Raw genomic sequence first — 57,671 nt, 5'->3', positions numbered from 1 at the left:
TGCTTTTTGGCTAAAAAAGGATTTTAAGAAAGTTATTTTTACGGGATCAGGTACCTCTTACAATGCCATGAGAGTAATCCGCAATATGTTTGTTAAGCTTTTACATGTTGAAGGCGTTGCAGTAGAACCAACCGTTTTTACTTATTCGGAGAACATTAACCCTAGCAGTAATTTTAGAAATGATCAGATTCTAGTGGTTGGCTTATCACAACATGGGGATAGTATTTCTACTTGTGATGCACTGCGACATGCACAGCAGAGCGGATATGCTACGTTAGGTATTACTGAGCAACTGGGATCAGCCATTACGAAAATTGCTGATCATTATGTTCATTTGGTTTGTGAAGAAGAACAGGTTGGGCCAGAAACACGTGGTTATACTGAAACTTTGCTGCAGTTCTATTTGTTAGCTGTTGAAATTGCTTATCAATCAGAGCAAATTGGTAAAGCTAAGTATGATAATTTAATTGAGCAAGCTCAGCAGCTAGTCAATGATTTTCCAATCGTAGTTAAGGAAAGCCTTGAGTGGTATGAAAAGCAACAAGCGGAGTTAGTTGACATGCAAAAGGCCTCTATTGCTGGCTATGGCGTTAATTTGCCGACAGCTTTAGAAGCTAGGCTAAAATTTTTTGAAACATTTGGACGTCCAACGACGGCTTATGAACAAGAAGAGCAGCTTCATGGACCGCTGCGTGCTTATAATCAAGACAATTATATTTTCTTGATTGGTGGCAATCTTGGGCCTGAGTTTGAACGGTTGCAAGAGATAAGTGCTTATTATCGTCGTGCCTATACTAAGCATGTTTTCGTGATTTCTGGAGAGCAATTTAAGGCAACCGAAAAAGATTTGAAATTGAGTGTAAAGACTTCTGAACTGCTTTCACCAATTTTCTATATCGTGCCTTTTCAAATTCTGGCGGCTAAGTTATCTGAGAAAGTTGGAATTGATACCAGTGTTAGTCCGGTAACTGATACTTCCATTTCTGGGCACATGAATGTTTAAATAAAATAATCTATCAAAAAAATGAGTTCTATTCGGAACTCATTTTTTTATTTTTTACTATTTTTTGGTTTTCTCAAATAGCGCAACTTGCCGTTTTTAACGTAGCGCTGAAATTGCTGGTAAAGTGGATCAAAAATCTGTGGTTCCGCACTGTTTGACATCATAATTTTAGGGAAGAAAAAACGTTCATCTCCTTGCAGTGTGCCATTAAGTGCACGAGCCAATGGACTTAATTGTGACAACTCGATTAGCTGTCCGTCGCTTTGCATAATTTCAATTTGGCTGTTGGCGTTTTTACCACTCGGCTTATACGCATCATAAGGCTCATCAAAGGCAGAATTAGTGTCGGTATAATAAAGTGGATCAAATCCTGCTTGCTTGATCAAATCCTTCAGTTTAGGAAGCAAGTTTTTGGTTTCTTCATCAATGCAGACGCTTTCCAGAGGCTTTCTGAATAAGTAGCTACTTGCTAAGTCAGCTAAGATTGGGTCGCTAGCCTGGGTCCATTCTAAAAAGTTACTTTCCATAACGCCATCGTCTAGTTTAAGATAATCTTCGAGGGTCCAATTTCCGGCTAAAAAGTTGGCTAGATTAGGCGTCACCCGCAACGCTCCTTGTTGGTAAACCATTTTGGCTCGTTCCAGCAGATGTTGCAGAATTACTTCCATTGATCTGCCAACGCGATGAAAGTAGACTTGCTGATACATCTGATAACGCGAGACAATATAGTCTTCAACTGCGTGCATTCCAGCCATTGTGAAGCAAATTCCTCCACTGTATGGTCTGATTTCTTGCAAAATTCGTGAAAGATCAAATTCGCCGTAAGTGACACCGGTGAAATAGGCGTCACGCTTTAAATAATCCATCCGATCAGCATCGGCTTGGCTGGAGATCATTTTAACGACTTGTGGGTTAGGGTAAGTTTTGGCAATAACACTAGCAACCAAATCGGGAAAATTAGGTGCTACTTTGCGCAATACCTGATTGATTTCAGTACTAGAGTCAGTGATAATCTTTTGCCCAATCTTTTCGTGGTCTGTGCCAAAAAGATGCTCAAAAGTATGGGAATATGGTCCATGACCGATGTCATGCAATAATCCCGCGCACTCGACTAATAAGCGGTTATTGTCATCCCATAGTCCGTCGCCGGGAACTCGTGAAGGATACTTGGTAGCAAAGATGTTGCAAATTTTGCGGGTTAATTCATAGACTCCTAGATTATGCTCGAAACGTGTATGAGTAGCACCGGGAAAAACGTAGGCTAATGGTCCCAATTGTTTAATCCGTCTCATTCGTTGAAACTCTTTAGTTTTTAAAATATCTAGGATTATTTGATCCTCGATATGAATGTAATCATGAACGGGATCGCGTAAGACGACTTCCTTAACTAATTTTTTGCTTTGAAATTTAGGCATATAAATTCCTCAAAAATTTAATTTCAGTTGATATTGAAAAAATCTACTACTTACCTTGATTATAGCAAACTTAAAGGATTACAGTTAGTTTTTGATAATTAAAAAAAACAAAACTATTAGAAAAAAATAATAATTTTGAATAATTTAAGCTAAATGTCCATAATTAACTATATAAAACAGAGAAAGGAAATTGCTGAGATGAGATATATCGGGAGAAAGTTAAAACAATTGCGTTATGATCTTGGACTGACTCAAACAGAGATGGCTGCAGGAGTAATTTCGGTTTCTTTTTACTCAAAAGTTGAGCGTGGGCTTCACGATATTGGCGCAGAGGAACTAATTGAAATCTTACAGAAACATAATATCAGCTTTCAGGAATTTTTTTCTAGTGTTTCAAAAGAAGATGCTGATAAGAAAAAATTAAATACCTTGGTTAATAGATTTATTAGAGCAGCTAATGAAGATAATGATAATGAGATTGTTGATCTCATTAATGAATTTGAAAATATTAAGCCCAAAACGCCATTTATTAAGTCTCAAATTTTATTGGCAAAAATGATTGCAAATACTCACGATAAAAACTCTCTTGCAAGATTGAGCGAAGATGAGAAAAAAAACATCAAAAAAATTATTTTTCAAGAGGATACAGATGAAAACGAGTATTTGCGAATAGCAATAATTGCTAATACAATTCGAGTTTATAGTCTAGATGAGGCATCTTTTTTGGTTACTAGTATTATGAGAAGGTACTATGATGAGGACAAGACTGATAGAAAAATATTATTTGCTTTGAGTGCACTTATGACAAATTATGTAAATTGGTGTTTTGAAAATGGAAAATCTGAACTTTGTATTGAAGCTCTAAAATATTTAAAAAAATTACCTTGTACCGTAGAATTAACTTTTTTTAAGATACTAGCTGAATATTACGACTGCATAGGTAAAAATGAAAAAGATGAATCTGCAAAAATACGCGATGTACTGTCTAAAGCGGGTTATCAAACTTTTGTTAAAAAAATGACTAAAGCCTTATGAATATTTTTCAAATATGAAAAAGTTAATACCTTTATCCAAAAAAGTAGTACTATTATTTTGTAGGTAATAATAGATTTAATTTAAAAGGAGATATATTATGGATTTATTAAGAGATTTGGTAGTTGTATTTGGTTTATAATTGTATTTGATTAATTTAAATTCAATGCTAAATTGAAAATAGTTTTATGTCTTATGATAATTAGGTTTTTTTCAAATCCATATTAGCTAAGAATTAGTATAAATAGTTTTTAATTATACTTCTTTAATTAGCTGATTTGGTGAAAAACTAGTTATTTGGACTAATAAAGAAACAGGCAATACACTAAAAAATGTATTTTGCCTGTTTTTTTTTTAACTGCTACAGACTACTATTTTGATATGATCTCCAAAGTTGTTCTAAATTTAAAAATCGTATCAAGTTCGACACTGTCATGTTGGTTTAGAGAATATTTTGCATTGTTTTTATTTATCCAATTGGATAAATAAGACTATCTAAAACACCGTTTAAAAAATAATTGTTTTTTGATAATTAAATCGTAAATTAATGAAAGCACTTCTTATGATTTTACATTACTTTGCAAAGGAGAAGCAATTATGGATAATCCGGCAATTAATGTTAATTCGGAAATCGGTAAATTGAAGACTGTTTTACTAAAAAGTCCTGGTGCAGAAGTTGAAAATATTACACCAAATACGATGGAACGGCTTTTATTTGATGATATTCCTTTTTTAAAAATCGCACAGAAAGAACATGACTATTTTGCTGAAACATTGAGAAAGATGGTATTGAAATATTGTATATTGATGATCCTAGAGTTGAGACACTCTCAAAAGATGACAATATTAAAGAACAGAATCTTGACGAACATAGTTATGGCTTAGGAACTACGCATGATGTTTTGCATGAATATCTTACAGATTTTGATACTATAAACACGGAAGAAAAGCTTTACAGTGGCGCTCGACGCGATGGAGTTGATTTGGATGTGAAATATCTTGCTATGGTTGTCTCTTCTGTTACCAACTTGCCCGAATGGCGTTTAGCGTTTGATCTTGACAAGAACAATCGGGTTTATGTAATGCGGCCTAAGCAAGAAAGTAAATTTTTAACTAGTTTACCCAAAGAAACCAAAGTTGGTATAGGTAAACGACATTTCGACCTATCTGGGAGTATTAAAGAGGCACTTTTTGCCTTATTGTTAAGTAATAAATTTGATTCAATTGTTCAGTACGATGAAGTAGCCAATATGTATAGTATCGTTCATTCTTCACTGGACTATCCTGATGTCAGGAAAAAATTAAGCCAGTTAGATGAAGATACGCAACTAACTTTATGGCTATATACTAAAGAGCAGGCTACATTGTCTTCACTTGCACGTATTTTGATGGTTCACCCCAAAACAATTGAGTATCGCCTAGAAAAAATCAGACAGGCTACTCAGTTAAATCCTAAAGTAGGAATCGATTTATTACCTCTGACAGTTGCTTATTTAAAAGAAAAAACTGACAGTCTCGGCATTTTGGAAACAGAATTACAAAGCTTTTCTGATGATATGTTGCCGCGAGATCGGACAATCTCAGTTAGTATCGACTAGTAATTACTATCTATAAGTCAATTTGTTATGTAAAAATCTCCTTAAGAAAATAAGAAGCACATACCTGTTAGTAGCGGGTATGTGCTTTTTAAGTGCTAAAAGTACTTTGCTTTTAGCATTAATGATATTAAAATAATAATTATCAATTTAATGATTTGTTAATTAAAATCTTTTTTGCCTGGTTGCTTAATTAATAATGTGAATAAGAGTGTGGGTCAATGTTAAAAAAGAAATTTTATCTAATATCTCGACTAGTTAGCGGACTAGGCAATTCTTTATACGGATTGGTTTTTATTTGGTGGCTGCAAACCCAGACCGAAAGTTCATTTATCGTTGGTATCGTTAATGCTATTTTTTCTACGACAGCAGCATTGTCGATTTTTTATGGTCCGATCATCGATAGCCACTCTTATAAGAAGACAAGCATTGTTGCAATGGTTTGGCAAGTAGGTCTAACTTTTACGTTAACAGCCATTATTACCTTTTTTGCACACAATTATTTTTGGGCAATTTTAATTGCGGGAGCACTATCTCTTTGTGATGAATTTTTTGATCCAGCTGACCGGGCAATTCTAAAAGGCACTCTGACAAAAGAAAATGAGATGACCTCAATGATTGCTCAAATCAATATTGTTGATCAAGTGGTCCAAATTGGTGGTATCGCACTTTCCGGCGCACTATTAGCTTTTCTAACTAGTGGACAAATTATTTTTATTTGTGCATGTCTAAGTTTGTTGGGCTTAATCTTATTGCTAGTTGCGCTTAATCAAGTCTCCAGCCAAGAGCATGACCAGGTAAAAAAGGTTTCTCATACAGCGACACTTGCAAATTATTGGCAGCAAATTGTCAGCGGGTACCAATATGTGCGAGCAAATAGTTTTTTGCGGCGATACTTTTGGTCATCATTTCTATTTTCTTTTGCTAGTCCGGCGCTAATTCTGCTTTTGCCGCGTATTGCTCAAAAAAGTGGTAAGCCGATGCTGTACAGCACATTTTATCTATTTCTAATGGCCGGCTTTATTATAGGCGCACTATTAGCTGGTAAAATGAATGCTGATACCCGAATAATGGCAACAGCCTGGATTTTAAGTGTAATTCCGCTTATATTAATGCTCTTTTTTATGACTAATATGATTGCATTTATTTTTCTGTTGTTTATTTTTGGGATTACAACTAGTATTCATAATGTTTTAGGCGAAGCCAAAAAGCAAAATGTAACAGAAAATCAATATTTAGCAAGAGTATTAACAACTATGCGCACTGGGACCGAAGTTGGCGGACCAATCGCATCAATTATAGCAGGCGTTCTTCTTGACCGTGTAGGCCAGCAAGAGCTGATTATTGTTTGCGTTATCTTAATTTTATTAGGTGGCATCAATTTAATACTGGTTAAACCGGCAGATTAATTCTTAAAAAGTAGGTCATTTTTTAGTGGATTCTAGTAATTTCGCCAGCATTAAATGACTGGCTGCCTGTTTCAGTTTCCAAAACTAAGTTACCCATAGGTGTTAGGTCAACCGCACGTCCTTGAATGGTTGTTTGACCCAGTTGAAGGGTAACTTTTTTGTTTAAAAGCATCATGTGTTTTTTATATTGGGGAAGAAAATCGCTGTGGATAAAATTAGGGATAAAAGAAAATAGGTGGTGGACTAAATTACTAATTAAATGACAAGTTTTTGCAGTAGTCGGCTGGGCAATAAGCAAATTAGTCGCACTGGGTAACTCTTCGCTTAGATGGGCTTGAAAAAGATTGCAGCCAATGCCAATAATTGCAATGCGTGGAGCGGGACTTTCAACTAGAATGCCCGCTATTTTTTTGCCCTGCCAAAAAAGATCATTAACCCATTTGAGCTCTGTTTCTATCTGTAATTCTTGTTTAATGGTTTCGTAAAGCTGCCAAGCAATACCAGTGGTTAACAGGCCCTGATTTTGTCCGGTTAATTGCGGTACTTTAATTACTAATGAAAGATAGATCCCCCCGTAGCGTGAGATGAAGGGGCGCGCACTTTTGCCATAACCGTCTGTCTGCACGTCACTACCAAACAATTTGGGACCGTGATAGCCACTTGCTAAGAACTCTTCTTTAGCAGTTAAATTAGTCGATTGGCATGTTTGCCACCAATTTATTTGTAATGGTAAATCTGCTAACAACATTTTGAGAATCTCTTTTTTATGGGAAGTGCTAGTTTGTTTATTACACATTTTACTGATATAACCTCTTTCAAAAATAATAGTTTGATTATCAAAGTATTTAAAGAAGAAAAATTAATTTAAATTATTAAGATTTTAACCTAAAAAGCGCAAATTACAATATTTATTTGACTTTTTTTACTTAATACAATATCATACTTTCATAATTTATTTTGAAATACAAAGTAAATAAGAAAGATGATGATTGTTGCTTTTAATTTTTAAGTTGTACGATTTTATAAGTCAAAAAGGGAGAGTAGCTGTTTTTTGATTAGTATTAAAGAATAGAAAATCGCAATTTAGTAATAATTATTAACTAAGAGGTGATGCTATTGGAAACAGATTTGAAAAGAATTAATAGCCTGTTAACAACGGTTTATTCCGATATTATGCGCGTAGAAGAACGCGAATTACGTAAAAGCGAGTTTAAAGACATTTCAATTAGAGAACTACACGCAATTGACGCAATTACGATGTATGAGCATAAGACAAGCTCGCAAGTTGCTAGTGAATTAATGGTTACCGTTGGCTCATTGTCAACGATGGTTAATAAGTTGGTGCGCAAAGGTTATGTTATTCGAATTCACGGAGAAGATGATCGCAGAATTATTCGCCTGGGGTTAACCAATCGCGGTCGTTTGATTTACCGAGCACACGACTCGTTTCACCGACACATGGTTAAGAAATTTATCGAAGGTTTTGATGAAGAGCAGATAGCCATTATTGAACGGGCTCTGCTCAATCTAAGGGCTTTTCTCGAATTTCCACCGCATATTGATAACAAGAAGGGGCATTAACCTGATGGGGTTAAAAATTACGCAAACAGCCAGCTATGTACCACCCCAAGTTGTCACAAATGATGACTTGACAGAGATAATGGACACTTCTGATGAATGGATTTCATCCCGCACTGGTATTAAACAGCGCCATGTTTCTCGCGGTGAGCAGACTTCAGATTTAGCTGTTAAGGTGGCGCAAAGTTTACTAAAAAAAGCGGCTGTTGATGCTGATCAAATTGATTTTATTATTGTGGCTACAATGTCACCGGATTTTTTAACTCCTTCGACAGCTGCAATAGTGCAAGGAAAGATTCATGCCCAGCATGCTTTAGCTTTTGACCTTAATTCCGCCTGCTCTGGGTTTATTTACGCCTTGGCCGTTGCGGATAAGTTGCTTGCTGGTCCTTATCGCAGGGGACTGGTCATTGGTGCGGAAGTTTTAACCAAGTTAGTTGACTGGCAAGATCGCTCTACTGCCGTGTTGTTTGGCGATGGTAGTGGTGGCGTACTTGTGGAAAAAGATGTCACCACCGCGGGAATTATTGCTGAAGATTTACGTGCATTTGGTGAACAGGCGGCAATTCTAACCGCCGGCTATCAGCCGACTGTTTCCACCTTTAGCCAAGATGATACTGATCAGCACAAGCACTATTTGGAAATGCAGGGCCGCGATGTTTATACCTTCGCTACACATGAAGTGCCAAGTTCAATTAACCGGGTATTAACACAAGCTAATTGGCAAAAAGATGACGTTGATTGGTATCTTTTGCATCAGGCCAACGGCCGCATTTTAACCGTAATTGCCAAACATCTTAATGAGCCAGTAGCTAAGTTTTTGAATAATGTTGCCCGTTACGGCAACACTTCGGCGGCTAGTGTGGCAATTTTGCTAGACGAATTTGTAACATCGGGTGATATTCAACCCGGCCAGAAATTAATTTTAAGCGGCTTTGGTGGCGGTCTGACGGTTGCCAGCATTGCACTGATTTTTAACTAAAGAAATTAACAAAGGAAGTATACAAGATGACAGAACAAGAAATTTTTGAAAAGGTAAAAGAAATTATTGTTGCCCAAACCGGAGAAAGCGATGCTGCAGTGACGCCGCAAGCAAATATCAAGGATGATTTAAATGCCGATAGTTTGGACGTTTTTGAAGTAATTAATGAATTGGAAGACGAGTTTGACATCAAGATTGAAAGTGAAGATGGTATTCAGACCGTTCAAGATTTAGTTGATTTTGTGCAAAAACAGCTAGCTGCGAAAGAGGGTTAACTCATGGAATTAAGTCCATTAATGAAAAGTTTGGGACTTAACTATCCAATCTTTCAAGGCGGAATGGCTTGGGTTGCTGATGGTAAGTTGGCTGCCAGTGTTTCCAATGCTGGTGGCCTAGGAATTATTGGTGCCGGCAATGCACCAGGCGATGTTGTAGCGGCAGAAATCGAGCGGGCAAAGTCGTTAACTGACCGTCCTTTTGGAGTCAATGTCATGTTGCTATCACCATATGCCGATGATGTGGTTGACGTAATCTTAGCCAATAAGGACAAAGTTGCCGTTGTCACTACTGGTGCCGGCAATCCTTCCAAGTATTTATCCGAATTTAAAAAAGCACAGATTAAGGTAATTCCTGTTGTCGGTTCAGTAGCACTTGCGCGAATGATGGAGCGCATTGGTGCTGATGCTGTCATTGCGGAAGGGATGGAATCTGGTGGTCATATTGGTAAATTAACAACGATGGCACTGGTTCCGCAAGTGGTAGATGCCGTGAAAATTCCGGTAATTGCTGCTGGTGGTATTGGTGATGGTCGTGGTCTTGCAGCTGCATTTATGCTAGGTGCACAAGGTGTTCAAATGGGTACCCGCTTTTTAGTTGCGAAAGAATCAAAGATTCATCCGAATTATAAAAAAGCTGTCTTGCGTGCTAAAGATGCCAGTACGATGGTAACTGGCGAATATGCCGGTCATCCTTCGCGCGTTTTGAAAAATAAGATGGCAAAGGACTATATCAAGCTGGAAAAAGAAGAAGCATTGCAGCCTGAGCCCGATTTTGCCAAATTAGAAGAGATGGGAAGCGGCAGTTTGCGCCGGGCAGTCATCGACGGGGATCCGGATACCGGTTCATTTATGGCCGGTGAAATTTCCGGCATGGTGCATGAAGAACAACCAGCTGCGGAGATTTTGGCTGAAGTAGCTGAACAAGCAGAAAAACTATTGACTGGCGGTCGTTAAGCAATGATTGGATTACTATTTAGTGGACAAGGAGCACAAAAAACCGGGCTTACGCTAGATTTATATCAATCAGTACCGCAGTATCGTCAGTTGATTGATCAGGCCAGCAATATTTTGCAGTTTGACTTACCTGACCTACTTTATGATCAGGCACAAGCACAACGATTGGCGGCAACTGAATATGCACAGCCAGCTATCTTAGCAGTGAGTTATGCACTTAACCAAGTATTGCAAGATAGCGTAGATATACCTGCTTTTGGCATTGGTCTTAGTTTAGGCGAATACAGTGCACTTGCGAGTGCGCATAACATTGATTTTGTTTCAGCTTTACGGCTTATCCAAAAACGCGGCGAACTAATGGGAAAAGCAAGCAAGCAACATCCTGGTGTGATGGTGGCCGTGATGAAAAGTTCGCTACCTAAAATTAAGACGGTTTTAGCAACTGTCCAAGATTTAGGAGAAATCGGCATTGCTAACGTTAATACCCCAAAGCAAGTGGTAATTGGCGGGGCGGAAAAGCCTGTCACCAAGGCATGTAGTGAGTTAACTGCTCAGGGTGCGCGGGTAGTGCCGCTGCGGGTTAGCGGAGCTTTTCACACTCCGTTAATGCAGTCGATTCAGTCAGATCTTAATGCCGAATTAAGGCAAGTTAACTGGCAAAAAGGGCGCTTTCCGGTATACAGTACAACGACGCAAACAGAATTTACGCCCGCGAATTTGACGACAAATTTAACTAATCAGCTAGTGAGTTCAACTTATTTTGCTAAGACATTAATGCAGCACCAAGATAAATTAACCGCGGTAGTCGAGCTTGGTCCCGGTCAAACTTTACTGTCTTTTGCCCGTAAAGTGGTTGTTGGTGTGCCAACTTACCGCACGGATAGTTGTGCTGACATGCAAGCTGCAGTTAGTGCATTGGAGGCAATGAAATAATGGATTTAAAAGATAAAGTTGTTTTGATAACAGGCAGCTCACGCGGCATTGGTCTGGCTATCGCACAAGCTTTTGCGCAAAATCATGCCAAGATTGTTTTAAATGCGCGTAAACCGGTAGCACCAGCAATCATTACAGAACTAAAAAAATATGGTAATGATGTAATTGATCTTAGCGCCGATATAACGGATGTCTCTGCTGTCAAAGAAATGATTGCCCAGATTTATGCCCAATTTAATCAGTTAGATGTCGTGGTTAATAATGCCGGAATTGTCAAGGATGGCTTGTTGAACCGAATGTCAGAAGAAGATTTTCAAAGCGTGATTGATACTAATCTGATTGGTACGTTTAATGTTATCAGACAAGCAGTCAGACCAATGTATAAGCAGCGCAGTGGTTGTTTTATCAATCTGGCAAGTGTAATTGGGTTGACCGGTAATATTGGGCAAGCAAATTATGCCGCCAGTAAGGCAGGAGTAATCGGCTTAACCAAGTCTGTTGCAAAAGAAGTTGCCATGCGTAACTTGCGGTGCAACGCGATTGCACCCGGAATGATTGCTACTCAGATGACCCAAAATCTTAGTTCTAAATTGGAGCAGCAGATAATTGACCAGATTCCACTTAAGCGTCTAGGCCAAGTGGAAGAAGTGGCGCAGGCGGCTATTTTCTTAGCTCAAAGTGATTATATAACCGGCCAAACAATTACCGTCGATGGCGGTTTAACCATGCAGTAAAGGAGAGGCTATGACAAGAGTAGTAGTTACGGGAATGGGAGCTCTAACTCCCATTGGTAATGATTTAGCCAGCTTTCAAGCAGGTTTAAACAAGCAGCAAGTCGGTTTTGCGCCAATTTCCTATTTTGATGCCAGTTCTACTGGCGTAACCTTAGCTGGACAATTGAAGGATTTCAATCCTCTGAAGTATTTAGCTAAAAAAGATACGAGGCGGATGGATCGGTTTACGCAATATGCGATGTATGCGACGGCCGAGGCCATTCAGCAAGCCGGTATTAATGAAACAAATACCAGTAGTGAACGTCTGGGTGTTATTTGGGGTAGCGGCATTGGCGGCTTGACTACGATTCAAGAACAGGTAATCAAGTGGCATGATAAAGGTCTTGACCGGGTTTCACCGATGTTTATCCCAACGGCGATTGCAAATATGGCCGCTGGCAACATTTCAATTAAATACAACGCGCAAGCAATCAGTACAACAATTGTTACGGCCTGCAGCTCAGCTACAAATGCAATTGGCGAAGCCTTTCGGCAAATAAAGGATGGTCATGCTGATGTCATGATTACCGGCGGATCGGAATCAGCAATTAATGAAAGCGGCATTGCCGGTTTTGCGGCAATTGCAACTTTGGCAACAGCGACAGATCCCCAAAGAGCCAGTATTCCGTTTGATCAAGACCGTTCTGGCTTTGTGATGGGTGAGGGTGCTGGTTCAATCATCCTTGAGTCACTGGAACATGCGCAAAAAAGGGGCGCTAAAATATGGGGCGAGATTGTTGGTTACGGAGTCAGTTCTGATGCTTACCATATTACATCGCCTGATCCTGCAGGTACGCAAGCGGCCCGCGCAATGAAGTTGGCGCTTACGGAAGGTAAAATTGCACCAGAACAGGTCGGCTATATTAATGCTCATGGTACAAGTACAAAGGCTAATGATATAGCAGAAGCAAAGGCAATTAACCAGGTCTTTGGAGCGGATAGCAATGTTCTCGTTTCAAGTACCAAGAGCATGACCGGTCACTTGCTAGGAGCTGCTGGTGCTGTTGAAGCTATTGCCACCATTTTGGCTCTTAATTCGGGTCAATTACCAGTTAATGTGGGGCTCAAGCAGCAAGATCCGCAGTGTGCAATCAATTTGGTTACTAAAAATAATTGCCACCAGCAGGTTGATTACGCCTTAAGTAATTCGTTTGGCTTTGGTGGTCATAACGGGGTAATTGCAATAAAAAGATGGGGGTGATTAGATGAAATTTGCGGAAATTCAAGAATTAATCGCACAAATTGATCAAAGTGAAATTCAAAAGCTTGAGTTGGACTTTGAAGGTGGCCATATTTTAATTGATAAACGAGACATCGTTGACCAGCCGGTTCAGGTAACCGGCACAGGTGAAGAAGTTGCTAAGCAGCAGGAGCAAGCCAGCCCCGCACTGCCGAAAGCTTCAGCCAAGGCAGTCCCTGAGTCTGCTAAACAAGCTACTGAGGTAAAAGCTAATACAGTGCAAGTTAAGGCGCCACTGGTTGGTATCGTCTATTTGCAGCCAAGTCCCGATAAACCGCAATATAAAAAAGTTGGCGATCATGTTCAAAAGGGCGAAGTTGTTTGCTTGATTGAAGCGATGAAAATGATGACTGAGATCAAAAGCACTAGCAGTGGAACAATTACTGAAATTTTGGTGGCTAATGAAGAAGTGGTTGAGTACGATCAACCATTGATGACGATTATTCCTGATTAAAGGAGTGCAAATGATGAGTGAAAAAGAAACTAAGCAAGCCTTATCAAGTCAGGAAATTCAGCAAATTTTGCCTCACCGCTACCCAATGCTCTTGATTGATCAAGTGCTTGATTATCGCCCGGGAGAATATGCCCATGCGCGCAAGAACACAACCATTAATGAAAGCTATTTTCAGGGTCATTTCCCCGATAACCCCGTCATGCCCGGTGTATTAATTACCGAGGCTTTAGCGCAGACTGGAGCAGTTGCCTTGCTATCCATGCCGGAGTTTACTGGTAAAACCGTTTATTTTGGCGGAATAAAAAATGCCCGTTTTCGGACTATGGTTAAACCTGGCGACACCCTAGATTTAACAGTTGAACTAGATAAATTGCGTGGCTCGGCCGGAATAGGACTAGCAAAGGCGACCGTTAATGGTAAAGTGGCATGCACGGCCGAATTAATTTTTGCCATACAGTAAAGTAGGATAAACATGTTTAGTAAAGTATTAATCGCTAATAGAGGAGAAATCGCAGTTCGCATCATTCATGCTTTACATGAGTTAGATATTACTGCGGTGGCAGTATACTCAACTGCCGATAAAGACTCCCAACACGTCAAAGAAGCGGACGAGGCTGTCTGTATTGGTCAGCCTCAGCCGGCACAATCATATTTAAATATGCAAAACATTATTAGTGCGGCTCTTTTAACCGGAGCACAAGCTATTCATCCCGGCTATGGCTTTTTATCTGAAAGTTCGGAATTTGCCCAGATGTGTGCTGAATGTCACCTGGTTTTTATTGGACCGCAGGCCAAGACCATTTCGCTTATGGGAAATAAAGCCAACGCGCGGGAAACAATGCGGCAACATGGAGTTCCCGTTATTCCTGGCAGCACTGGTCCCGTTAAAGATACTGCCCAAGCCCTAACTGTAGCTAATAAAGTAGGTTTTCCTGTAATGCTTAAGGCTGTTGCTGGTGGTGGCGGAAAAGGAATCAGGAAAGTTAAGCGTCCCGAAGATTTACCACAGGCATTCAGTCAGGCCCAAGAAGAAGCAAAACTTTCTTTTGGCGATGATTCGATGTACCTTGAAAAAATCATTTCACCAGCCAAGCATATTGAGGTGCAGATTATTGCAGATCAAGCGGGTCAGGTCGTGGCTTTGCCTGAGCGTGACTGCTCAATGCAGCGTAATCAGCAAAAAGTGCTTGAAGAAACGCCTTGTTCACAGATTAATGATCAAGAACGGCAATACTTGCAAAGGATTACGTCCAAGGCAATTAAGGCTATTCACTATGAAAATGTGGGAACAATTGAGTTCTTAATGGATCCAGCACATCATTTTTACTTTATGGAAATGAATACGCGTATTCAAGTCGAGCACTCGATTACTGAAGAAGTTGCACAAATTGATCTTGTCAAAGAGCAACTCCATATTGCTGCCGGGGATGATTTAAGTATTACCCAAGATGATGTCCATCTGCATGGTGCCGCCATCGAAGCCCGAATTAATGCCGAAGATCCACTTCACCATTTTCGTCCGCAAGCCGGTAAAATCAAGCAGATGTCTTTGCCCAGCGGCTTAGGTATCAGAATTGAGAGTGGTGTCAACAGTGGGGATCAAGTCTCACCTTTTTATGATTCCATGATTATTAAAATTATCGCTCATGCCGATAATCGTTCGCTGGCCATCAGACGGTTATTAGACGCCTTAAGTGAGTTTTCAATCACGGGTCTGAAAACTAACCGCGACTTTTTAGTGGCGTTATTAACCGATTCGGCTTTTCAAAGTGGTAACTACTTGACCACCTACATTGATCAACAGTTTTTACCTTATTATATTAAGCAGGAAAAAGAAAAAGCTGGCGCTAAGGAGGCTGTGACAGATGGCAATTAAGTTCTCTAAGCATCCTCACCACGCATTAGCCAATTACCAGGAAAATGTACCACAGGGAATCTTTCGGATTTGTCCGCAGTGTAAGACCAAATTTTATTTTCGCAAATTAGGCAAATACCGTTTGTGTCCTAACTGCGGCTACGGCTTCCGGGTAACTGCCAGAACAAGGCTTAAAATGCTGACCAAAGAGTTCAGCGAATGGGATGAAACAATTGCGACAACTGATCCTCTGGCTTTTCCCCAATATCAAGCCAAAATTAAGCAAATGCAGACCAAAACTAAGCTTAAGGATGCCGTTTTAACTGGACAAGCTAAAATTGGTGGCTATGAAACGGCTCTTGGCATTATGGATCCTGATTTTATCATGGGAAGTTTAGGAAGTGCCACGGGTGAGCGGATTACGAAAATGTTTGAGCGGGCAACCGCGGAAAAACTACCGGTCATCATGTTGACAGCTTCTGGTGGGGCTAGGATGCAGGAAGGAATTACTTCGTTGATGCAAATGGCCAAGATTTCTCAGGCAGTCAACCAGCACCGCGAAGCAGGACTGGTTTATATTGTAATCATGATGGATCCGACAACTGGCGGTGTAACTGCCAGTTTTGCTTCCCAAGGTGATGTTATTCTTGCCGAGCCCCATGCTTTGGTTGGCTTCGCTGGTCGGCGGGTAATTGAACAGACAATTAATAAAAAATTGCCGCCAAATTTTCAAAGTGCTGAAAATGCATTTGCTAACGGCTTTATTGATGCTATTGTGCCCCGAACTGAACAGAAAGAATGCCTAGAACAGCTCTTGGCAATTTTTGCCGCTAAAAAGTGGGAGGGAGCGAGCTAATGGCAAATGACAAAATTATTGCCATCATGAATGGTGCCCGTAGTGATAGCAAAACTGACATGAACAAACTGGTAAAACAGCTCTTTCCTGATTTTTTCGAAATGCATGGTGACCGGGCAACCGGTGACGACGCCGCAATTATTGCCGGCTTTGCGACAATTAACGGCCGTAGTGTTGCCGTTATTGCAACTAATAAGGGGCAAGAACTGGACAAGCGGTTAGCGACGAACTTTGGTAGCCCGCTACCGTGTGGTTACCGTAAGGCTAACCGAATAATGAAAACTGCGGCTAGTTTGAACATTCCAGTGATTACATTAATAAATACACCCGGAGCATACCCGGGAGCTGACGCGGAAAAAAGTGGTCAGGGGCAAGTCATTGCCCAAAGTATTAGTGAGATGCTTCAGCTTAAGGTGCCGCTATTAACTGTTATTGTGGGTGAGGCTGGCTCCGGTGGCGCGCTTGCTTTGGCCTGCAGTGACGAAATTTGGATGCTTGAGCACAGTATGTACACCGTCTTGTCGCCAGAAGGCTTTGCCTCAATTATGTGGAAAGATGGTAAACTAGCTAGTCAAGCTGCCGAATTAATGCATATTGAGCCGCAGTGGCTGAAAGAACACGGTGTAATTGAACGTGTTTTACCTGAAGATGTGTTAGCTCAGGATGCGGTTAAATTGCGGCAATTGCTTGCGCAAAAAATTGCCGCTTTTGCTAAAGTGTCAGTTAATGAGTTGCTGACTAAGCGTAAGGCCCGCTTTCGGCAATTTTGAGTTTGCTTCAGTTATGCTGGCAAGTGCCATAATTGCACTAAGTTGATTGCAACTAGGGTTTGCTTTACTGGCGAAAATCGGCTTTTTACTTTATAATAATGACAATAAGCAGTCGACTTCTGCTCGATTAAAAACTTTTAAGTTGGCCAGTTTGACTGTAAGATTTTAGCTAATCTAGATGGTTAGCTTTTTTTATTTAACAAACCGAGTTGCTGGTGCCAGCTTTTGGTTAAGATGAGGAATTTAAGTTAAGTCATGACTAAAGTAAAAATTGCGTTTACTAGTACAATTAAACAAGAAAAGGAAAGCGAAACTTTTCGCAAGTCTGGTACTGGCGAATTAACCGAGCATAATGGGATTACCCGTGTCTCTTATCTGGAAGACGGCGAAGTGCCCGTTAAGCTTTTAATTAAAGAAAATGATGTGATCATTAGACGTGGTGATTCTGCCAGTGATTATTCACAACTCCACTTTAGTGTGGGCCAGAAAAAGGAATGTCGTTACGTAGCCCAAGGTTATCAGATGGATTTAACTAGTAGGGCTAAAATAATTAAATTTTTCCCTAAAATTGATGGATCTAGGGAACTTCACATTGAATATGACCTCTTTAGTGGTCTATACTTAGTAGGAAATTATACCGTCACGTTGATTTTTACTTAAACGCCTAGTAAAATAAGAAGGATTGTTAAAAGAGAGGAATGCAATTGTGGGATTAAACGACTTTAAAGACAAAAATCGTAATGAATTATCAATGATTGAAGTTGCTCGCGCAATTTTGGAAGATAACAATAAGAGAATGGCTTTTGCCGATATTGTTAATGAAGTACAAAAGTACTTGGGTGAGAGCGACGAGGAAATTCGGGAGCGTTTACCCCAATTTTATACTGACTTGAACACTAATGGTGAGTTCATTTCAATGGGTGAAAATGTTTGGGCTTTGCGCTCATGGTTTCCTTATGAGTCAGTTGACGAAGAAGTCAACCACCCTGAAGATGAGGATGAAGAAGATACCCGTGCTCACCATAAGAAGGTCAATGCTTTCTTAGCAAGTGCTACTGGTAGCGATGATATTATCGATTACGATAATGATGATCCAGAAGATGAAGATCTTGATGCTACCGCTGATGACGATGCTGACGACTTTGGCGAAGATGACGATTTCGTTGATACGGATGACGAAGATGATGAGGACTTGCCTGACGGTATCGAAGGTCAATTATCTGAATTAAATGATGACGACGATGAAGATGAATAATTTTTCTTGACTTCATGTCTGAAAATGATAGTATTTTACTTGGGCACCCTATGTGCGTTTATGCTCCCGCAAGGGAGCTTTTTTTATTTTTTATTTTTTGCAAAAGGAGTTTGGCTAATGACAAAATATATCTTCGTTACTGGCGGTGTTGTTTCTTCTCTGGGTAAAGGAATCACTGCTTCAAGTCTCGGCCGGTTGTTAAAGAATCGGGGCTTAAAGGTAACTATGCAAAAGTTCGATCCCTACATCAATATTGATCCAGGTACAATGAATCCTTACCAACACGGCGAGGTTTTTGTCACTGATGACGGTACTGAAGCGGACCTTGATTTAGGTCACTATGAGCGGATTGTTGACGTACGGACAAGTAAATATTCGAACGTAACAACTGGGAAAATTTACAAAGAAGTATTAGAAAAAGAACGTCGTGGTGATTATCACGGAGCTACTGTTCAGGTTATTCCGCACATCACGGACATGATTAAGCAAAAAATCATGCGGGCAGGGCTGACGACTGATTCTGATGTGGTTATTTCTGAAATTGGTGGTACGGTCGGTGATATCGAGTCGACCCCATTTATGGAAGCAATTAGACAAATGCGGCGCGAAGTTGGGGAAGAAAACGTGATGTACATTCACTGTACATTGGTACCTTACCTGCACGCTGCCCAAGAAATGAAGACTAAACCAACACAGCACTCAGTAGCCGAACTCCGTAGTATTGGTATTCAGCCTAACATGTTGGTTTTACGGGCAGAAATGCCAATTGACCAAGAACATAAGGACAAGATTTCTAACTTTACAGATGTTCCGGTTGATCGGATTATTGAATCCATCAACGCACCATCACTCTTTGACTTGCCACTAGCATTCCAAGAGCAAGGCATGGACCAAAAGGTTTGTGACTTCTTACACCTGCAAAGTCCGAAAAAGGAAGCTGACATGGCTGAATGGATTCGGCTTGATGAGCGAGTTAAGAACCTGAAGTACAAGACTAAGATTACTTTGGTTGGAAAATACGTAGAACTTGAAGATGCCTACATTTCAGTTACTGATGCCTTGAAGCACGCTGGTTATTCATACAACACTAATGTTGAAATTAATAAGGTGCAAGCAGAGGATATTACTGAAGATAATATTGCTGACTTTATGAAGGGCTCAGATGGATTAATCGTTCCTGGTGGCTTTGGTACGCGTGGTTTAGAAGGTATGATCACCGCGATCAAGTATGCACGGGAAAATGACATTCCATTCTTAGGTGTTTGCTTAGGAATGCAAATGGCAACGGTTGAATTTGCTCGTGATGTCCTAGGCTATCGTGATGCTAACTCAATCGAAGCAGATCCTGAAACAACTCATAATGTAATTGATATCATGGCAGATAAACGGGATGAAGAAAACATTGGTGGTACTTTGCGTCTTGGCTTATACCCAACTGCCTTAAAGCCTGGAACTAAGACCGCTGCTGCTTATGGTAACCAAGAAGTTATCCAAGAGCGTCACCGTCACCGTTACGAATTCAACAATGAATACCGTGAAGCATTTGAAAAAGCCGGTATGACTTTCTCTGGTGTTTCTCCAGATAATCACTTAGTTGAAGTAATTGAAATAACTAAGAACAAATTCTTCGTTGCTGCGCAATATCACCCTGAATTTTTGAGTAGACCACAAAGACCAGAAGGCTTATATAAGGCATTTATTGGTGCAGCTTGTGGATTACCAGAACAGAAATTGTAATGCGTGTAGTTGAATAATACAAAAATCTTAATTTTTAAGCAGGGAGGACAGAAGTCTTCTCTTGTTTTTTCTGTTAAATTCCTTTAACATTATTATGACTAATCGAAATAGAAAAGGATTTTTTCGCCAATGAAGCAAATGATAATTCATGGTGGAAAGCCCCTACAGGGTGATGTCTGGATTGGTGGTGCAAAGAATTCCACTGTAGCACTGATTCCGGCATCAATTTTGTCGCGTACACCGGTAACTTTGGAAGGCGTTCCGAGGATTGCTGATGTCGACAACTTAATGGACTTGTTAAATGAAATGGATGTTAAAAGTGATTTTCAGAAAACCACTTTGCATATTGATCCCGAGAACATTAAGATGAGCCCATTGCCAAGCGGTAAAATCAAGAGCTTGCGTGCTTCATATTATTTTATGGGTGCTCTTCTTGGCCGGTTTGGTAAGGCTGTTGTGGGCTTCCCTGGTGGGGATGATATTGGACCCCGCCCCATTGACCAACACATTAAAGGCTTTGAAGCCTTAGGCGCATGTGTCACAAATGAAAATGATCAAATAACAATTACGGCTCCCGCGACCGGTCTAAAGGGAGCGACTATCCACTTAGAGATGCCGTCAGTTGGTGCGACGATGAACATTATTATGGCTTCAGTTACGGCACAAGGGCAAACAGTCATTGAAAATGCTGCTAAAGAGCCGGAAATAATTGATCTTGCGACTTTTCTTAACAACATGGGAGCAACCATTCGTGGTGCTGGGACCGACTCAATCAGAATTGAGGGCGTGGAAAAGCTGGAGGCCAGAGCCCCACATACAATTATTCCGGATCGAATTGAAGCTGGAACTTATATTTCACTTGCTGGCTGCATTGGTAATGGTATTTGTATTCACAACATTATTGAGGAACACCTAGATTCTTATTTAGCAAAAGTAGAGGAAATGGGTGTTGTGATTGATGCTGATGAGGATTCTCTGTATGTTTATCCTGCAGGTGATTTAAAAATGACACAGATCAAAACCGGTGCTTACCCTGGTTTTGCAACCGATCTGCAGCAACCGGTCACGCCACTTTTACTTACCGCTAAGACCGGCGAAGGGGTAATAATTGATCGTATTTACCCTAAGCGGGTTGGCCATATTGAGCAGCTGCGGAAAATGGGAGCTGACATCAAGGTTGAAGATGATATCATCCTAGTGCACCCAACTTCTAAATTGCATGGTGCAACAGTTTCCGCTGGTGAGATTCGGGCCGGTGCTTGTCTAATGATTGCCGGCCTAATGGCCCATGGTGAAACTATTATTAATAATGCTGGCAATATCTTGCGTGGTTATGACCGGGTTCAGGAAAAACTGCGTTTGCTCGGCGCTGATGTGACAATTCAAGATGTACCAGATAAATAAAAAACTGCGCTCTGTCGAATCTTCCAAAAGGGAAAGCAGATAGAACAGATAATTTAGGCATCAAGCTATTAGATAGCTTGGTGCTTTTTCTTTGCCCGAGCTGATCAAAAAATTTTCAACCCAGTCCTTTAATTGAAAACTATTTATTCTGTCTCTTAGTGCTTGCTTAAATTAAATAACTAGCTTTTTAATATATTTGTAGTATTGTATTCATAATCAATATTAACTTTATTGAAGTACTTTGAATAGTTTTGATGCTCATCGAACTAAGAAAAAATAAATTTTGCTTAGAGAAAAGTATTTTTGGTAATAATTGGAGAAATAAAAAAATGAAGACAGGAATAAAAAGGTAACTAAACTTGCTGTGATTACAGTATTTTGTGGGATTGCCAATTCAACAATTTTACCAGCAAGCGATGTAGCTGCAGCAACTACGGTCAAGGCACTATATTCAACAGCGAAAAAATGGACTGCAAAGTTAGCAAAAGCTGGCTATGTCTTTGAATTGCCGAATGCTGTAAAAGGGGGCGCTCTATCATCAAGCAGGAAAACCTTATCGGCAAAAAACGCTTAAAAAGATTGTTAAAAATCAGCCACTTTTTAAGGTTAAACGTGTTAATAAGATTCATAATGATGTATCTGTTGACTTAGTGTTGAAGAATGGCAAGTACAAGGGCAATACGGTATACATTAATGGTATCTTAAATCACAACTCAAAAATAAAAGAACTTCAGCAACTAATTAAAGCAGAATTATGGGTAATGGATGCTAGAGGCGACCAACGGCCGACAGCTGAACTGCTTAAGCAGGCTGAGCAAATTGCCACTGGATTAATAGGGAAAAACAAGCAGATTGCGTTAACCTCAATCAAGCAGCTAAAGGAATTTATTAAATATGGCACAATGGCTGAAACACCGGATCTTTTGGTTGGTAGCTGGCCTAATGACGATTTGGATAATTAAGTCACGACTTGAGTAATGCTTTGCAATTAGTAATCATAAAATCAACAACGAATAAGAGATACGTTCTTTTATTCGTTTTTTGTTATTTGCGATCTCAATAATCAGGTAAAAAGGCGAAAAGCTACTTAGTAATAAATATGATTAATTTTTAAAGCGCTTGCAAAAATAGGGTATAACTTCTAGAATGAAATTAATTATTAGCTGAGCTTATTTTTAAGTCAGAGATGAAAGAAAGGAATTATCATTGTGAATCGTGACTTAATGGACATTATCAGCAACTTAACAATGTCATATGGGATAATCGGAATATTGTATTATGTGCTCAAATATAAGAACAGCGATCACTTTCCCCTGAATTTTGCGGCTTTATCAAAAAAGATTCAGGTTCTTTTTATAATTTTAATGGCTATTCCGTGGTTTCTTCCTGCCAGAGCAATTCTCTTTCCGTTGACGCCACGCTTATCCATGTACTACAGTCGTTTAATTGGAAACATTAGTCTGTTTCCATTGGCCGCAGTTATTACTGATGTTCTGCTATATCTATTTACTAAATTATTCAGAGAAAGAACTAACAGAAAAGCTAAAAATAGTTAATTAATCTAAGTCTTGAAAAAACATTTTCGAGGCTTTTTTAGTTCACACTAGTATGTCATTTTTCACAGTAAAAAAAGCTGAAATTTTTATTTAAATTGAGCAAACGTGCTCTTGCTTAATATCTGTGACTTTTATCATCTAAGTTTTGTCTATCGCTTACTTTCACAGTAGAACACGCACTATTTGTAGAAAGAATTGCGGTAAAATGTCCTTTGAAAGCGATTTATCTTGAAAATGAAAGGGCAGAGAAGTTGAGGAGAATATGCTAAAAAATGATGTACTGGCTTATCTTAAAAAGCAAACTAAGACGCTTGATTTAGATCATCTTGACAAGCGGTTTACGGCTGGCGGTATTGCTCAAGCACTTAATGCAAAGCGCAATACTGTCAGCCTTTATTTAAACCAATTAACAAATGAGCATAAATTAGTAAAGGTTCAAACACGCCCAGTGCGTTTTATTCACAGAGCCCAGTTTGAAAAAAGCAATTATGCGTTAAAAAAAGATACTTATTTAACAGTTGCTCAGTTAGAACAAGAAAATAACAACCAAGATATTTTAAAAAGTTTTGCGCAAATAAATCCTAGTCTAAAAGAAAGTGTCGAACGTGTTCGGGCTGCTGTTTTATATCCTAATAACGGACTACCATTGCTTATTACAGGTGAAAGCGGCACTGGTAAAAGTTATTTAGTTGGGTTAATCAATCGGTTTTGTCGGACGAATAAATTAATTAAGACAACTGCACCATTTGTTACAGTTAACTGTGCCCAATATGCTGATAATCCGGAATTGCTTACTAGCAACTTATTTGGGTATAAGAAGGGTGCATTCACAGGTGCAGATCAAGATCATGACGGGGCGTTTGTTGAAGCAAACGGTGGCATTTTATTTTTAGATGAAGTTCACCGTCTGGGACCAAAAGGGCAGGAGAAATTGTTTACTTATCTTGATCAAGGACTGGTTTATCCAGTCGGTGAAACAAGTCACGGCAAAAGGGTAAGTGTCCGTTTGTGCTTTGCGACTACTGAGGAAGTAGAAAATAACTTTTTAACTACTTTTATGCGTAGAATACCGGTTAAGATTAGCTTGCCGCCACTAAGTCAGCGAAGTCGGGAAGAAAGACTGAATTTAATTTATACCTTACTTTGTAATGAACAGCGTGAGATTGCAAAACCAATTACTGTTAGTGATCAGGTGCTTGAAATGCTGGCTAATTATCTTCCTGTTGGAAATATTGGCGACTTGAAAAATGCCGTCAAATTAACAATTGCCCGTGCTAATGCCGATGAAAAAAAGGCGAATAAATTGACACTGACAGCTTATAATTTACCAGTCGACGTTTTAATGAGAAGTAAAACAGAATCATATCTGTCCGCTAAAAAACCACTGCAAATTACTGATGAAACTGAACCAGCCGACCTGATTGCCCGCAGTTTTCCTGAAAAGAAGATTTTTCTTCATAGTCTAGAGCGCTTGTTAACGACCTATGAACAAAGTAATAATCATTTGCCAAACTGTGAATCAAAGCTGAAGCAAATTGTCTACCAGCTATTCGATACTTTATTATTTGAGAAAAATGCCAGTAAGCAGCTTCCCTTATTGTCCTATGTAATTGAGCACCTTAAGCATCTTTTTGAGCAGTTACAAAATGCTTATCAATTGCAGGTAAGTGGCAATGCCATTTATGCAATTAGTTATTATCTCTTTGAGCGCCAAAAAATTCAGTGGAATATCGATGAGGTTAGGCAAAAAAATGCGTTGCACAGTTTATATCAGGAAGTACGCCAGCGCTATCCTGAGGTTTATGCTTATGTCGGTAAATTGCTGCTATTAATCAAAAATAATTTAGAAATTGAATTAAATGAAGTTGACTATATTTTCTTATCAATTTATCTCAATAAGCTCGAAATTATTACTAAAACTGGGCTAATAAAGGCAATCGTATTGGCTCATGGTTACGCGACGGCTGGCAGTATTGCCAATGTGGTCAACCGACTTTTAAATGCCCATACTCTTGACGCTTTTGATATGCCAATTAATGTTAGTACACAACAGATTGCTAATAAAATAATTGATTACAGTGAAAATAATGATGTTAGTCATGGCCTAATTATTTTAGTTGACATGGGCTCATTACAAGAAATTGAAAAACTATTTCCCCGCCAGCTTGATGCACCGCTGTTGTTGATCAATAACGTTTCGACATCACTAGCTTTAATAGTTGGCGAAAGCATTTTACAAAAACGCAGTTTTCGCGAAATTGGCCAGTTAGCACAACAAAAAAGCAAGGTTGAAATTAAGCTAACCTATCCGGCTAAGCGGCGTCAACAAGTAATTCTGACTACTTGCTATTCAGGAATTGGTACGGCAACTCATGTGGCGCGGCTATTAGAGCGCTGCATGCCCAGCAGTAGTAAAATCAAGATTATTCCGTATGATTACCAAGCCTTAAAGGATCCACATAAGGTAAAAGTGGTTAATAAAATGTATGATGTTATCGGCATTGTCGGTACGGAAAACCCAGAAATTCCGGGGCTAGATTTTATTCATCTTGAAAAAATATTGTCTGATAAGGGGACTGCTAAGCTGCAAAAATGGCTGACTAAGTCTTTCACGGTGCCAGAGATTAAACTCATTATGAATAATTTGGTTAAGAATTTTTCTCTTGAACGTACGATTAATATGGTGACTATCCTTGACGCACCTAAAGTGATTGAAAACATTACTATTTTTTTACAGGAACTTGAGCGGCGCTTTTCAATATCTTTGTCTAATCAGAAAAAATTTACCTTGTACGTGCATATTAGCTACTTAATTGAACGACTAATCAGAAAGGAGAAAAATGATCTTGATCCCGAATATGCCAAGACGTATGCACACAAATATGCAACAGATCTTAAAATTATCAAAGCTGCTTTTAGTGTGATTATTGACAATTATAATGTGAAAATTCCAGTGTCTGAGTTAATTTATATTGACCAAATAATTTTTAATCACCAATAAAATAGCATGTTAGTTAGTATTTGCTGATTAGCATGCTTTTTTCTTCCCAATCTTGGCATGGTATTTGCTAATAAAACGGTAGAGGGCAAATTAGTCCAAGTAAAAGATATTTGGACCATTATAAAAGAAGGAGAAGAAGATGCTATTACGTAACATTTTAGTCGTAATCTACGGCTTTATTATTAACTTCGATAAAGAAGGACCAAAATTAGGCATTTCGCAACCAGTTGTTGCTGGTTTTATCACTGGCCTAATTATGGGGGATGCTGAGACTGGGCTCTATATAGGTGGTACTTTGCAACTGATGACGCTAGGAATTACCAGTTTTGGGGGAGCTTCGGTACCTGATTACCAAACAGCCGCATTAATTGGAACATATCTAACGATTGCAACGCATCAAAAAGCCGCAATTGGGATTGCACTAGCGATTCCTATTGCACTATTAATTGTTCAAGTTGATGTTTTAAAATGGTCTGCCAATATTTTCTGTCAACAGCGGGCAGAAAAATTTGCGGAGCAAGAAAATTATCAAATGATTAATTGGATGCAATATTTGGCTACGTTATTTACAAGTTTTGTTTCAGGAATTCCGGTCTTATTAACTGTTATCTTGGGACCAAAGATTGTGGGCAGTTTTATAAATTATATTCCTGCTTGGTTATCAGGCGGTCTTAAAACCGCAGCCGGAATTTTACCAGCAGTCGGAATTGGCATGTTATTACAGTACCTGCCGACTAGAGATTATTTTTCATACATTATCTTTGGATTTGTACTGGCAATTTACCTCAAGATGCCAATTATTGGAATTTCATTAATTGGTTTTGCAATTGCCCTACTGTTATATCAAAACCAGACTAAAACTAGTGAAGGAACTACAAATGCTGTGAACGGAGGGGCAAACGAAGATGAGTAAAATGAAAAAGATATATCGCAAAGTGATGAATCGGTGGATTGTGTTTGGTGCAACTTCGCTAAATTATGAAAAATATGAAGGTTTGGGTTATACCTATGCCATGTTGCCTTTCATCGAAGAAAATTATCGTGATGACCCAGCTGGTAAAAAGACAGCCATTACCACACAACTACAGTTTTTTAATACTACTCCGTACACGGCACCATTTATTATGGGCGTTGATGTTGGAATGGAAGAAAATGGTAAAACGGCTTCACTTGAGGCAGTTAGTGCCTTAAAAACTGGGTTAATGGGACCGCTTGCCGGAATTGGTGACAGCTTATTTGTTACGATTCCATGGACAATCTTTGGTGCAATTGCCGCTAACATGGCCTTGCACGGTAATCCATTTGGCTGCATTTTGTGGATAATTGCGTCTATTTTAATTCGGCTAACTGCCTATCCGCTATTCACTGCTGGTTATCGCTCAGGAACCAAAATGCTTTCTTCAATCAATACAACGTTAAAAGCATTAACCAATGCCGCCTCTGTACTTGGCTTAATGGTAGTTGGAGCATTGGCTGCAACAATGGTTAAGGTCAATTTAGCCTTTACGTTTAAACAGGGTAAGTTAACGATGACTGGTAACAGTATTTTGGATCAAATAATGCCTGGATTGTTGCCAGCAGCAGTTGTTGGCGTAATTTACTATTTATTAGGAAAAAAGGTTAAACCAGTTTATGTGATTTTAATTGTATTAGTAGTATCAATCGCATTAAATGCGCTACATATTTTGGCATAGGAGAAAAAGTAATGACAGAGAAGATGGCAGGAATTATTCACGTAAGAATTGATGATCGAATGATTCACGGGCAGGTGGCTACGCAGTGGAGTGGTCGGCTTAACGCAACAAGAATAATGGTAATTAATGATGCAATTATGAATGACGACATGCGGAAAAGTGTTGTTCGTCTGGCTGCCCCGGCTAATGTTAGCACCTCAATTTTGGGTAGAGAAAAGGCGGTGTCGAATATTAAAAGTGGTCGTTATGAAGGGCAACGCGTATTGCTGATTTGTGTTTCACCAGTTGATGTGAATTACTTGCTTGATAACGACTTGCCTATCACAAAAGTAAACGTAGGCAACTTGGCGGCTCGCCCTGGAACAACCCGTATTAGGCCATCAATTAATGTTACTCAAGAAGAAATAACTGCCTTTAAGCAATTATTGGACCGTGGTGTGGAAGTAACGGTTATTCCGACACCACAGAGTCCAACAGTTTATTTAAAAGATTACCTTTAATATTAGAAGGATTATGATTTTATGTTCAATATTATTATTGCAACACATGGCCAATTAGCAGAAGAATTTTTAAATGTCTTACAATCGCTTTTTGGCCACTTAAACCAAATTGAAGCACTCGGTCTTAAAGATCAGGGAGTCGTTAGTTTTGGTAATAAGGTAGATCAGTTATTAGCGACAACAGCTAATCAGTCGGTACTTGTTTTATGCGATTTGGCTGGCGGAACCCCGTTTAATGAGTTTGCAAAAAGAAGCAATAAATACAGCAGTGACTTTTTCTTGTTTGGTGGCGTTAGCTTACCGGTTCTAATTGAAGCGTTAAACTTGCGGATGCAGAACCAGTCACTAGATCAAGTGGTTGAAAAGTTGCAACAATTAACTCCTCTAACCATGTTTAAAGCACAAGACAGAAAAAATGCAGAAGATGAATAAAGAAAGAATTTAATATGCAAAAAATATTTTATCAACCAGAAGGATATTGGTTTGGCGATTGCATGCCATTTTTTAATGAAAAAGACCAGACCTTTTACCTTTTTCACCAGCGTGATACTCGCAATCCTAAGCCGTTGACTGATCCATTTGGCTGGTCATTAGTTACGACAAAGGATTTTGTTAGTTATCAGGATCATGGTGAGGTTTTACCTAAAGGTAAACATGATGCTGCCGATCAGTTTATCTATGCTGGAAGTGTAACCCAAGGCAAAAATGAGCAAATTGCATTTTATACCGGACATAATCGCCAAGCAAAATTAGCTAAAAAGACTTCTGAAATTCTGATGTCAGCAACTAGTCAAGATTTACTTCATTGGCAAAAAGAAGGCAAGGAAACTAGCTTGGCTCCGCAAAAAGGCTATGATCATAATGATTGGCGCGATCCAGTTATTGTTTATTCAAAGCAGCGCCAGTGTTATGTTCTTGTGTTAGGTGCACGACTGCCGGGAGATAAAAAGAAGCCAACAGGGCGCCTGGTTTATTTTGAATCAGAAGATTTACATCATTGGCATTTTAAGGGTGACTTTTGGGTACCGAATGAGTTTAACATGATTGAAATGCCAGACTTATTTGAACTTGATCATACCTGGTACCTAATTTTTTCTGAATATTCTGAAGATAAACGGACCAAATATCGCGTTAGTGATGGGTTATTCAATCAATGGCATTCCCTTAGTGATGAATTTTTTGATGGCAAAGCCTATTATGCCGCAAGAACGGTCGGTAACAATCAAGTCGGGCGCTTTTTAACCGGTTGGGTAGCAACTAAAGAAAATGAGCAGGACTTAGGTAATTGGGATTGGGGTGGTGCATTTGTGCCTCACCAGATTATTCAACGGCCTGATAAGACTTTAGGAGTAGATCTTCCAGAAACAATTACTGCTAATTTTGCTGAAAGTCGACCACTGCCTCAAATCAGGCTTAGTTGTAATGATGGGAAAAAGGAAGAAACCATAATTAAAAATCTTCCCGACCAATTTTTACTTGAAGCCCAAATTACGGTTTTACAAGATACTAAGTCTTTTGGCGTCAAAGCATATGTTAATGAAGAAACTAGAGCAGGCTACCAATACCAGGCATATGGACCAGAAAATATACTTAAATTTACTTGTACGCCTAACTATCCTTGGCCCTCATATTTTGCCACTGGCTTAGAGAGACCACTTCCCCTAATTAAAGGTAAGACATATGACCTGAAGCTGATTGTAGATGACAGTATTATTATTTTATATATTAATAATGTGGCGTTGAGTGCTCGGATGTATAATAAGCTTGGTCGAGAGTTAAGCTTTTTTGTCACAGAAGGTCAGATTTTAGTTTCAAAAATAAAATATTATCAGGATTGGCAAGAAGCAAATACGAGAAAATAAATTGAGGTAAAAAATGATTTTTAATGGTTTACAGCATATTGGTGTTCCAACGAAAAAGTTTGAACAAAGCAAGAAATTTTATCAGTCATTAGGATTTAAGTTAGTGAATACCGAAGATAATAATGGTAGCCAAGTCGGTTTTTATCAATTAGGTTCTTTAATGATTGAAAGCTGGGAATCGCCAGCAGAAGCTCCGGAAAAAGTTGGGGCGATTAATCATATTGCTTTAGATACGGACGATATTGCTGCAGCATTTGCGCAAGTGCAAAAGTTAGATGTTGAATTTGTTAAGAACGGCATCCAAAGCTTGCCGTATTGGGAAAATGGTATTAAATATTTTAATTTTTATGGTCCAAATAAAGAAATCTTTGAAGTCTGTCAGCGATTGTAATAAATAGTGCTTAATAACAGTGATTAATATTAATTTTTAGTGGACATTTAGTAAAAGCTATCGAGTTATTATGCTTTTCGCTGTACACTTAATTAAGTAAAGATATTCAATTAAAATTGAAAGGAAAACTAAATGTTATTAGGATCAATTGAAGCTGGCGGTACTAAATTCGTGTGTGCGGTCGGCAATGAAAATTATCAGATTAAAGATGAAACTACCTTTCCGACCACAACGCCTTCCGAAACTTTGCAGAAGACGGTTGATTACTTTAAAAAATTTCCGGTAGATGCGATCGGAATTGCATCATTTGGTCCGATTGAAGTCCGCAAGACTGCGCCCAATTATGGCTTTATTACTGATACACCCAAGGCTGGGTGGAGCAATACTGACTTTGTCGGTTTCTTGCAAAAGTCCCTCAAGGTACCAATGTATTTCACAACTGATGTTAATGGTTCTGCTTACGGTGAATATGTGATGTCATTGTTGTCAAACGATGACATTGATTCACTGGTCTACTACACCATTGGAACGGGTGTCGGTGGTGGTGCCATTATTAATGGCAAACTTGTTGGCTCTTTAGGCCATCCCGAAATGGGTCACGTTAAATTAAAGCGTCATCCAGATGATCTAGCTTTTGCAGGCGTTTGCCCGTTTCACCAAGATTGCTTAGAAGGTTTAGTATCAGGTCCCACATTTGAAGCACGACTGAACAAGCCAGGAAAGGATGTCCCGTTATCTGACCCTGTTTGGGATATTATGAGCTATTACGTTGCGCAAGCTGCTCTTCAAGTAACACTGATTTTGCGCCCTGACAAAATTGTTTTTGGCGGCGGGGTAACCAGTGAAGCATTCTTGCAAAAGGTTCGGCGTGACTTTGCTAAGTTACTGAATAACTACGTTCATGTTCCTAAACTTGAAGAGTACATTGTTTTGCCAGCAATTGATAATAATGGTTCAGCAACAGTTGGCGATTTCGCTCTAGCCAAGCGGCTATTAAGAGAATAATTTAGAGTAACATTTAAAGGCTTGAGTTTCTTACTCGAGCCTTTTTTGCTTGGAAAAGTAAAGACTTATTGAAGCCGATCTTCCGTGGCAAATCTAAGATTGCAAAAAAAAACCACTAGCTATTCTGAAGAATTTATCAATCCCTTTGAATACTTTTATGCCTTGACTTTGAAGCTATTTTTAATGAAAAATCGACTAAGGATAATGTCATTTATCCCTTAGCAAAAAAGATTAAGAGTGGGCCAGAGTATCAATTTGCGAGCTCTTTTTAACACTATTGTTAGGTGATCATTTTGGCGAAAGTGGTGACGGTGATGAATTAATTAAGAAGTCTGGCTTCACCGTAGTTAACCTGGTTCAAACTTACTTAAAGATTTGCGAAAAAACAGATTGATGTTAACAATGCATAGATGACAATATAAAAAATAAGCTGCAGAGTTCATGTAAAAATGAATTCCGCAGCTTATTTTGTTTTTCAGTGAGTTTCAGTTGAAATTAAAAAGATTAATTTTGGCTTTTTATTAAGGAAGCTTTACATCAACTATCTTGCTAGCAAACAGTACTTTCAAATTTTACCTTGTAAGCAGGATATCTGGATACCTCGTATTCAAAGGGAATATTTTTACTCGTATAGCCGATGCTTGTGAATTTTAGAATAGGTTCATTTTTCGAAATGTCCAAGTAAAGGTGGTCTAAAGATGTTACTTTAACAACCTCAATTGTTCGTTTAGCTTTAGACAATTGAAGCCCGTTTTCTTTAAGGACAGTGAAAAGTGATTTTTTACTAAAGTCTTCCTTAACTAGCTCATTATCAAATTTTAGAGGAATATATGATGTAGCAATGCACATCGGTTTTTCTTTAATGTACCTAACTCGTGAAAGAACGAAAATAGGATCGCCTTTTTGTAAATTAAGTTTTTTAGCCACATCTTCATCGGCATATTCAACCGACTGTTGCAAAACCTTGGAAGAAGTGGGCTTTTGCTGATGCTCAGCATCTTCATAAAATCCAATGAATGTGCTTAATTCGTGATCAATATATTTATCAGTGGTAGTAGACTTTTGGTTAATAACATACCCACGGCCATAGTTTTTGGTAATTAATCCGTCCTGTTCAAGCGAAGTTAGTGCTTTTCGAATAGTTGGTCGGCTGACTTGAAACTGTTCCGATAAGCTACGTTCTGCTGGAATTAGTTCAGATTGGCTTGCTTTTTTGATATATTGATCAAATATTTTTTCTTTAACTTCTTTATATATCATTAATGAATCCACCTAATTTGAGCGAAAATAGTCAATATTTTGTACTAGTAGATTTTAGATTAATCTAGTATGCAGTTTTAAATCTTAAATTTGCTGATAATTAAGTATTAAGTGTACGATTAATTGACCTCTGTATCAAGTTTAAACTGCATTAGTAAGAATAGGCAAATTTTCAAACTTAGCCGGATAGAAAAATTTGATTTTTACCAAACTTCTTTATTTAAAGTATAAAACAAAGTGGCGAAATTCAAAAACTGCTGGTCAAAAACAGCAGTTTGATATTTTTATTTAAAGTTATTTATAAGAGAAAAGCAAAACTTCTTTTTAATACCATTAATTGCCATTAGTACTATCTTAAAATATTTAAATAAACACCAGCAATTGCCAATATAAATATTCCTAGAATTAAATAAATGACTTTAACTTTTTTATTTAAAAGGTAATACATTAAAAACGTTAGTCCTAAAGGTAATAATCCAGGAAAAATGTCGTTTAGAATGTTTTGTACGTTGATTGTACCACTAGCAGTTTTCCAAATTGCCGCTATTTTGAAATTGACCAGTGAAGAAGTCATTGAGCCAATTGACATAAGTCCAACAATTGATGCTGCTAAGGTGAATTTCTCAAGATAATTTCCTTCAAAAGCTTTTTCCATTGCCTTGACGCCAGTATTATAACCTAATCGAATACCGCCGTAGCGTCCGATAAAGTGAAGAGTGGTATAAATTAAAAAGTAAAGAATTGGTCCAAGAATATTTCCTTGCGCCGCTAATGACATCCCAATGCCAGCAGCAATGATTCTAAATGTTCCCCAGTATAATGTATCGCCGATTCCGGCAACTGGTCCCATTAATGCCGCTTTTAGAGACGAAATTGCCTCAACATCGAAGTTAGGTTCTTGCGCATTTTCTTCTTCTAAGGCTAATGACATTCCCATAATAAAGGTGGCAATGTGTGGGGTAGTGTTGAATAAAGCGGTGTTTCTTAAAGCAGATTCATAAAGTTTATCTTCTTGACCGGAATAAATTTTCTTTAATGCAGGAAGAATAGAAAAAGTATATCCCATTCCTTGCATATCTGTGTAAGACTCCGAACCTTGTAATGCAAATGAGCGCCAGAAAACACGATTTAAATCTTTAGTTGATAATTTTTGAGTCATTTTTTCTCCTTTCCGGTTATTCTTTTATCTTGTTTTGAGTTGAATTTTGAACGATTAAAAGAGCAAATAATAATGCCAATACCGAGACACCAATAACTGGCATTTTTAAATATGAAGTTAAGATAAAACCAATGAAAAAGTATGGTGCAATTTTTTTATTAATCATCATCTGAATTAGCATGGCAAAACCAACAGCGGGAAGTAGTCCTGCAGCCACAGAAAAAGAAGTCATTAGTTTAGTTGGTAATAATGAAATTAATGACTGGGCAGCTGTAGTTCCTAGCTGTAAAACTAAAAATGTAAGTATTCCCGATGGTAATCTTAGAATGAGTGGAAAAAATTGCCATCTTTGCATACTTGCTAAATGATGTTTTTTAATTGCATCACGACCTTTTTTGATTGTATAAGAATTAAGCGTAAAGGCTAGCATATTCAAACCTTGTGCGGCTACTGCAAAAGGCATGGCCAATGTAACTGCAACATTTGTACTGGCTCCACTTTGAATTGCCAATGCTGTTGCAATTGTACTAGCTACTCCTACGTCTGGTGGTAAAGCTGCACCAATTGTCACAATTCCGATAAACATTGCCTCAAGTGCCGCACCAATTAAAGTTCCCTTTTGCAAGTCTCCTAAGATAAGTCCAACTATCGGCCCAATAATGATAGGGCGATTCATCATTGACGCACCTAAATAACGTTCATCAAGCTGAGAAATATAAGCGACCAGCGCTATTAAGGTATTTTGTATTATCATTTTCTCGTTTCCTTTCAAAAAATGTAAAACGACTAAATTAATAAGAAGTCATTTTGGATGTTGGGGTACCCTGAATGTAAATTTTAAAGCCCTTTTTTTTAATTGAAGCTAGGGCCTTTTTTTCTGCGTCATCGACATATATTGCATCAGCAATTTTTTCCTTATCGGGACCACTTTTTAAGTTTCCTAAATTTACCTTGAGCTGGTTATCAATTTCTGGAGAATCCAATATCTTTTTGGCTTCAATTGGATTACCTACTACTACCATTACTTTTTGCTCTTTTAACCTTTGGTAAGTTTGACTGAAGTCCACTGGATCGATTATTTTGGCATCAACTCCTGAAGGCTTGGCCAATAAGAGAGCCATTTTTTGCAATTTATCATTAGCTGCACGTGAATCAACAGCTAGGATCACATCAGCTTGGGCAATTCTAGACCAGGCCATTGCAACTTGACCATGAATAAGCCGATCGTCAATTCTAAATAAAGTAATCATTATGTTCTACTCCTTCCAAATATATGTAATCGCTTACTAGAATAATATTACCTTTGGTAAAATAAAATGTCAAATAAATATTGACACTTTGTAATAAACAGTGTTAATGTTAAATCATAAAATATAACCAAAGGTAATTTTTAGGAGGTAAAAATGTTTAATTTTGATGAACAAAGATTTTTGGATACGCAAAAAGGAGCAATAAATAAAAAAGATAGTATCAATCAAATAATTGATACAGTTCTTCCAGACACGGATAATATTTTCTTTATTGGCTCAGGTGGAGTGGGTATTTTGTTTGATTCAACTATTGAATTTGCCCGCACTAGAAGTAATTTCCCATTCCATAGGATCTTAGCTGCTGAATTTATTGCGGCACCAAGTAAAATGTTTTCGCGGAACTCTTTAGTTGTTATACCTTCTTTATCTGGAACAACTAAAGAAACTTTAGAGCTAGTTGATTTTTGTCGAAAGCAAAATGTTAAAACCTTGGCTTTGGTGGGTAGCCCTGAAACACCGCTTGAGCAAAAAGCAACCTATTCCGTTTATAACGATGTTTTAGATGATACTAGTTCTGAAAGCTATTACTTACAGGGAATATTGATTGTTTTACGAGTAATGCTTAAAAAGGGCGAAATAACACAAGCAAAATATGACTCATATTTGAACGAATTCAAGAAGCTTCCACAAGAATTAATAAAGGTAAAGAAGCAGGCCGAACCAATGGCCCAGAAATTTGCCGACAAATTCCAAGATACTAATTACCATATTATTACAGGTGCTGGGGACAGTTTCACAGAGGCTTACTATTATGGCATGTGTATTTTGGAAGAAATGCAGTGGATTAAAACTAGACCAGTTCAAGCAGCAGACTTTTTCCATGGAACATTGGAACTGGTTGAAAAGGGTGTAAGTGTGCTTGTTCTTGAAGGAGAAGACTATTCAAGACCAATAGTTGAAAGAGTCAAGCGCTTTTTACCGCAAGTTACAGATACAATTACAATTTTTGATACAAAAGACTACCAAATGGATATTTCTCCAGAAACTAAAAAGATTATCTCACCAATTGTTTTAGCTACAATTTTAGAACGAGTAAGTGCATATCTTTCGGATAAGCGAAAGCATCCACTCACTGTTAGACGTTATTACAAACGAATCCCGTATTAAAATCAGATAAATTCCGGTTTTAAGCAATTAGCTGATTAACTAATTGCTTAAATAAATCTTCAAAATAGCGATACCACTTAATAGTTGCACTTTTTGCAATGATTATTAAGAAAAAGAATTTAAAAAGAAGGAGTACAGGTAGAAGATGAAAATCTTATGTATGAGTCACGGAACGATGGCACAAGGTGTTGTCCAATCAGCAAAAATGATTGTTGGTGATGTTCAATTTCTTGAATACATTAATGCTTATGTTGATCAAGAAACAAATATTGATCACCAAATAAAAACGTTTTTAAAGCAAAATAACAACCAAACTATCATCGTTTGCACCGATCTTTTTGGTGGGAGTGTAAATAACTGCTGGATGAAATATTTGGACAGTGAAAAAAATCTTTATTTAATTGCTGGTTTGTCTTTGCCACTAATCATTGAATTAGTTTTGAAAATTGAACAAAAATCAGGTGAGAATATCAATGATATCATTACTAGTTCAATTAAAAATGCCAAAAAGAGCTTGACGTTTTGTAACAAACTAGATTTTCACCTGACACACGAAGAGTTTTGAGGAGATTGAAATGATTGTTGCAATGAGAGTCGATCATCGTCTTGTGCATGGTCAAGTAGCTTTTTCATGGGTCACGGCAATTAATGCAAACTGTATTTTAGCTGCTAATGACGATGCGGCTCACAATGAAATACAAATGACGGCCTTACAGTTAGCCGCCCCACAAGGAGTAAAAGTTGTTGTAAAAACTATAGCTGAATCAATCCAACAAATAAATTCAGGAGTGACGAACAAATATCGACTTTTAATAGTTGTCAAAAATGTGCAAGATGCTTGGCACCTGATTTCTGAATGTAAGCAAATAAAAGAGCTTAATGTTGCTGGCACTAATAAAACTGATAACTCGGAGCAGGTTACTTCAGCCGTCTATTTGACTGCAAAAGATAAGCAGGAATTAAAGATGCTTTCTGCTAGTGGCGTAAGAGTTTTCTCACAAATGGTACCTAGTGATAAAAGCATTGATTTGATTAAGAAATTATAAAATGAAGGAAGTCAAATATGAATATTCTTACACAAGCAGTATTACTTGCTGTGGTTACGGCAATTATTCCAGTTGATTGGCTAACTGGCACAAGTAATATTTCGAGACCGCTTGTAACAGGGGCTTTAACCGGACTAGTTATGGGCGATTTAAAAACTGGAATAATAATGGGGGCAACAATTGAGTTGGCATTTATAGGTGCAATTACAATTGGTGCTTCAAGACCGCCCGATGTAATTGCTGGAGGTGTTTTAGGTACTGCTTTTGCAATTTCTACTGGTAAGGGAGCAGGTTTTGCAATTACTTTAGCCTTCCCAGTTGCAGCCCTTTATTTAATTATTGATAATTTACTGACAATTTTAGTTTTGCCTATTTTTTTAAAAAAAGGCGATGAATATGCTAAACAAGGTGATTCTAGGCACTTAAATCGAATGAATATTTATGGCTTTATTACAGTAAAGAGTTTACCAAGGGCTATTTTTGTTGGCTTAGCTTTTTACTTAGGTGGACCGGTTATGACCAATTTATTGAATTTAATACCAGACTTTGTGCAAAATGGTATTAATGTTGCAGCTGGAATTATGCCTGCATTAGGCTTTGCACTATTGCTACAAATGATTTTGAAAAAGAATGTTGCAATTTACTTTGTGCTTGGGTTTGCTCTTTACAGCTATCTAAAGATTCCTATTTTAGGCATTTCGATTTTCGCATTTTGTTTGATGTACATTATTCTACATTTAGAAACAAGAATTGATCATAGCCAGACTAAAATTAATAAGGGAGGAAACGATAATGAGTTCTGAAGAGGCAAATAAGGCAATTACCAGATCTGATTTAAAAGGCATCTTTTGGCGTTCACTGACTTTGGAGGCATCATGGAATTTTGAACGTCAGCAGAATATGGCTTATAGCTATTCTATGAATAAGGTACTCAATAAGCTTTATCCTGAAAAAAAACAACGTAGTGAAGCATTAAAAAGACATATGGCATTTTTTAATTGTTCACCCCCACTTTCTACCATTGTCATGGGGATAACGGCAGCGATGGAGGAAGAGAATGCTAACCATCCAGATGATTTTGATCCTGAATCAATTAATAATGTCAAAGCGGCACTAATGGGACCATTATCTGGCATCGGTGATTCCTTCTTTTGGGGGACATTGAGAATTTTAGCCACTGGTTTAGGAACGTCTTTTGCTCTGAAAGGCAGTGTTTTAGGACCAATCTTATTTTTACTTGTCTACAATATTCCTGCCTTAATTGTTCGCTGGTTTGGCTTAGTTAAGGGCTATGATTTAGGAGCTTCAATGTTGAAAAATGCTCAATCTACTGGTCTACTTAAGAAATTTTCTTACGGTGCTTCAATTTTAGGCTTGATGGTCATTGGTGGCATGTCTGCCAGTATGGTAACAATAACTGTTGCTGGTAAATTGGGTCAAGGTAATGATGCACAAACTTGGAATAGTATGATTAACGGTATTTTACCAAATTTATTGCCGTTAGCCTGTGTCTTATTTATTTATTGGCTGCTTAAAAAGAAGGTTTCAACAATTGCCATTCTGACAGGGATATTTGTATTTGGCATTTTAATGGCTTATTTAGGCATTTTAAAACCTTAAATATGGAAAGGAAAACTAATGATAAAATTTGATGCTGAAAAATTCATTCGTGAGGGTGAAAAAGTTTATAATTTACGTGACAAAATTGAAGCAATTGCCATCAAGCTTTTTAATGATGGCATAAAAAATATTTTCTTTACCGCCTCAGGTGGATCTAATGCTATTATGCAACCCTTTTATTATTGGATGGAAAGCAAATCTAATATCCCAAGCTACTTAACGACAGCTGCTGATTTGTTAGCTTCGGGTAATAAAAAGATCCAAAAGGATAGTCTAGTTGTTTTACTTTCAAAATCTGGTGATACAAAGGAAACAGTTGCAATTGCTAAAAAGATGGAGAAATTGGGAATTAGAACTGTCTCTTTTGTAAATAAAGATAATACTCCATTACAAAGACATTCAACATACACTATTAATACTTTCGGATACCATCCACAAGAAATGGCATTTTACTTCTTTATTGGAAAAATAATGGCAGAAAAAGGTGAATTTTTAGAATATGATAATTTTGCTAAGGAGCTTAAATATTTGCCTGCGGACATGAATGACGTTGCAAAACAAGTTGATGAACAAGCTAAACAATTCGCTGAACGTTATCAAAATGCAGATTATCAAATTTGGGTTGGCTCTGGTGACTTATGGGGGACAACTTATTGTTATTCAATGTGCGTATTAGAGGAATCGCAGTGGCTGAGGACTAAATCAGTCAGTTCACCTGAATTCTTTCATGGTACCTTTGAATTAGTGGAGAAAAATGTCCCAGTGATTTTACTCGAATCTGAAGGTAATACCCGTCCTTTAGACGAACGAGTTGCTGCTTTTGCTAAGAAATATACTAACGAATTTACTGTATTTGACATGAAAAGCTTTCCATTAACCCATATTTCAAAACAATTCAGGGCATTGGTGGAACCAGCCGTGATGTGGGCGGCTTTGCGCCGAGTAAGTATTCATCTTGAAAAAATTAGAAATCATCCACTGACTAAAAGACGTTATTACCGCGTTGTTGAATATTAAGGTTAAACTTATGCCAAAAAAATATGTTGTAGGCCTAGGAGACAATGTGGTCGATTACTATCAAAATCAAAATATTAAATATCCTGGAGGAAATGCAGTAAATTTTGCAGTATTTGCTCCTAAGGAACTAGTTAAAGCTTATTATGTTGGCAGTGTAGCTGATGATCAAGATGGCGATTTAATCCTTGCAAGTCTAAAAAAGCACCAAGTTGATACTACTTTTTGCAATCGAATTGATGGTAAAACAGAAAAAACGATTGTCAATCTAGTTGATGGTGATCGCCAATTTGTAAGCAGCGTTAAGGGACCACGTAAATTACCAGAATTAACCGAGCAAAAATTGGCTAAACTTTTAACCTCGGCCTTAGTTGTCTACAGTGCTTGTCATGCCAATGCTGAAAAAGAATTAGGACAAATTCACCGACACGGAATCACAACTGCTTTTGATTTTTCAGAAATGGCTAAATACCATACTAATGAATATTTAGGAAGAGTAGCAAAGAATGTTGACATAGCACAGTTTTCTTTGGCCGAAGCCCAAGCTACTGAAGTAACAAGAATTCTGCACCTCTGTAAGGAACAAAAAACAAAGTTAGTTTTATTTACTAATGGCGCTAAGCCCTCATTGTTGTTTGACTGTCAAAATAACCGAAAATATATTGGAAATGTAATACCTATCTCACATCCGGTTGACACAATGGGAGCTGGTGACACTTTCTTTGCTAATTTAGTGACTTATTTACTTACTGAGAATAGTTGCCTTCGGAATCTTTCTGAACAGACTTGCCAAAGAGCCCTGAATAAGGCTGCTATTGCGGCAGCTAAAACCATTAAGCAACCAGGCTCATTTGGCTGTGGTGCAAGAATCCACTAATGTCATAAAATTATTCTTCAAAGTTGGGTAAAACTAGATACACGATATTATTTTTTTGGTGATATCGTGTATTTTTGCTTTAGTTTATTAGATAAAAAAGAGAACTTATTTAGCAGCTGTGGAAAAACGAATTGATCTTTCCTCCATAATAGACTGCACTAAAAACTGATAGTTAGATTTTTGATGAAAGCCTTGATAAATATGTATTAGTAACTATGTTAATTGAAGAAATGGAAAAGTAAAAAACGCTCTTTAACGGTTAGGTAACCGTTAGAGAGCGTTTTGTTTTTCAGTGAGTATCAGTTTTAATTAAAAAGATTAATCCAATAAATCAAACTTCAACGTAGCTAAGTTGTGTCCTTCGTTAACCATGTTGCCGAGCAATTCAATTGTGTTGTTGTATACTTGATCGGCCATCTTTTGGTTAGCTTCGGTTAGAGCTTCTTCGACTGCTTTACCTGAAAGACCAGCAACTTTTTTATCAGTTTCATGTTGAATGAAGTGGCATTGAGCTAATGATTTTTGCTCAAAATCATTTTCTAATTCGCCATAAACTTTAAAGTTAGTGTCACCAAGTTGAGCAGTCAGCTTGTTTAACCAGAAAATCTTGTTCAAGTCAAACTTAGGACCGGTTTGGAAGCTAGCTGGTGTGTCATTAACGTTGGTGTAGAATGGGACAAAACTGTTAAAGGTATTTGGACCAAAGCAAAGCCATTGCACACCGGCAATTTCTTCTGGCACGTCGTTTCTAACTTGTAAAATATGTGTTTCAAAGTTACGGTTCAAGGCAATTGGCCGGTAAGTTTTCTTTTGTTCAGGGGTACCTTGGTCGCCATATGGATCAAATGGGGTATCTTGGTAGTGTGAACTTTCAACAAAGCAAATGTCCTCGATACTGATCTTGCGGTTAGCATGGCAAATGAATGGTTGATCTTGATCACTAGGCTTGCCGCCAAATTCAGGATCAAAATAATTGTGAACAAACCAAGCACGTGGATTGTTGTAATGTGCGTCCTTGATGGTAGAACTACCAAAAATGTGGCGCATGTTGTAGCCTTCACGGTCAGGGTTTAAATGGTACTCGTCAATTAGACCCTCGAGTTTGTGATCAGCCATAAAACCGTCTTGACCAAAATGGAATTCATCAATGTTCAAGCGGTTAGGAGCAACAACATATGCATCATCAGGAATCCGGCGAGCAATCCAGTGGTGGCCACCAATTGTTTCAAGGTACCAAATTTCATCGTGATCAGCAAAAGCCATCCCGTTCATTTCATAGGTACCATATTTTTCTAGCAAGTAGCCGACACGCTTAACACCGTCAAGTGCGCTATGGATATAAGGTAAGGTTAGGGTAACAAAATCTTCTTCGCCCAGTCCGCCTTCATTAACTAGTGGATCAATTCCCTGAATGCGGGAATTGGTTGTAATTGTTTCAGTTGCGGTCATCGCAATGTTATCGGAGTTGATTCCGGCTGCTGCCCAAATACCACTTTCACCAGAAACATCCGGTGCGCTGGTATAACGCATAGGAGCTTCAGCTAAATCCTCATCATCAATTTTTTGGTGACTGATAACACTTTCATAGTGCTTAGGTTGTTTTTCAGGAGTAACTAGTTCGAAGCCCTCAGGGATAATTTCGCGTCCGCCATCTTCACTTCTGGCAATCATTGCTGAGCCATCAATTGAAGCATTTTTACCGACAAGAATTGTCGTACATTCAGCTTTTTTCATTTAATCTGTCCTTTCAAATTTACTTAACCTATATTGTATTAAAAAAAGTAGTGAGTTGGCAAAGAAATACGTAATCTTAAGCCTAAATTATTCATTCACCATACTTGGTTTAAATTTTCTTATCAAAAGGCTGCTTTACTTACTTGCTAATTGATGTCAAACATGTTTTACTAAAAGTGTCAAATAAGTTTGACAAGGAGAAGAAACGTGAAAAATAAAATTGCCAAGCTGCGCAAACAGCAGCGCTATTCACAGGCCCAACTTGCGCAGGCAGCAAATGTAACTCGGCAAACGATTAATGCAATTGAAAATGATAAGTATGATCCGTCCCTAGGTTTGGCCTTTAAACTGGCTAAGATTTTAGACGTGACGGTCGATGAATTGTTTTGTCCGGGAGAAAAAGAAAATGAAAAAGATGATTAACACAAAAAAGAACATTATTGTAAGTGCTGCAATCGAAACTTTCGTTTTGGCTTTATTTGTTTTGGAGGCCTGCTTAAGTAATATCTCTATTTCTGACCAATTAGTGATGATTGTGCTCTTTAGTTTATGCTTGATCATTTTAAGCATGAGACAGGCAAAGTACAAAATCAAACAGGTAAAAATTCTAGATTGGAAAAGCGACAGTTATCCGATTGACATGTCTCATAATGATGAGCGTGAATGGAGCTTGATGCTGCGCGCGCATTATATCGCTAATCGGATGACTGCAGTATTACTGGTTGTGCTATTAGCTCTATTAACGGTGATTAATAAATTGCCTTCACAAAAAATTGTTCTGCCTTTTTCGGCTAATGTCTTAGGTATTCTGCTAATTACAATCACGATCTTAGTTAATGAGTGGGCTTATGCCTTTGCTTATTGCTATATGGACCGCTAACAGTTAGCTTTTTGACCAAATAAAAAACCTGAAGGGAAAATTTCAGGTTTACTAAGTTAAATACCTTTTAGGTAAAACTCCGCTTTTAATACCTAAACTTTAATTTTTTAAAATTTGCAATACCAGACAAAATTAAACTGATAGAAAGAAAAATCAATCCAATCGTCGTCAATTTAGTTTTTTCTATTAGATTAGTGTCAGTTTGCGGTAATCTGTTGCCATATGTAAGTGTATACTGCTTATTAGTAGTAGGTTCAAAATGTTGTTCGTTTTCTCTAATTGTAGTCATGGATTGAATAGGTGCTTTACGCAACTTGGCATTTTGACCGTCTATATCATTATTTTTATTGTTAGAATCGGAGTTAGCTTTTTCAGACTGAATTTGCTCACTAGGATTAGCTAGGTCATTAGTATTCTTTGGCGCATTAGATTGAGAATTTGGTGCTTGAATTGTTTTAGAGGTGGCAGGTGATAAGTTAACAGCGCGAAGAGGGCTGCTGTCATTAGTGGCTTTTTGATTAGCGGCAAAGCCTTGCTGATAAGGTTGGCTTTCTTGTGCTGGATGAGGGATATTTGTTTCAGCTTGTTTCCCGGTATTTGCGGCACTATATCCGTCAAGTAAGTCCTGGGACGAATTAGCAGCAGCTTGCTTTATTTGATTAGTGTTGCTAATTTGTTTTTGCAATAAATGAAGTTGATGATAGATCCGCTTGAACTGCTTGTTTGTCGTGCGCAGTTTCTTTTGTAAACTAGCGATTTGTTCTGCTCGCTTTTTCTTATCCGCATCATTAGTTTCGGTTTTAACCCGCTCCAGGTTGGCCTTAAGGGCTGTTATTTTATGACGCACTTTTTTTAATTGTTTTTGATACTTTGTTTGTTGCGCTAACAAATGATTAATAGTATCCTTTTTTTGGCTAGTTTGCAAGTCCGGTTTTGCTTGCCCAAGTTCGTGTTCATGCGGTGCTAATTCACTAAAATTACTATCAGATACTTGCGCGGCCATGATAATAGTCGCACTATTCAGTACAAAAACTAATAGGGTGGTAGTTAGGGTAAAAATAATGGCCATGATAATGCGCATTCCTGTAACCTCTTTTTTATCCATCTTAACTTCCTTTCATTTGGCTAAATAGCAATACCTTTTCACTTGTATTATAAAACTAATCAGATTAATTTTACTAAATTATGCTTATAAGTATATTTAAATCTCATTATAGGATAGCTTAGCAAAATAAGTCTTGTATGTACCAAAATTTGCCTAAATGAAAAAATAATTTACGATTCAGGGTGATATTATGAAAACAAAACAGATTATCCAAGCCAAATTAGAGGCTGAGCTAAGTCAAATTACGCATCAATCATTAAATAGTACATTTGTTGGTTATAGTAAAAAATTACAAGAACAAGTATTTGTTAAAGTATTTCCAAATAAAAGCAAGTTTATTACCGAAAAGGCGGTCAACCAACAGCTATACCTACACCGAGTTTTAACTAGTTTTACGATTACCGCTGCACAGCAATTGTATGTTTTAGTGATGAAAGATTTAGCTCCAATTGACTTAAAACTGCCGGTAACGGTTGAACTGGCTCATGTAATGGGAGTCAAACTGGCAGAATTTCACCAGAAGGTAAAACCATTTACGGGAATTTATCCTAATAATAATTTGTTTGCAAAAGCTGAGTACGATATTGCGCAGTTGCAGGAATCAACCATTAAAACACGGTTGCAGTTGCTTTTACGGGACCTTTCATCATTGCAACCTACTATTGAGTCAGATTTATTTAACTATTCAACTACTGTTCTTCATGGTGATGTAGGTGTTCGTAATTACAAAATAATTAACGGTAAACCGAATTTGATTGATTTTGAACGCGCACGAATGGGCGTGAATTACCAAGACTTTATCAAACTGTTTTACCAAGATTTTGGCTTAAACAAAGAGCTGATTACTTCTTTTGTTAACGGTTATAAATCTTTGGGTGAGACGGTAATGGCAAGTCCTAGTACGCAGGTATTTTTACTTTTGCTTACTGCTATTGGCATTATGAGCTATATTGCCAAAATTTCTGATCCTCCTTTTCAACGTGTTGGTGAAAAGATGCTTGATACGGTAGAACTCTTTTTAAAACGAATGAATTCATCGAGTAACATTCCTATTAATGAAACAAATAGTTCAATTCCTGAGCTAATCGTATTGATTCCTAGGGATTAGCCCTATTTTTTAAGAAAAGAAAAACACCTTCGCATTGTCGAAGATGTTTTTGCGTAAACAAATCATATTTAAGGGAAAATGGTTAGTTTACGAGATATTTGCAGTTTGAGTTTTCGTTGTTGTGTGTTGTCGTTTTTCACCTCCTTTAAGTAGTAAGTTTAAGATTGTGGCAGATAAACTAGTAATCACAATCCCGTTACTCAAAAAGAGTTGCAACGTAGCCGGCAAGTTTTTAAAGAACTGAGGGTAAATGGTTACACCTAAGCCTAGGCCAACGGAAATGGCAATAATTAAAATGTTGTTGTTATCGCTTAAATCGACTTTGGTCAGAGTTTTAATTCCCTGAACGGCAATCATCGTAAACATAACTAGCATGGCGCCGCCAAGTACTGGTGTTGGAATAATTGTTACCAAGGCACCGATTTTGGGTAAAAGCCCCATTGCCATTAATAAGCCAGCTGCCCAGTAAATTGGCCGCTTGGTCTTAATTCCTGAAAGCTGTAACAGTCCAACATTTTGGGAAAAGGTGGTATAGGGAAAGGCGTTAAACAAACCACCAAAAATTTGGGCCAATCCTTCGGCTCTGTAGCCTTTTTTGAGATCATCTTCTGTTATATTGTGGCCAAGTAAATCACCAGTAGCAAAGAAAACTCCGGTCGATTCGATCATTGAAACAAGCGCAATAATGATCATCGTTAGGCTGGAAGACCATTCAAATTTAGGAATGCCGAAGTAAAACAGTTGGGGTAAATGAAACCATGAGGCATTAATTACTGGCTGGAAGGAAACTAGTCCCATTAAAGAAGCAATAATTGTGCCGGCGATTAACCCGATTAAAACTGAAATTGAACGTAAGAACCCTTTTGTCCAAATTTCCAATGCTAAAATGATGAACATTGTGCAAAAGGCTAAAAACAAATTTTGCCCACTACCAAAATTTCTGGCAGTAGCATCGCCACCGCCCATATTTTGGATAGCTACTGGGATTAGGGTTAGGCCAATTGTCGTAATTAACGTTCCAGTGACAACTGGCGGAAAGAACTTTTTGATTTTGGCAAAAAGACCAGAAATAAGTATTACGAAAATACCGGCAACGATAATTGCCCCATACATGTCGTTAATTGAAAACTTCTGCCCAATCATCTGCAAGGGCGCAACTGCTTGGATAGCACAGCCTAAGATGACGGGAAAACCAATGCCAAAATATTTATTACGCAAAAGCTGCAATAAGGTGGCGAGTCCGCACATGAAGATATCAATGGAAACCAAGTAGGTCATTTGTTCAGCGTTAAATTTTAGTGCCGAGCCGATTAGTAGTGGAACTGCAACTGCTCCAGAATACATCGCCAATAAATGTTGTAACCCTAGAACCGCCGCTTTTTGTTGACTAACTTCTTTTTGTGCCATTATTCTTCACCCATAAAATGTACTTGGTTGTCTCTAAGACTTGCAATATTGGCGAGAGCTTCCAGACGGTAGCCGTGCTCTTTAATCCAAGCACTGCCTCCTTGGAAATTTTTAGCAACAACAATACCGATGCCAGCAATATTGGCTTTTGCTTGCTTAGCGATATTTATCATACCCTTGACTGCTTCACCATTGGCTAAAAAGTCGTCGATAATCAGCAGATTGTCATCTTCATGGAGAAATTTTTGCTCAACGCAGATTTGGTTGGTTACTTTTTTGGTGTATGAATAAACATCGGCCCAGTAGACCGCATCGTTCAGTGTAGCTGGCTTTTTCTTACGGGCAAAAACCATGGGCACATGCAATTCATAAGCAGCCATTACGCCCGGTGCGATGCCAGATGCCTCGCAAGTTAGGACCTTGGTTACGCCACTATCTTGAAAAAGCTGGGCAAATTCTTGTCCAACAGCCATCATTAGTTCTGGATCTACCTGGTGGTTTAAAAAAGAGTTGATTTTTAGGACATTCCCAGGCAAAACTTCACTATCACGACGAATGCGGTCTTCTAATAACTTCACAATTTCCTCCTTGAAAAAATAAAAGGGCCTTTTCTACCAAACTATGGTAAAAAAGACCCTTACAGCAGTAAGAAACTGCAATAATTGCTCTTAATCCATAGTTCAGAATTTATGGTTCTGAGTAGAAACTGCCGACCTTATTACGGCAATATACAGATTTAATATTGACTTGATGACTGCATTCTAACAAAGTAAATTAAGTTGTGCAAGATGAGATTTAAGGTGGTAAATAATATTTTTTATTTCTATAACTGGCCTTTTTTATTGCCCCTTTTTCTCTTAAAAAGTGGTTGACCCGAAGAGAAATTCTTAGTACAGTTTAATCAAATTCTTGTTTTGGTAGAAAAGGAGTTCGGATGGCAGTAAAAAAGAATCTTCATGATTTTGATGAAATTATTGTTTTGGACTTTGGTAGTCAATATAACCAGTTAATTACCAGACGTTTACGTGATTTTGGGGTTTATTCTGAGCTCTTGCCGCATGACATCAGCATGGCTAAGATTAAAGAAATTAATCCCAAAGGAATTATTTTTTCCGGTGGCCCAAATAGCATTTATGATAAAAATGCTTTGAAAGTTGATCCGCAGATTTTTGAACTCGGTATTCCGATTTTAGGAATTTGCTATGGCATGCAACTAATGTCATATTACTTAGATGGCGATGTGGAAAAAGCCGCTAACTCAGAATATGGCCGTGCGGATATCGCTATTGAAGATGCCAATTCGGTCTTGTTCAGTGGCTTACCCAAAGATGAGTATGTTTGGATGAGTCACGGCGACTTGGTTAAACAAGCTCCTGCGGGTTTCAAGGTGGTAGCTTCAAGTAAAAATTGTCCGATTGCTTCAATCGCTAATGATCAAGCTAAACTTTATGGCATTCAGTTTCACGCGGAAGTGCGCAATACTGAATATGGTCTTGATATCCTGCGTAATTTTGCCTTCAAGGTCTGTGGCGCCAAAGCTGACTGGTCCATGACGGACTTTATTGACCTGCAGATTGCTGAAATTCGGCAAACAGTGGGGGACAAGAAAGTTATTTTAGGTTTATCCGGCGGTGTAGATTCCAGCGTTACTGCTACACTATTGCATAAAGCAATTGGTAACCAGTTGACCGCAATTTTTGTTGATCACGGAATGCTCCGCAAAAACGAGGGTGACGAAGTGATGGCAGCCTTGAATCATGAACTTGGGGTTAATATTATTCGGGTCAATGCCCAAGACCGCTTTTTAGCCAAACTAAAAGGCGTTACTGATCCCGAACGAAAACGGAAGATTATCGGTAATGAATTTATTGAAGTTTTCAATGAAGAAGCACAAAAATTGCACGATGTTGACTTTCTAGCTCAGGGTACACTCTACACTGATGTGATCGAAAGTGGCACTAATACCGCACAAACAATTAAATCTCATCATAATGTGGGTGGTTTACCAAAAGACATGCACTTTAAGCTGATTGAGCCGTTGCGTAAGCTGTTCAAAGACGAAGTACGTGAGCTTGGTGAAAAGCTGGGCATTCCACATGATCTAGTTTGGCGGCAGCCGTTCCCAGGTCCAGGCCTTGGAATTCGCGTTCTTGGTGAAGTTACTGAAGACAAGTTGAAGCTTGTGCGCGACAGTGACGCAATTTTACGTGATGAAATCAAAAAGGCCGGTTTGCAAGAAAAAGTTTGGCAATACTTCACTGTTTTGCCCGGTATCAAGTCAGTTGGCGTCATGGGTGACGGCCGAACTTACGATTACACCATCGGTATCCGTGCAGTTACCTCAATTGACGGCATGACCGCAGATTTTGCCCGTTTGCCGTGGGATGTTTTACAAAAAGTTTCAACCAGAATCATCAACGAAGTTGATAACGTTAACCGCGTAGTTTATGACGTGACGAGTAAGCCACCATCAACGATTGAATGGGAATAATAGAAATAGTATATTAATTATCAAGTTTTTGATATTTAGAATAAAAAATCATTTTATATATAAAAGCACGTAAGAAAAAATTTTTCATATGAATTAAAATGAACACTGCAATTAGAGTGCTTAATATCAGTTTTAGACATAAACCCCATAATTAGAATAACTAATTATGGGGTATTTGTATGGTTAGATTATCAAATACAGCATAAAATGAGATATATTACTTTTTTGTAAATTGTGTTCAAGGTTCTAACCAACCAAACTGTTGATACAATACTAATTAACTCTATTTTTATTAAAAACAATTAGCTGCATTACCTTATAGTGGAAATTAAAAATTTATTTTAATATTATACTTTTTCACATTTAAGAAATTAAAGTAATTGGTAAAGTATACGTCTTTTTAAAGTTTTCGGTTGGGTGATGAATCTTTTGCACTAAAATTTCAGCAATCAATTCTGTCATGTCTTTAACTGGTTGTTTAATGGTAATTAAGTCAGGGAAGAAATTTCGAATCATTTCGGTACCATCAAAACCAGTAATCAAGGGATAGTAATTTTGGCTGTTCGTATATTGCTTTACTAATAATGCTGTATTGTCATCAGTACAGCAAATTGCGTCATAAACCTTGGAATTTATAATTTGGGCAATTGCAATTTTCTTAGCCATGGTTGAGCTATTAAAATTTAAGTAATTAGTATTGACATTCACTTTGTATGAATTTAGTACTGATAACATCCCTTTAATTCTATCATTAATAGGATATAAATCAGACTTGTCGCCCGAAATAATCAATACGTTCTTTTTTCCAAGGCTTAATACCTTTTCTGCTATTTTCTTGCCACCATTTAAATTGTCACTTCTTATCTTGATAATATTTTTAAAATTCCGATCAAATGAAATAATTGGCAAGTTACCAGATAGCTTGTGGTGAGAGTCTTGTAAATGTGAACTGACAACGATTCCATCAACTTTGCTGGAGCGGATATCGTTAATGTAATTGTCCAGACCTTCTTTAGGATTGTTAGCAATAGTAAAAATGACATCATAATTGTAATAATTAAAACTCTCGACGAGACTATTGAAAAAATCCGCATAGAAAGGATTATTTAATCCTGGCAATATAACCTTAATAAGCCTTGGGGAAATTGGGGAACATTTTTTCTTAATTGGTACCTGATATTTGGATTCTTTGATGGCTTCTAATACAGCTTTTCGTGTTTTTGCACTAATATAACCATTATTATTAATAACTCTAGAAACAGTAGCTATAGAAACATTAGCTTGTTGTGCTACATCTTTGATAGTTGTTTTCATTTTTACACCTATTTATGTAAATTTACATACGCTTAAATTCTGCGATTACGCAATATTATATACTTTTTAATGTAAATAACGTAATTACGCAATACATGGTTTCAGTTCTGTTATCATAATTATATAGAAATAAAGCGATTTCACAAACTTTGAGAGTGAGGAATTTAATGAAAATCAAGAACAAGGCTTTATTAATTACATATCCAGATAGTCTTGGTAATAACTTAAAGGATTTAGCTTTAATCATCAATAATTATTTTAAAGATGCATTTGGAGGAATTCACATATTACCGTTTTTCCCGTCATCAGGTGACAGGGGATTTTCACCAGAAAGGTATGATCAAGTAAATTCAAAATTTGGTACCTGGAAAGATATTGAAGATCTTGGTAAGAAATATTATCTAATGTTTGACTTTATGATAAATCATTTGTCACAACATTCTGATTACTTTAAAGATTTTCAGGCTAAAAAAAATAAAAGTAAGTATCAGAAACTGTTTCTAAGTTGGGATAAGTTTTGGCCCAAAGGACGGCCGACTAAAAAAGACATTGACTTGATTTACAGGCGTAAAGATAAATTACCGTATAAAAAGATAACTTTTGAAGATGGTAGTAAAGAAAAAATGTGGAATACTTTCGGTCCTGATCAAATGGATTTAGATGTCAGAGCTAGTATTACTCAAAAGTTTTTAAAAGATAGTCTTCAATCTTTAGCTGGGCATGGTGCTAGTTTGATAAGACTTGATGCGTTTGCTTATGCCATTAAAGAGCTTAATTCCAGTGACTTCTTTGTAGAGCCAAAAGTTTGGCATTTACTCGATCAAATAAAGACTTATTTGAAAAATACTGATACGACTATTTTACCTGAAATTCATGAGCATTACACTTTATCATTTAAGGTAGCACAACATGGTTATTTCATTTATGACTTCGCTTTACCGTTGGTGTTACTTTATACACTTTATAGTGGTAAGAGTTCACGATTGGCAAATTGGCTAAGAAAATGTCCAATGCATCAATTTACCACTCTCGATACCCACGACGGGATAGGTGTAGTAGATGCTAAAGATGTTCTGAGCGATCAACAAATTGATTACACTACTGATAAACTTTACCAAGTAGGTGCAAACGTTAATAAAAAGTATTCTAGCTCTGAGTATCACTGCTTAGATATTTATCAAATTAATACGACCTATTACTCAGCTTTAGGTAATGATGATAAAAAGTACTTTATTGCTCGTTTGATTCAAGTTTTTGCACCTGGTATTCCGCAAATATATTATGTCGGCTTGCTTGCTGGGAAAAATGATATACAACTTCTTGAGAAAACTAAAGAGGGTCGAAATATTAATCGCCATTTCTATAGCATTAAGGAAGTTGACAAAGAAGTTCATCGGCCCATTGTTAAGTCCTTAATTAAGCTATTAGAGTTTCGCAATGGTGAAAAAGCATTTGATTTAGATGGGACAATTAGTGTTTCTACCCCTAGTGATCATGAAATTGTAATAGTACGAATGAATAAAAGCAAGACACGTAAAGCAACTGCAAAAGTTGACTTTATGGATTTAACGTATTTGGTAACAAACAATGATGAACAGATTAGTTTTGAATAAAAAGGAATTATCATTATGAATAAATTGCGAAAAGATTTTTTATGGGGTGGCGCTGTTGCCGCAAATCAGGTAGAAGGAGCTTGGAATGAAGGTAATAAGGGCCCAAGCATAGCAGACGTAGTAACTGAAGGAGCGGCCGATAGACCAAGGAAAATTACTAGAGGAGTTCAAAAAAATAAGTATTATCCAATGCATCAAGCTAGTGATTTTTACCATCATTACAAAGAAGATATTAGATTACTAGCCGAAATGCATTTTAAGTGTTTTCGGCTATCGATTGCATGGACAAGAATTTTTCCTAATGGTGATGATAAAGAACCGAATGAAGATGGTTTGAAGTTTTATGAAAATGTATTTAAGGAATGCCAAAAATATAATATTGAGCCTGTAGTTACATTCTCTCATTTTGAAATGCCATATAACTTAGTAGAAAAATACGGAGGTTGGACAAACCGTCAAGTAATAAAATTTTACTTAAAATTTGTTGAAGTATGTTTTTCAAGATATGAGAACCAGGTTCACTACTGGATGACATTTAACGAAATCAATAATCAAACTGACTATAACAGTGATTTAAGTATGCTGGCGGACTCTGGGATTTTAATTAATGATCTTTCGGATAAAGAAAGAGAAGAAGAAATGTACCAGGCATCTCATTATGAGTTAGTCGCGAGTGCTAAAGCAGTACAAATTGGGCATGCAATAAATCCAGATAATCAAATTGGCTGCATGATCAACATGACTCCACAATACCCATACTCCTGTAAGCCAGAAGATATTTTTCAGGCGCAGAAGGCTATGCAGAGACGATATTGGTTTGCGGATGTGCAAACACTAGGCAAATATCCTAGAAATATGGAGGCCTATTTCGAAGAAAATCGGCTACGCCAAGACATTACAGATAGAGACCGCAAAGACTTATTAAACGGCACAGTTGATTTTGTAGGCTTGAGCTATTACAACTCAAATACAATTGAGTTTAGAGAAGATAATCCAGATTTTAAATTTGTTGGTACTGAATTAAATGTAAAAAATCCTTATTTAAAACAAACACAATGGGGATGGCCGGTAGACCCATTAGGCTTTAGATATTCGTTAAATTGGTTGACTGATCATTATCATAAACCGCTTTTTATAGTAGAAAATGGCATTGGTGCTAAAGACAAAGTAGAAAGTAATAATTCGATTCATGATGATTATCGAATTAATTATTTAAGAGAACACATAAAGTCAATGATTGAAGCTATTGAGCAAGATGGGGTTGATATTATAGGTTATACACCTTGGGGTTGCATCGATTTAGTATCAATGGGAACAGGTCAGATGTCAAAAAGATATGGATTTATTTATGTTGATAGTGATGATAAAGGAGTTGGTTCATTTAAAAGACTAAAAAAAGATTCTTTTTATTGGTATAAAAAAGTAATCGATTCTAATGGTAAGGATTTATTCTAGGAGGTTAACAATGAAAAATGGATTTTCACAGTGGGTCAATGATAATTTAGTTCCACCAGTGCTTAAATTTGTAAACTTGAAAGCAATTAAAGCCTTAAAAGATGGTATTCTTTATACTCTACCGCTTTTAATGATTGGTTCGTTATTTACTTTAATTGCGAATTTCCCTTGGGCACCAGTTACTAATTTCTTAACTAAAAATGGATGGATGGATCCCTTAAATCAAATTAATGGCGCCACATTTTCAATTATTGCAATCATTGCAGTATTAGGTGTGAGTTATCAATATGCTAAAAATGAGAATGTTGAACCTTTAGGCGCAGCCGTAATTGCACTCTCTTCATTCATAGTACTGACTAAATCAACTGCAATTAGTGCAGATGGTAAATTTACAGTTGCCAATGTCATTCCAAAAGACTGGACTAGTGGGCAAGGAATGATTGCAGCGATTATTGTTGGTCTGCTAGTTGGTTGGGCCTATTCAACAATGATTAAACTTCATTGGACTATTAAAATGCCAGAGACAGTTCCATCTGGTGTGTCAAACTCTTTTGCTGCCTTAATTCCTGCAGCTGTAATTATTTCAGCATCATTCGTTGTTTATTCATTTATCCATTTTGTTTGGAATACAACCTTTATTGAAGGAGTATATAAAATTATCCAAACACCTTTGCAAGGAATGACAGACTCAATATGGGGCGTAATGGCATATTGTATAATTGCTACCTTTTTCTGGTGGTTTGGTGTTCATGGCGGTACTATTGTTACCAGTATTTTTTATCCAATTTTATTAGCTAACTTAACCTCAAATCAAAAACTGTTGGATGCCGGTAAGACATTAACTGTAGCAAATGGTGCGCACGTATTTACTGATCAATTCACTGCCATCTTGATTAATATGACAGGTACTGGTGCGACTATTGGATTGGTTATATATATGTTTTTCTTTGCCAAATCTAAACAAACTAGACAATTAGGCAAACTTGCAATTATTCCTTCACTTTTTAATATTAATGAACCTGTGATTTATGGTACGCCAATTGTGATGAATCCATTTTTATTCATCCCATTTGTATTAACACCGCTAGTAATTGGAATTTTAGACTATTGTCTTATGACTGCTGGTGTGCTGCCATTATTCAGTGGTGTTCAGGTTCCATGGACGACACCAGCAATTATTTCCGGTTTTATTTTAGGTGGCTGGCGATTAGCCTTGGCCCAAGTTGTTAACATCATTATTTCATGTTTAATTTACTTTCCTTTTATTAAAAAAGTTGATGACCTTAATTACGAGAAGGAACAATCTTCTGAGAGTACAAAATAAAAAAGACTTTTTATAAGCAATTAAAACAAATTAAAGAGAATCAGTTATTTGGTGAACTGATTCTTTTGCTTTAAGTTAAAAAAAAAAACACATGGCTTTTTCAGTAGGAAGAATGTAATCAAAATTAATTTAGGCAGATTTAAATAAATATTTAAGACTAAATGAATAGCCGCGATACAATATCGCAAAAATTGTTATTTTTTTAGTAACTTTTGGGATTCTGATATTTAAACCATAAGTTTTGATCAGTAAACTTTAACTTCATAAAAGAGCCTCCATATATCTTTGCATCTCATTATTCACATTGAAGAGTTTTGCATACTTTGAAAGCCTGAGTAGGTTTTTGTGGTTCTTTTTTACATACGTATTCATTGCTTGTTTAATCGTTTCAGCGTCTGAACGATCTCTTTTTCAATGTCACACAAAGTTTGTTTAAGATTGTAAGTTCGACCCTTATGACCTCTAGAACTAATAATTTCTTCAGTTCCAATTTGAAAAAGCTTATTGGTTTGACGATAAGTTTTTAAAGGAACATCAATAAATTTTGTATGAGAATTAAAAATAGAAAAATTAATTTCATAAATTTTGGGAATCCGATCAATCATTCCATGTAAAAATAGTACTGTATCTTTATAGAAAATCCCCTTAGAATAACGATATTGTAAATTTGCTAACTCATTGCCAAATTCTTTGGGATCAATAAAAACGACTGGAGCAATTTTTGTGATTGTCTAAGCGATAAAGTGTTACCTTTAATGCTCCAGCTTTTTCAGCTTTCTTGACAGTAATCTGATTAATAAAGTCTAAAGCAATTTCTCTTTGTCCCGTGTCACTATCTCTCACTTCTTATATACATATATAAATTATATAATTAAATGTATATTTTGGTAATTAAGTAAAGTACTATCAAAATTATTGAAACTAATCATACTTGCCTTAAACATCAATATAATTGCATAATAAACTTAATCTTAGTAAAAAATGGGAGGAGCAAGTATTATGAAAAATACTCTATTTCAACATGGCACAATGCAAATGCTAGTAGAAGGATTATTAGACGGCACTTTGCCATTAGAGGAGTTGCTAAAGCACGGCGATATTGGCATTGGAACGGGTGATGGCGTTGATGGTGAATTAGTGATTTTAGACGGGATTGGTTACAAAATTGATACGACTGGAAAAGCTGTTAAGTTACCACCCGATTTTAAAGTAACATACGCAGATGTTAGCTTTGCGAATTATCACGACTTTAAAAGCTACCAGGATATTGAGTTAGAAGAGATGCTTTCCCAAGTTTTAACAGCAAATAATGCACAAAATCGTTTCTTGGCAGTTAAAACTAACGGTGTTTTTCAGAAAATTCGAACTAGATCATCCAAGAAGTCAAAGAAACCTTATCCTTCATTGGGTGAGATTGCACAAAATCAGGTCGAATTTGAAGCCGAAAATATTACGGGAACTATGATTTCATATTACACGCCGAAAGTTTTTCAAGGGGTGGGAGTTTCTGGCTTTCACAATCACTTTTTAGCTGATAGCCTGTCTGTGGGCGGTCATGTTTTGGCTGCAACAATGAAGGATGTAACTGTCAGCGTTCAGTTGCTGGATAATTTGCAATTACATCTACCAGTAGAAAGTCAGGACTTTTTAGACGCAGATTTAACCGATATTACTAAACTTGACCAAGTGATTTCTAAGTCGGAATAGGAATCTATTACCGCCACTTTGATGGTGTAAAAAGATTGGCATTAATAAAATATCTAAATAATTATATGTTGTTGGCTTTTTCTGAAATAAATATGATAAAATACCCTAATACAACTTATTTGAGTTAATTATTTTAATATTTTTAAAATAAAATATGAACGATTTTTTCGAAAAAAGGGGAAATTTTGGAATTAGGATTAAATACTTATCAACAACATGAACAAATTGATTGTGAAAAGACACTCGGTAGAATCTCGTTAAATTCGGCTGATATGTATAAAGTAATGCATTTGGACGGACGCGAGAGTAATGCCATTCCTAAAAAGCGCACCGAGCAGTTTTTAGTAGGCGACTGGGTAACGCTTGATCCGCAAATTGATTTTGATTTAATTAATGAGCGTTTGCCGCGCTATAGTACTTTAGGTCGAATAACTGGTGAAGAATATCGGGCGGAGCAAAAGTGTGCAGCTAGCAATATTGATCAATTGTTTATCTGTATTTCACTGAATAAAAATTTAACTGACTCGCGGGTTAACCGTTACTTGTATGCACTAAAAAAGGATGATGAATATCAGACTTCAGTGGTATTGACTAAGTCCGACTTAACT

General features: G+C 37.5%; 58 protein-coding genes, 1 pseudogene and 1 riboswitch (2 of these 60 only partly in view). Of the genes and pseudogenes, 48 read left to right on the top strand and 11 right to left on the bottom strand.

The features are described from left to right. Positions 1-1,003: the 3' portion of an SIS domain-containing protein gene (locus J3U73_RS05705; RefSeq protein ID WP_267392403.1), read on the top strand. Its footprint begins 95 nt before the window's first position; only the last 1,003 of its 1,098 coding nucleotides appear in the window; its start codon lies beyond the left edge, outside the window; it ends in the stop codon at positions 1,001-1,003. Positions 1,004-1,050: 47 nt separating this feature from the next. Here J3U73_RS05705 and J3U73_RS05700 read toward each other — a convergent pair whose 3' ends face one another. Continuing rightward, complete coding sequence (locus tag J3U73_RS05700; protein WP_267392402.1) at positions 1,051-2,418, bottom strand: HD domain-containing protein; 1,368 nt, start codon at positions 2,416-2,418, stop codon at positions 1,051-1,053. Between the two features lie 198 nt (positions 2,419-2,616). On the opposite strand from J3U73_RS05700, the gene J3U73_RS05695 reads away from it, so the two are divergent. The 4 genes and pseudogenes from J3U73_RS05695 (at position 2,617) to J3U73_RS05680 (ending at position 6,454) form a co-directional block, all read left to right on the top strand. Next, positions 2,617-3,453 (top strand): helix-turn-helix domain-containing protein, encoded by an 837-nt coding sequence (locus J3U73_RS05695; RefSeq protein ID WP_267409826.1) that lies wholly within the window; start codon positions 2,617-2,619, stop codon positions 3,451-3,453. A gap of 594 nt (positions 3,454-4,047) precedes the next feature. Further along, positions 4,048-4,254, top strand: a pseudogene (locus J3U73_RS05690) (arginine deiminase family protein); the annotation flags it as partial. After that, positions 4,254-5,048, top strand: a complete 795-nt coding sequence (locus J3U73_RS10885) for a helix-turn-helix domain-containing protein (RefSeq protein WP_416381485.1) — start codon at positions 4,254-4,256, stop codon at positions 5,046-5,048. The pseudogene J3U73_RS05690 and the gene J3U73_RS10885, both read left to right, overlap by 1 nt. A 218-nt stretch (positions 5,049-5,266) precedes the next feature. Then, complete coding sequence (locus J3U73_RS05680; RefSeq protein WP_267392391.1) at positions 5,267-6,454, top strand: MFS transporter; 1,188 nt, start codon at positions 5,267-5,269, stop codon at positions 6,452-6,454. Positions 6,455-6,476: 22 nt separating this feature from the next. Here J3U73_RS05680 and J3U73_RS05675 read toward each other — a convergent pair whose 3' ends face one another. Beyond that, positions 6,477-7,250, bottom strand: coding sequence for a biotin--[acetyl-CoA-carboxylase] ligase (locus tag J3U73_RS05675; protein WP_267392390.1), 774 nt, complete (start codon positions 7,248-7,250; stop codon positions 6,477-6,479). Between the two features lie 314 nt (positions 7,251-7,564). Here J3U73_RS05675 and J3U73_RS05670 point away from each other — a divergent pair, with 314 nt between their 5' ends. The 27 genes from J3U73_RS05670 to scrK all read left to right on the top strand — a co-directional run bounded on the left by J3U73_RS05670 (position 7,565) and on the right by scrK (position 31,532). Beyond that, positions 7,565-8,035, top strand: a complete 471-nt coding sequence (locus J3U73_RS05670) for a MarR family winged helix-turn-helix transcriptional regulator (protein WP_220268471.1) — start codon at positions 7,565-7,567, stop codon at positions 8,033-8,035. Positions 8,036-8,039: 4 nt separating this feature from the next. After that, the gene (locus J3U73_RS05665) at positions 8,040-9,014 is read left to right on the top strand and encodes a beta-ketoacyl-ACP synthase III (RefSeq protein ID WP_323848371.1); all 975 of its coding nucleotides are present in this window, start codon (positions 8,040-8,042) and stop codon (positions 9,012-9,014) included. A gap of 26 nt (positions 9,015-9,040) precedes the next feature. Beyond that, complete coding sequence (locus tag J3U73_RS05660; RefSeq protein ID WP_103752288.1) at positions 9,041-9,289, top strand: acyl carrier protein; 249 nt, start codon at positions 9,041-9,043, stop codon at positions 9,287-9,289. A 3-nt stretch (positions 9,290-9,292) separates the two neighbouring features. Beyond that, positions 9,293-10,246, top strand: a complete 954-nt coding sequence (gene fabK / locus J3U73_RS05655; RefSeq protein WP_267409825.1) for an enoyl-[acyl-carrier-protein] reductase FabK — start codon at positions 9,293-9,295, stop codon at positions 10,244-10,246. Between the two features lie 3 nt (positions 10,247-10,249). Then, on the top strand, positions 10,250-11,179 hold the full coding sequence (locus J3U73_RS05650) for an ACP S-malonyltransferase (RefSeq protein ID WP_220268469.1): 930 nt from the start codon (positions 10,250-10,252) through the stop codon (positions 11,177-11,179). Beyond that, positions 11,179-11,913, top strand: a complete 735-nt coding sequence (gene fabG, locus J3U73_RS05645; RefSeq protein ID WP_220220132.1) for a 3-oxoacyl-[acyl-carrier-protein] reductase — start codon at positions 11,179-11,181, stop codon at positions 11,911-11,913. The genes J3U73_RS05650 and fabG overlap by 1 nt, the downstream gene beginning before the upstream one ends. Before the next feature lie 10 nt (positions 11,914-11,923). Next, positions 11,924-13,153 carry a beta-ketoacyl-ACP synthase II gene (fabF, locus tag J3U73_RS05640; RefSeq protein WP_267409824.1) on the top strand — a complete coding sequence of 410 codons (1,230 nt, stop codon included), beginning with the start codon at positions 11,924-11,926 and terminating at the stop codon, positions 13,151-13,153. A gap of 4 nt (positions 13,154-13,157) precedes the next feature. After that, positions 13,158-13,646 (top strand): acetyl-CoA carboxylase biotin carboxyl carrier protein, encoded by a 489-nt coding sequence (gene accB / locus J3U73_RS05635; RefSeq protein WP_267409823.1) that lies wholly within the window; start codon positions 13,158-13,160, stop codon positions 13,644-13,646. A gap of 13 nt (positions 13,647-13,659) precedes the next feature. Then, positions 13,660-14,106: a 3-hydroxyacyl-ACP dehydratase FabZ gene (gene fabZ, locus J3U73_RS05630; RefSeq protein ID WP_267409822.1), complete on the top strand. Its 447-nt coding sequence runs from the start codon at positions 13,660-13,662 to the stop codon at positions 14,104-14,106. A gap of 12 nt (positions 14,107-14,118) precedes the next feature. Next, positions 14,119-15,522 carry an acetyl-CoA carboxylase biotin carboxylase subunit gene (locus J3U73_RS05625; RefSeq protein ID WP_267409821.1) on the top strand — a complete coding sequence of 468 codons (1,404 nt, stop codon included), beginning with the start codon at positions 14,119-14,121 and terminating at the stop codon, positions 15,520-15,522. Next, positions 15,512-16,357, top strand: a complete 846-nt coding sequence (locus J3U73_RS05620; RefSeq protein WP_267409820.1) for an acetyl-CoA carboxylase carboxyltransferase subunit beta — start codon at positions 15,512-15,514, stop codon at positions 16,355-16,357. Before J3U73_RS05625 ends, J3U73_RS05620 begins: the two co-directional genes overlap by 11 nt. Next, positions 16,357-17,127 (top strand): carboxyltransferase subunit alpha, encoded by a 771-nt coding sequence (gene accA / locus J3U73_RS05615; RefSeq protein ID WP_267409819.1) that lies wholly within the window; start codon positions 16,357-16,359, stop codon positions 17,125-17,127. Before J3U73_RS05620 ends, accA begins: the two co-directional genes overlap by 1 nt. A gap of 255 nt (positions 17,128-17,382) precedes the next feature. Then, on the top strand, positions 17,383-17,787 hold the full coding sequence (locus J3U73_RS05610) for a DUF1934 domain-containing protein (RefSeq protein ID WP_103752298.1): 405 nt from the start codon (positions 17,383-17,385) through the stop codon (positions 17,785-17,787). 46 nt (positions 17,788-17,833) lie between these two features. Then, positions 17,834-18,382, top strand: coding sequence for a DNA-directed RNA polymerase subunit delta (gene rpoE, locus J3U73_RS05605; protein ID WP_103752299.1), 549 nt, complete (start codon positions 17,834-17,836; stop codon positions 18,380-18,382). Between the two features lie 117 nt (positions 18,383-18,499). Continuing rightward, the gene (locus J3U73_RS05600) at positions 18,500-20,119 is read left to right on the top strand and encodes a CTP synthase (protein WP_220220125.1); all 1,620 of its coding nucleotides are present in this window, start codon (positions 18,500-18,502) and stop codon (positions 20,117-20,119) included. A gap of 129 nt (positions 20,120-20,248) precedes the next feature. Beyond that, on the top strand, positions 20,249-21,523 hold the full coding sequence (locus tag J3U73_RS05595; RefSeq protein WP_220220124.1) for a UDP-N-acetylglucosamine 1-carboxyvinyltransferase: 1,275 nt from the start codon (positions 20,249-20,251) through the stop codon (positions 21,521-21,523). Between the two features lie 364 nt (positions 21,524-21,887). Further along, positions 21,888-22,097, top strand: coding sequence for a hypothetical protein (locus J3U73_RS05590; RefSeq protein ID WP_267409818.1), 210 nt, complete (start codon positions 21,888-21,890; stop codon positions 22,095-22,097). Between the two features lie 79 nt (positions 22,098-22,176). Beyond that, entirely contained in the window at positions 22,177-22,485 is a 309-nt protein-coding gene (locus J3U73_RS05585) for a hypothetical protein (protein WP_267409816.1), read from the top strand. A gap of 246 nt (positions 22,486-22,731) precedes the next feature. Next, positions 22,732-23,079 (top strand): hypothetical protein, encoded by a 348-nt coding sequence (locus tag J3U73_RS05580; RefSeq protein WP_220268458.1) that lies wholly within the window; start codon positions 22,732-22,734, stop codon positions 23,077-23,079. Positions 23,080-23,341: 262 nt separating this feature from the next. Beyond that, positions 23,342-26,080, top strand: a complete 2,739-nt coding sequence (locus J3U73_RS05575; protein ID WP_267409814.1) for a sigma 54-interacting transcriptional regulator — start codon at positions 23,342-23,344, stop codon at positions 26,078-26,080. Positions 26,081-26,219: 139 nt separating this feature from the next. Further along, on the top strand, positions 26,220-26,993 hold the full coding sequence (locus tag J3U73_RS05570) for a PTS mannose/fructose/sorbose/N-acetylgalactosamine transporter subunit IIC (RefSeq protein ID WP_220220121.1): 774 nt from the start codon (positions 26,220-26,222) through the stop codon (positions 26,991-26,993). Next, positions 26,986-27,774, top strand: coding sequence for a PTS system mannose/fructose/sorbose family transporter subunit IID (locus J3U73_RS05565; RefSeq protein WP_220220120.1), 789 nt, complete (start codon positions 26,986-26,988; stop codon positions 27,772-27,774). Before J3U73_RS05570 ends, J3U73_RS05565 begins: the two co-directional genes overlap by 8 nt. 11 nt (positions 27,775-27,785) lie before the next feature. After that, the gene (locus tag J3U73_RS05560) at positions 27,786-28,274 is read left to right on the top strand and encodes a PTS system mannose/fructose/N-acetylgalactosamine-transporter subunit IIB (RefSeq protein ID WP_267409813.1); all 489 of its coding nucleotides are present in this window, start codon (positions 27,786-27,788) and stop codon (positions 28,272-28,274) included. Positions 28,275-28,295: 21 nt separating this feature from the next. Next, entirely contained in the window at positions 28,296-28,706 is a 411-nt protein-coding gene (locus J3U73_RS05555; protein ID WP_220220118.1) for a PTS sugar transporter subunit IIA, read from the top strand. Positions 28,707-28,720: 14 nt separating this feature from the next. Further along, positions 28,721-30,136, top strand: coding sequence for a glycoside hydrolase family 32 protein (locus J3U73_RS05550; RefSeq protein WP_267409812.1), 1,416 nt, complete (start codon positions 28,721-28,723; stop codon positions 30,134-30,136). A 13-nt stretch (positions 30,137-30,149) separates the two neighbouring features. Then, positions 30,150-30,527, top strand: a complete 378-nt coding sequence (locus J3U73_RS05545; RefSeq protein ID WP_267409811.1) for a VOC family protein — start codon at positions 30,150-30,152, stop codon at positions 30,525-30,527. Between the two features lie 132 nt (positions 30,528-30,659). After that, positions 30,660-31,532: a fructokinase ScrK gene (scrK, locus tag J3U73_RS05540; RefSeq protein ID WP_267392375.1), complete on the top strand. Its 873-nt coding sequence runs from the start codon at positions 30,660-30,662 to the stop codon at positions 31,530-31,532. 549 nt (positions 31,533-32,081) lie between these two features. Here the strand turns inward: scrK and J3U73_RS05535 are convergent. From J3U73_RS05535 to J3U73_RS05520, 4 genes are all read right to left on the bottom strand, one after another. Next, positions 32,082-32,792, bottom strand: a complete 711-nt coding sequence (locus J3U73_RS05535) for a GntR family transcriptional regulator (protein WP_267392373.1) — start codon at positions 32,790-32,792, stop codon at positions 32,082-32,084. A gap of 349 nt (positions 32,793-33,141) precedes the next feature. Next, positions 33,142-33,951: a PTS system mannose/fructose/sorbose family transporter subunit IID gene (locus J3U73_RS05530; RefSeq protein ID WP_220268452.1), complete on the bottom strand. Its 810-nt coding sequence runs from the start codon at positions 33,949-33,951 to the stop codon at positions 33,142-33,144. Positions 33,952-33,967: 16 nt separating this feature from the next. Continuing rightward, entirely contained in the window at positions 33,968-34,705 is a 738-nt protein-coding gene (locus J3U73_RS05525) for a PTS mannose/fructose/sorbose/N-acetylgalactosamine transporter subunit IIC (RefSeq protein WP_267409810.1), read from the bottom strand. Positions 34,706-34,742: 37 nt separating this feature from the next. Beyond that, a complete protein-coding gene (locus J3U73_RS05520; protein WP_220268450.1) occupies positions 34,743-35,201 on the bottom strand; it encodes a PTS sugar transporter subunit IIB in 459 nt (152 codons plus the stop codon). 153 nt (positions 35,202-35,354) lie between these two features. On the opposite strand from J3U73_RS05520, the gene J3U73_RS05515 reads away from it, so the two are divergent. The 7 genes from J3U73_RS05515 (at position 35,355) to J3U73_RS05485 (ending at position 40,925) form a co-directional block, all read left to right on the top strand. Beyond that, a complete protein-coding gene (locus tag J3U73_RS05515; RefSeq protein WP_220268449.1) occupies positions 35,355-36,368 on the top strand; it encodes an SIS domain-containing protein in 1,014 nt (337 codons plus the stop codon). Between the two features lie 145 nt (positions 36,369-36,513). Next, on the top strand, positions 36,514-36,933 hold the full coding sequence (locus tag J3U73_RS05510; protein WP_267392370.1) for a PTS sugar transporter subunit IIA: 420 nt from the start codon (positions 36,514-36,516) through the stop codon (positions 36,931-36,933). Positions 36,934-36,943: 10 nt separating this feature from the next. After that, on the top strand, positions 36,944-37,414 hold the full coding sequence (locus tag J3U73_RS05505; protein WP_267409809.1) for a PTS sugar transporter subunit IIB: 471 nt from the start codon (positions 36,944-36,946) through the stop codon (positions 37,412-37,414). Between the two features lie 17 nt (positions 37,415-37,431). After that, positions 37,432-38,217 (top strand): PTS mannose/fructose/sorbose/N-acetylgalactosamine transporter subunit IIC, encoded by a 786-nt coding sequence (locus J3U73_RS05500; protein WP_267409808.1) that lies wholly within the window; start codon positions 37,432-37,434, stop codon positions 38,215-38,217. Then, entirely contained in the window at positions 38,207-39,034 is an 828-nt protein-coding gene (locus J3U73_RS05495; protein ID WP_220268445.1) for a PTS system mannose/fructose/sorbose family transporter subunit IID, read from the top strand. Before J3U73_RS05500 ends, J3U73_RS05495 begins: the two co-directional genes overlap by 11 nt. 18 nt (positions 39,035-39,052) lie before the next feature. Next, positions 39,053-40,051 (top strand): SIS domain-containing protein, encoded by a 999-nt coding sequence (locus J3U73_RS05490; RefSeq protein ID WP_267409807.1) that lies wholly within the window; start codon positions 39,053-39,055, stop codon positions 40,049-40,051. 10 nt (positions 40,052-40,061) lie between these two features. Continuing rightward, positions 40,062-40,925, top strand: coding sequence for a PfkB family carbohydrate kinase (locus tag J3U73_RS05485; RefSeq protein ID WP_267409806.1), 864 nt, complete (start codon positions 40,062-40,064; stop codon positions 40,923-40,925). A gap of 318 nt (positions 40,926-41,243) precedes the next feature. Here J3U73_RS05485 and J3U73_RS05480 read toward each other — a convergent pair whose 3' ends face one another. Further along, the gene (locus J3U73_RS05480) at positions 41,244-42,659 is read right to left on the bottom strand and encodes a C69 family dipeptidase (protein ID WP_267409805.1); all 1,416 of its coding nucleotides are present in this window, start codon (positions 42,657-42,659) and stop codon (positions 41,244-41,246) included. A 207-nt stretch (positions 42,660-42,866) separates the two neighbouring features. On the opposite strand from J3U73_RS05480, the gene J3U73_RS05475 reads away from it, so the two are divergent. Continuing rightward, on the top strand, positions 42,867-43,082 hold the full coding sequence (locus J3U73_RS05475) for a helix-turn-helix transcriptional regulator (RefSeq protein ID WP_267409804.1): 216 nt from the start codon (positions 42,867-42,869) through the stop codon (positions 43,080-43,082). Then, complete coding sequence (locus J3U73_RS05470) at positions 43,066-43,539, top strand: hypothetical protein (protein ID WP_267409803.1); 474 nt, start codon at positions 43,066-43,068, stop codon at positions 43,537-43,539. The genes J3U73_RS05475 and J3U73_RS05470 overlap by 17 nt, the downstream gene beginning before the upstream one ends. Positions 43,540-43,624: 85 nt before the next feature. On the opposite strand, the gene J3U73_RS05465 is transcribed toward J3U73_RS05470, so the two are convergent. Next, the gene (locus tag J3U73_RS05465; RefSeq protein WP_267409802.1) at positions 43,625-44,644 is read right to left on the bottom strand and encodes a hypothetical protein; all 1,020 of its coding nucleotides are present in this window, start codon (positions 44,642-44,644) and stop codon (positions 43,625-43,627) included. Between the two features lie 190 nt (positions 44,645-44,834). Between J3U73_RS05465 and J3U73_RS05460 the strand changes: the two genes are divergently transcribed. Next, positions 44,835-45,752, top strand: a complete 918-nt coding sequence (locus tag J3U73_RS05460) for a phosphotransferase (protein ID WP_267409801.1) — start codon at positions 44,835-44,837, stop codon at positions 45,750-45,752. A gap of 87 nt (positions 45,753-45,839) precedes the next feature. Here the strand turns inward: J3U73_RS05460 and J3U73_RS05455 are convergent, their stop codons facing one another. Both J3U73_RS05455 and J3U73_RS05450 read right to left on the bottom strand, forming a co-directional pair. Beyond that, positions 45,840-47,159 (bottom strand): nucleobase:cation symporter-2 family protein, encoded by a 1,320-nt coding sequence (locus J3U73_RS05455; RefSeq protein WP_220268433.1) that lies wholly within the window; start codon positions 47,157-47,159, stop codon positions 45,840-45,842. Next, entirely contained in the window at positions 47,159-47,737 is a 579-nt protein-coding gene (locus J3U73_RS05450) for a xanthine phosphoribosyltransferase (protein ID WP_267392359.1), read from the bottom strand. The genes J3U73_RS05455 and J3U73_RS05450 overlap by 1 nt, the downstream gene beginning before the upstream one ends. A 78-nt stretch (positions 47,738-47,815) precedes the next feature. Next, positions 47,816-47,913, bottom strand: a riboswitch (purine riboswitch). A gap of 180 nt (positions 47,914-48,093) precedes the next feature. Between J3U73_RS05450 and guaA the strand changes: the two genes are divergently transcribed. Further along, entirely contained in the window at positions 48,094-49,650 is a 1,557-nt protein-coding gene (guaA, locus tag J3U73_RS05445) for a glutamine-hydrolyzing GMP synthase (protein WP_267409800.1), read from the top strand. Positions 49,651-50,013: 363 nt separating this feature from the next. Here guaA and J3U73_RS05440 read toward each other — a convergent pair whose 3' ends face one another. Beyond that, on the bottom strand, positions 50,014-50,964 hold the full coding sequence (locus J3U73_RS05440; protein ID WP_220268430.1) for a LacI family DNA-binding transcriptional regulator: 951 nt from the start codon (positions 50,962-50,964) through the stop codon (positions 50,014-50,016). Positions 50,965-51,131: 167 nt separating this feature from the next. Between J3U73_RS05440 and gtfA the strand changes: the two genes are divergently transcribed. The 5 genes from gtfA to rsgA all read left to right on the top strand — a co-directional run. Continuing rightward, positions 51,132-52,577: a sucrose phosphorylase gene (gene gtfA / locus J3U73_RS05435; protein ID WP_220268429.1), complete on the top strand. Its 1,446-nt coding sequence runs from the start codon at positions 51,132-51,134 to the stop codon at positions 52,575-52,577. A 15-nt stretch (positions 52,578-52,592) separates the two neighbouring features. Further along, on the top strand, positions 52,593-54,032 hold the full coding sequence (locus J3U73_RS05430) for a 6-phospho-beta-glucosidase (protein ID WP_220268428.1): 1,440 nt from the start codon (positions 52,593-52,595) through the stop codon (positions 54,030-54,032). 10 nt (positions 54,033-54,042) lie between these two features. Further along, positions 54,043-55,356 carry a PTS sugar transporter subunit IIC gene (locus tag J3U73_RS05425; protein ID WP_220268427.1) on the top strand — a complete coding sequence of 438 codons (1,314 nt, stop codon included), beginning with the start codon at positions 54,043-54,045 and terminating at the stop codon, positions 55,354-55,356. Between the two features lie 999 nt (positions 55,357-56,355). Continuing rightward, complete coding sequence (budA, locus tag J3U73_RS05420) at positions 56,356-57,063, top strand: acetolactate decarboxylase (protein WP_267409799.1); 708 nt, start codon at positions 56,356-56,358, stop codon at positions 57,061-57,063. A 185-nt stretch (positions 57,064-57,248) separates the two neighbouring features. After that, positions 57,249-57,671: the start of a ribosome small subunit-dependent GTPase A gene (gene rsgA, locus J3U73_RS05415; protein WP_267409798.1), read on the top strand. It continues 606 nt past the right edge of the window; only the first 423 of its 1,029 coding nucleotides appear in the window; the start codon lies at positions 57,249-57,251; its stop codon lies off the right edge, out of view.

The sequence above is a fragment of the Lactobacillus sp. B4005 genome (genome assembly GCF_026536045.1).
Taxonomy (GTDB): Bacteria; Bacillota; Bacilli; order Lactobacillales; family Lactobacillaceae; genus Lactobacillus; species Lactobacillus panisapium.
This window is presented reverse-complemented; position numbering and strand designations above follow the sequence as displayed.

Excerpts from the sequence above, each read along its gene's own strand:
- J3U73_RS05700 (WP_267392402.1), bottom strand. The coding sequence starts at position 2,418 with ATGCCTAAATTTCAAAGCAAAAAATTAGTTAAGGAAGTCGTCTTACGC.
- J3U73_RS05695 (WP_267409826.1), top strand. The coding sequence starts at position 2,617 with ATGAGATATATCGGGAGAAAGTTAAAACAATTGCGTTATGATCTTGGA.
- J3U73_RS05680 (WP_267392391.1), top strand. The coding sequence starts at position 5,267 with ATGTTAAAAAAGAAATTTTATCTAATATCTCGACTAGTTAGCGGACTA.
- J3U73_RS05675 (WP_267392390.1), bottom strand. The coding sequence starts at position 7,250 with ATGTGTAATAAACAAACTAGCACTTCCCATAAAAAAGAGATTCTCAAA.
- J3U73_RS05670 (WP_220268471.1), top strand. The coding sequence starts at position 7,565 with ATGCTATTGGAAACAGATTTGAAAAGAATTAATAGCCTGTTAACAACG.
- J3U73_RS05665 (WP_323848371.1), top strand. The coding sequence starts at position 8,040 with ATGGGGTTAAAAATTACGCAAACAGCCAGCTATGTACCACCCCAAGTT.
- J3U73_RS05660 (WP_103752288.1), top strand. The coding sequence starts at position 9,041 with ATGACAGAACAAGAAATTTTTGAAAAGGTAAAAGAAATTATTGTTGCC.
- fabK (WP_267409825.1), top strand. The coding sequence starts at position 9,293 with ATGGAATTAAGTCCATTAATGAAAAGTTTGGGACTTAACTATCCAATC.
- J3U73_RS05650 (WP_220268469.1), top strand. The coding sequence starts at position 10,250 with ATGATTGGATTACTATTTAGTGGACAAGGAGCACAAAAAACCGGGCTT.
- fabG (WP_220220132.1), top strand. The coding sequence starts at position 11,179 with ATGGATTTAAAAGATAAAGTTGTTTTGATAACAGGCAGCTCACGCGGC.
- fabF (WP_267409824.1), top strand. The coding sequence starts at position 11,924 with ATGACAAGAGTAGTAGTTACGGGAATGGGAGCTCTAACTCCCATTGGT.
- accB (WP_267409823.1), top strand. The coding sequence starts at position 13,158 with ATGAAATTTGCGGAAATTCAAGAATTAATCGCACAAATTGATCAAAGT.
- fabZ (WP_267409822.1), top strand. The coding sequence starts at position 13,660 with ATGAGTGAAAAAGAAACTAAGCAAGCCTTATCAAGTCAGGAAATTCAG.
- J3U73_RS05625 (WP_267409821.1), top strand. The coding sequence starts at position 14,119 with ATGTTTAGTAAAGTATTAATCGCTAATAGAGGAGAAATCGCAGTTCGC.
- J3U73_RS05620 (WP_267409820.1), top strand. The coding sequence starts at position 15,512 with ATGGCAATTAAGTTCTCTAAGCATCCTCACCACGCATTAGCCAATTAC.
- accA (WP_267409819.1), top strand. The coding sequence starts at position 16,357 with ATGGCAAATGACAAAATTATTGCCATCATGAATGGTGCCCGTAGTGAT.
- J3U73_RS05610 (WP_103752298.1), top strand. The coding sequence starts at position 17,383 with ATGACTAAAGTAAAAATTGCGTTTACTAGTACAATTAAACAAGAAAAG.
- J3U73_RS05600 (WP_220220125.1), top strand. The coding sequence starts at position 18,500 with ATGACAAAATATATCTTCGTTACTGGCGGTGTTGTTTCTTCTCTGGGT.
- J3U73_RS05595 (WP_220220124.1), top strand. The coding sequence starts at position 20,249 with ATGAAGCAAATGATAATTCATGGTGGAAAGCCCCTACAGGGTGATGTC.
- J3U73_RS05575 (WP_267409814.1), top strand. The coding sequence starts at position 23,342 with ATGCTAAAAAATGATGTACTGGCTTATCTTAAAAAGCAAACTAAGACG.
- J3U73_RS05570 (WP_220220121.1), top strand. The coding sequence starts at position 26,220 with ATGCTATTACGTAACATTTTAGTCGTAATCTACGGCTTTATTATTAAC.
- J3U73_RS05565 (WP_220220120.1), top strand. The coding sequence starts at position 26,986 with ATGAGTAAAATGAAAAAGATATATCGCAAAGTGATGAATCGGTGGATT.
- J3U73_RS05560 (WP_267409813.1), top strand. The coding sequence starts at position 27,786 with ATGACAGAGAAGATGGCAGGAATTATTCACGTAAGAATTGATGATCGA.
- J3U73_RS05555 (WP_220220118.1), top strand. The coding sequence starts at position 28,296 with ATGTTCAATATTATTATTGCAACACATGGCCAATTAGCAGAAGAATTT.
- J3U73_RS05550 (WP_267409812.1), top strand. The coding sequence starts at position 28,721 with ATGCAAAAAATATTTTATCAACCAGAAGGATATTGGTTTGGCGATTGC.
- J3U73_RS05545 (WP_267409811.1), top strand. The coding sequence starts at position 30,150 with ATGATTTTTAATGGTTTACAGCATATTGGTGTTCCAACGAAAAAGTTT.
- scrK (WP_267392375.1), top strand. The coding sequence starts at position 30,660 with ATGTTATTAGGATCAATTGAAGCTGGCGGTACTAAATTCGTGTGTGCG.
- J3U73_RS05535 (WP_267392373.1), bottom strand. The coding sequence starts at position 32,792 with ATGATATATAAAGAAGTTAAAGAAAAAATATTTGATCAATATATCAAA.
- J3U73_RS05530 (WP_220268452.1), bottom strand. The coding sequence starts at position 33,951 with ATGACTCAAAAATTATCAACTAAAGATTTAAATCGTGTTTTCTGGCGC.
- J3U73_RS05525 (WP_267409810.1), bottom strand. The coding sequence starts at position 34,705 with ATGATAATACAAAATACCTTAATAGCGCTGGTCGCTTATATTTCTCAG.
- J3U73_RS05520 (WP_220268450.1), bottom strand. The coding sequence starts at position 35,201 with ATGATTACTTTATTTAGAATTGACGATCGGCTTATTCATGGTCAAGTT.
- J3U73_RS05515 (WP_220268449.1), top strand. The coding sequence starts at position 35,355 with ATGTTTAATTTTGATGAACAAAGATTTTTGGATACGCAAAAAGGAGCA.
- J3U73_RS05510 (WP_267392370.1), top strand. The coding sequence starts at position 36,514 with ATGAAAATCTTATGTATGAGTCACGGAACGATGGCACAAGGTGTTGTC.
- J3U73_RS05505 (WP_267409809.1), top strand. The coding sequence starts at position 36,944 with ATGATTGTTGCAATGAGAGTCGATCATCGTCTTGTGCATGGTCAAGTA.
- J3U73_RS05500 (WP_267409808.1), top strand. The coding sequence starts at position 37,432 with ATGAATATTCTTACACAAGCAGTATTACTTGCTGTGGTTACGGCAATT.
- J3U73_RS05495 (WP_220268445.1), top strand. The coding sequence starts at position 38,207 with ATGAGTTCTGAAGAGGCAAATAAGGCAATTACCAGATCTGATTTAAAA.
- J3U73_RS05490 (WP_267409807.1), top strand. The coding sequence starts at position 39,053 with ATGATAAAATTTGATGCTGAAAAATTCATTCGTGAGGGTGAAAAAGTT.
- J3U73_RS05485 (WP_267409806.1), top strand. The coding sequence starts at position 40,062 with ATGCCAAAAAAATATGTTGTAGGCCTAGGAGACAATGTGGTCGATTAC.
- J3U73_RS05480 (WP_267409805.1), bottom strand. The coding sequence starts at position 42,659 with ATGAAAAAAGCTGAATGTACGACAATTCTTGTCGGTAAAAATGCTTCA.
- J3U73_RS05470 (WP_267409803.1), top strand. The coding sequence starts at position 43,066 with ATGAAAAAGATGATTAACACAAAAAAGAACATTATTGTAAGTGCTGCA.
- J3U73_RS05465 (WP_267409802.1), bottom strand. The coding sequence starts at position 44,644 with ATGGATAAAAAAGAGGTTACAGGAATGCGCATTATCATGGCCATTATT.
- J3U73_RS05460 (WP_267409801.1), top strand. The coding sequence starts at position 44,835 with ATGAAAACAAAACAGATTATCCAAGCCAAATTAGAGGCTGAGCTAAGT.
- J3U73_RS05455 (WP_220268433.1), bottom strand. The coding sequence starts at position 47,159 with ATGGCACAAAAAGAAGTTAGTCAACAAAAAGCGGCGGTTCTAGGGTTA.
- guaA (WP_267409800.1), top strand. The coding sequence starts at position 48,094 with ATGGCAGTAAAAAAGAATCTTCATGATTTTGATGAAATTATTGTTTTG.
- J3U73_RS05440 (WP_220268430.1), bottom strand. The coding sequence starts at position 50,964 with ATGAAAACAACTATCAAAGATGTAGCACAACAAGCTAATGTTTCTATA.
- gtfA (WP_220268429.1), top strand. The coding sequence starts at position 51,132 with ATGAAAATCAAGAACAAGGCTTTATTAATTACATATCCAGATAGTCTT.
- J3U73_RS05430 (WP_220268428.1), top strand. The coding sequence starts at position 52,593 with ATGAATAAATTGCGAAAAGATTTTTTATGGGGTGGCGCTGTTGCCGCA.
- J3U73_RS05425 (WP_220268427.1), top strand. The coding sequence starts at position 54,043 with ATGAAAAATGGATTTTCACAGTGGGTCAATGATAATTTAGTTCCACCA.
- budA (WP_267409799.1), top strand. The coding sequence starts at position 56,356 with ATGAAAAATACTCTATTTCAACATGGCACAATGCAAATGCTAGTAGAA.